At 73.2% G+C, this 57344-nt stretch carries 50 protein-coding genes (1 of these 50 running past the window's edge); 24 read left to right on the plus strand and 26 right to left on the minus strand.

What is annotated here, in order from left to right; genetic code table 11:
• Positions 1-156: 156 nt before the first annotated feature.
• From AC4H2H_RS15335 to AC4H2H_RS15350, 4 genes are all read right to left on the minus strand, one after another.
• Positions 157-1629, minus strand: a complete 1473-nt coding sequence (locus AC4H2H_RS15335; RefSeq protein WP_494371682.1) for a dihydrolipoamide acetyltransferase family protein — start codon at positions 1627-1629, stop codon at positions 157-159.
• A gap of 50 nt (positions 1630-1679) precedes the next feature.
• Positions 1680-2675: an alpha-ketoacid dehydrogenase subunit beta gene (locus AC4H2H_RS15340; protein ID WP_494371683.1), complete on the minus strand. Its 996-nt coding sequence runs from the start codon at positions 2673-2675 to the stop codon at positions 1680-1682.
• Entirely contained in the window at positions 2672-3802 is a 1131-nt protein-coding gene (pdhA, locus tag AC4H2H_RS15345) for a pyruvate dehydrogenase (acetyl-transferring) E1 component subunit alpha (protein WP_494371734.1), read from the minus strand. The genes AC4H2H_RS15340 and pdhA overlap by 4 nt, the downstream gene beginning before the upstream one ends.
• A gap of 273 nt (positions 3803-4075) precedes the next feature.
• Positions 4076-4342 carry a DUF805 domain-containing protein gene (locus tag AC4H2H_RS15350; protein ID WP_494371684.1) on the minus strand — a complete coding sequence of 89 codons (267 nt, stop codon included), beginning with the start codon at positions 4340-4342 and terminating at the stop codon, positions 4076-4078.
• A 91-nt stretch (positions 4343-4433) separates the two neighbouring features.
• Between AC4H2H_RS15350 and AC4H2H_RS15355 the strand changes: the two genes are divergently transcribed.
• Both AC4H2H_RS15355 and AC4H2H_RS15360 read left to right on the plus strand, forming a co-directional pair.
• Complete coding sequence (locus AC4H2H_RS15355) at positions 4434-4712, plus strand: type II toxin-antitoxin system Phd/YefM family antitoxin (RefSeq protein ID WP_494371685.1); 279 nt, start codon at positions 4434-4436, stop codon at positions 4710-4712.
• Complete coding sequence (locus tag AC4H2H_RS15360; RefSeq protein WP_494371686.1) at positions 4709-5110, plus strand: PIN domain-containing protein; 402 nt, start codon at positions 4709-4711, stop codon at positions 5108-5110. The genes AC4H2H_RS15355 and AC4H2H_RS15360 overlap by 4 nt, the downstream gene beginning before the upstream one ends.
• Before the next feature lies 1 nt (position 5111).
• Here the strand turns inward: AC4H2H_RS15360 and hisC are convergent, their stop codons facing one another.
• A complete protein-coding gene (gene hisC / locus AC4H2H_RS15365; protein WP_494371735.1) occupies positions 5112-6194 on the minus strand; it encodes a histidinol-phosphate transaminase in 1083 nt (360 codons plus the stop codon).
• A gap of 86 nt (positions 6195-6280) precedes the next feature.
• On the opposite strand from hisC, the gene AC4H2H_RS15370 reads away from it, so the two are divergent.
• Positions 6281-6670 (plus strand): phage holin family protein, encoded by a 390-nt coding sequence (locus AC4H2H_RS15370; RefSeq protein WP_494371687.1) that lies wholly within the window; start codon positions 6281-6283, stop codon positions 6668-6670.
• 51 nt (positions 6671-6721) lie between these two features.
• On the opposite strand, the gene AC4H2H_RS15375 is transcribed toward AC4H2H_RS15370, so the two are convergent.
• Positions 6722-8347, minus strand: coding sequence for a PGAP1-like alpha/beta domain-containing protein (locus AC4H2H_RS15375; protein ID WP_494371688.1), 1626 nt, complete (start codon positions 8345-8347; stop codon positions 6722-6724).
• Positions 8344-8649 (minus strand): hypothetical protein, encoded by a 306-nt coding sequence (locus tag AC4H2H_RS15380; protein WP_494371689.1) that lies wholly within the window; start codon positions 8647-8649, stop codon positions 8344-8346. Before AC4H2H_RS15380 ends, AC4H2H_RS15375 begins: the two co-directional genes overlap by 4 nt.
• A gap of 170 nt (positions 8650-8819) precedes the next feature.
• On the opposite strand from AC4H2H_RS15380, the gene purB reads away from it, so the two are divergent.
• Positions 8820-10298, plus strand: coding sequence for an adenylosuccinate lyase (gene purB / locus AC4H2H_RS15385; protein ID WP_494371690.1), 1479 nt, complete (start codon positions 8820-8822; stop codon positions 10296-10298).
• 102 nt (positions 10299-10400) lie between these two features.
• Here purB and AC4H2H_RS15390 read toward each other — a convergent pair whose 3' ends face one another.
• Positions 10401-11540, minus strand: coding sequence for a hypothetical protein (locus AC4H2H_RS15390; RefSeq protein WP_494371691.1), 1140 nt, complete (start codon positions 11538-11540; stop codon positions 10401-10403).
• Complete coding sequence (locus AC4H2H_RS15395) at positions 11537-11947, minus strand: PadR family transcriptional regulator (RefSeq protein ID WP_494371692.1); 411 nt, start codon at positions 11945-11947, stop codon at positions 11537-11539. Before AC4H2H_RS15395 ends, AC4H2H_RS15390 begins: the two co-directional genes overlap by 4 nt.
• 209 nt (positions 11948-12156) lie before the next feature.
• On the opposite strand from AC4H2H_RS15395, the gene AC4H2H_RS15400 reads away from it, so the two are divergent.
• From AC4H2H_RS15400 to AC4H2H_RS15435, 8 genes are all read left to right on the plus strand, one after another.
• Positions 12157-13791, plus strand: coding sequence for a glycoside hydrolase family 10-like protein (locus AC4H2H_RS15400; protein WP_494371693.1), 1635 nt, complete (start codon positions 12157-12159; stop codon positions 13789-13791).
• A gap of 221 nt (positions 13792-14012) precedes the next feature.
• Entirely contained in the window at positions 14013-15824 is a 1812-nt protein-coding gene (locus AC4H2H_RS15405) for a hypothetical protein (protein WP_494371694.1), read from the plus strand.
• 71 nt (positions 15825-15895) lie between these two features.
• Positions 15896-17791 (plus strand): hypothetical protein, encoded by a 1896-nt coding sequence (locus AC4H2H_RS15410; RefSeq protein ID WP_494371695.1) that lies wholly within the window; start codon positions 15896-15898, stop codon positions 17789-17791.
• A gap of 40 nt (positions 17792-17831) precedes the next feature.
• Positions 17832-18296 (plus strand): helix-turn-helix transcriptional regulator, encoded by a 465-nt coding sequence (locus tag AC4H2H_RS15415; protein ID WP_494371696.1) that lies wholly within the window; start codon positions 17832-17834, stop codon positions 18294-18296.
• Positions 18297-18366: 70 nt separating this feature from the next.
• Positions 18367-18804 carry a VOC family protein gene (locus AC4H2H_RS15420; protein WP_494371697.1) on the plus strand — a complete coding sequence of 146 codons (438 nt, stop codon included), beginning with the start codon at positions 18367-18369 and terminating at the stop codon, positions 18802-18804.
• Positions 18805-18835: 31 nt separating this feature from the next.
• On the plus strand, positions 18836-19135 hold the full coding sequence (locus AC4H2H_RS15425; protein ID WP_494371698.1) for a FitA-like ribbon-helix-helix domain-containing protein: 300 nt from the start codon (positions 18836-18838) through the stop codon (positions 19133-19135).
• On the plus strand, positions 19132-19524 hold the full coding sequence (locus AC4H2H_RS15430; protein WP_494371699.1) for a type II toxin-antitoxin system VapC family toxin: 393 nt from the start codon (positions 19132-19134) through the stop codon (positions 19522-19524). The genes AC4H2H_RS15425 and AC4H2H_RS15430 overlap by 4 nt, the downstream gene beginning before the upstream one ends.
• 55 nt (positions 19525-19579) lie before the next feature.
• Positions 19580-21823: a winged helix-turn-helix domain-containing protein gene (locus AC4H2H_RS15435; RefSeq protein ID WP_494371700.1), complete on the plus strand. Its 2244-nt coding sequence runs from the start codon at positions 19580-19582 to the stop codon at positions 21821-21823.
• A 15-nt stretch (positions 21824-21838) separates the two neighbouring features.
• On the opposite strand, the gene AC4H2H_RS15440 is transcribed toward AC4H2H_RS15435, so the two are convergent.
• Positions 21839-22153, minus strand: coding sequence for a carboxymuconolactone decarboxylase family protein (locus AC4H2H_RS15440; protein ID WP_494371701.1), 315 nt, complete (start codon positions 22151-22153; stop codon positions 21839-21841).
• Positions 22154-22449: 296 nt separating this feature from the next.
• Between AC4H2H_RS15440 and AC4H2H_RS15445 the strand changes: the two genes are divergently transcribed.
• On the plus strand, positions 22450-23355 hold the full coding sequence (locus tag AC4H2H_RS15445) for a formylglycine-generating enzyme family protein (protein ID WP_494371736.1): 906 nt from the start codon (positions 22450-22452) through the stop codon (positions 23353-23355).
• 26 nt (positions 23356-23381) lie between these two features.
• Here AC4H2H_RS15445 and AC4H2H_RS15450 read toward each other — a convergent pair whose 3' ends face one another.
• From AC4H2H_RS15450 to AC4H2H_RS15465, 4 genes are all read right to left on the minus strand, one after another.
• Positions 23382-24746: a hypothetical protein gene (locus AC4H2H_RS15450; RefSeq protein WP_494371702.1), complete on the minus strand. Its 1365-nt coding sequence runs from the start codon at positions 24744-24746 to the stop codon at positions 23382-23384.
• Positions 24747-24755: 9 nt separating this feature from the next.
• The gene (locus tag AC4H2H_RS15455) at positions 24756-27122 is read right to left on the minus strand and encodes an arylsulfatase (protein ID WP_494371703.1); all 2367 of its coding nucleotides are present in this window, start codon (positions 27120-27122) and stop codon (positions 24756-24758) included.
• A 94-nt stretch (positions 27123-27216) separates the two neighbouring features.
• Positions 27217-28905 carry a copper resistance CopC/CopD family protein gene (locus tag AC4H2H_RS15460; protein ID WP_494371704.1) on the minus strand — a complete coding sequence of 563 codons (1689 nt, stop codon included), beginning with the start codon at positions 28903-28905 and terminating at the stop codon, positions 27217-27219.
• 7 nt (positions 28906-28912) lie between these two features.
• Positions 28913-29566 (minus strand): YcnI family copper-binding membrane protein, encoded by a 654-nt coding sequence (locus AC4H2H_RS15465; RefSeq protein ID WP_494371705.1) that lies wholly within the window; start codon positions 29564-29566, stop codon positions 28913-28915.
• A gap of 182 nt (positions 29567-29748) precedes the next feature.
• On the opposite strand from AC4H2H_RS15465, the gene AC4H2H_RS15470 reads away from it, so the two are divergent.
• Positions 29749-29973, plus strand: a complete 225-nt coding sequence (locus AC4H2H_RS15470; RefSeq protein ID WP_494371706.1) for a tautomerase family protein — start codon at positions 29749-29751, stop codon at positions 29971-29973.
• Between the two features lie 69 nt (positions 29974-30042).
• Here AC4H2H_RS15470 and AC4H2H_RS15475 read toward each other — a convergent pair whose 3' ends face one another.
• From AC4H2H_RS15475 to kduI, 8 genes are all read right to left on the minus strand, one after another.
• A complete protein-coding gene (locus AC4H2H_RS15475; RefSeq protein ID WP_494371707.1) occupies positions 30043-35235 on the minus strand; it encodes a LamG-like jellyroll fold domain-containing protein in 5193 nt (1730 codons plus the stop codon).
• 175 nt (positions 35236-35410) lie between these two features.
• Positions 35411-36901 carry an aldehyde dehydrogenase family protein gene (locus tag AC4H2H_RS15480; protein WP_494371708.1) on the minus strand — a complete coding sequence of 497 codons (1491 nt, stop codon included), beginning with the start codon at positions 36899-36901 and terminating at the stop codon, positions 35411-35413.
• Positions 36902-36973: 72 nt separating this feature from the next.
• On the minus strand, positions 36974-37966 hold the full coding sequence (locus tag AC4H2H_RS15485; RefSeq protein ID WP_494371709.1) for an ABC transporter permease: 993 nt from the start codon (positions 37964-37966) through the stop codon (positions 36974-36976).
• A gap of 2 nt (positions 37967-37968) precedes the next feature.
• Positions 37969-39525 carry a sugar ABC transporter ATP-binding protein gene (locus AC4H2H_RS15490; RefSeq protein WP_494371710.1) on the minus strand — a complete coding sequence of 519 codons (1557 nt, stop codon included), beginning with the start codon at positions 39523-39525 and terminating at the stop codon, positions 37969-37971.
• Positions 39526-39527: 2 nt separating this feature from the next.
• Positions 39528-40508, minus strand: coding sequence for an ABC transporter permease (locus tag AC4H2H_RS15495; protein ID WP_494371711.1), 981 nt, complete (start codon positions 40506-40508; stop codon positions 39528-39530).
• A gap of 29 nt (positions 40509-40537) precedes the next feature.
• Positions 40538-41629, minus strand: coding sequence for a sugar ABC transporter substrate-binding protein (locus AC4H2H_RS15500; RefSeq protein WP_494371712.1), 1092 nt, complete (start codon positions 41627-41629; stop codon positions 40538-40540).
• 64 nt (positions 41630-41693) lie between these two features.
• Positions 41694-42497, minus strand: a complete 804-nt coding sequence (kduD, locus tag AC4H2H_RS15505) for a 2-dehydro-3-deoxy-D-gluconate 5-dehydrogenase KduD (protein ID WP_494371713.1) — start codon at positions 42495-42497, stop codon at positions 41694-41696.
• Positions 42494-43312 carry a 5-dehydro-4-deoxy-D-glucuronate isomerase gene (gene kduI, locus AC4H2H_RS15510; RefSeq protein WP_494371714.1) on the minus strand — a complete coding sequence of 273 codons (819 nt, stop codon included), beginning with the start codon at positions 43310-43312 and terminating at the stop codon, positions 42494-42496. Before kduI ends, kduD begins: the two co-directional genes overlap by 4 nt.
• A gap of 173 nt (positions 43313-43485) precedes the next feature.
• On the opposite strand from kduI, the gene AC4H2H_RS15515 reads away from it, so the two are divergent.
• Positions 43486-44289: an IclR family transcriptional regulator gene (locus AC4H2H_RS15515; RefSeq protein WP_494371715.1), complete on the plus strand. Its 804-nt coding sequence runs from the start codon at positions 43486-43488 to the stop codon at positions 44287-44289.
• An 8-nt stretch (positions 44290-44297) separates the two neighbouring features.
• Here the strand turns inward: AC4H2H_RS15515 and AC4H2H_RS15520 are convergent, their stop codons facing one another.
• Positions 44298-45653: a glutamyl-tRNA reductase gene (locus AC4H2H_RS15520; protein WP_494371716.1), complete on the minus strand. Its 1356-nt coding sequence runs from the start codon at positions 45651-45653 to the stop codon at positions 44298-44300.
• Between the two features lie 50 nt (positions 45654-45703).
• Here AC4H2H_RS15520 and hemE point away from each other — a divergent pair, with 50 nt between their 5' ends.
• The 6 genes from hemE (at position 45704) to hemL (ending at position 53258) form a co-directional block, all read left to right on the plus strand.
• Entirely contained in the window at positions 45704-46843 is a 1140-nt protein-coding gene (gene hemE, locus AC4H2H_RS15525) for a uroporphyrinogen decarboxylase (RefSeq protein WP_494371717.1), read from the plus strand.
• Positions 46840-48312 carry a protoporphyrinogen/coproporphyrinogen oxidase gene (locus AC4H2H_RS15530; RefSeq protein WP_494371718.1) on the plus strand — a complete coding sequence of 491 codons (1473 nt, stop codon included), beginning with the start codon at positions 46840-46842 and terminating at the stop codon, positions 48310-48312. Before hemE ends, AC4H2H_RS15530 begins: the two co-directional genes overlap by 4 nt.
• Before the next feature lie 155 nt (positions 48313-48467).
• The gene (gene hemC / locus AC4H2H_RS15535; protein WP_494371719.1) at positions 48468-49607 is read left to right on the plus strand and encodes a hydroxymethylbilane synthase; all 1140 of its coding nucleotides are present in this window, start codon (positions 48468-48470) and stop codon (positions 49605-49607) included.
• Complete coding sequence (locus tag AC4H2H_RS15540) at positions 49604-50815, plus strand: uroporphyrinogen-III synthase (RefSeq protein WP_494371720.1); 1212 nt, start codon at positions 49604-49606, stop codon at positions 50813-50815. The genes hemC and AC4H2H_RS15540 overlap by 4 nt, the downstream gene beginning before the upstream one ends.
• Complete coding sequence (gene hemB, locus AC4H2H_RS15545; protein ID WP_494371721.1) at positions 50812-51846, plus strand: porphobilinogen synthase; 1035 nt, start codon at positions 50812-50814, stop codon at positions 51844-51846. The genes AC4H2H_RS15540 and hemB overlap by 4 nt, the downstream gene beginning before the upstream one ends.
• Positions 51843-53258: a glutamate-1-semialdehyde 2,1-aminomutase gene (gene hemL, locus AC4H2H_RS15550; protein ID WP_494371722.1), complete on the plus strand. Its 1416-nt coding sequence runs from the start codon at positions 51843-51845 to the stop codon at positions 53256-53258. Before hemB ends, hemL begins: the two co-directional genes overlap by 4 nt.
• A gap of 142 nt (positions 53259-53400) precedes the next feature.
• On the opposite strand, the gene AC4H2H_RS15555 is transcribed toward hemL, so the two are convergent.
• From AC4H2H_RS15555 to AC4H2H_RS15565, 3 genes are all read right to left on the minus strand, one after another.
• Positions 53401-54006: an HdeD family acid-resistance protein gene (locus AC4H2H_RS15555; protein ID WP_494371723.1), complete on the minus strand. Its 606-nt coding sequence runs from the start codon at positions 54004-54006 to the stop codon at positions 53401-53403.
• 128 nt (positions 54007-54134) lie between these two features.
• Positions 54135-55238 carry a DUF2330 domain-containing protein gene (locus AC4H2H_RS15560; RefSeq protein WP_494371724.1) on the minus strand — a complete coding sequence of 368 codons (1104 nt, stop codon included), beginning with the start codon at positions 55236-55238 and terminating at the stop codon, positions 54135-54137.
• Positions 55239-55339: 101 nt separating this feature from the next.
• Complete coding sequence (locus AC4H2H_RS15565) at positions 55340-55834, minus strand: hypothetical protein (protein ID WP_494371725.1); 495 nt, start codon at positions 55832-55834, stop codon at positions 55340-55342.
• Positions 55835-56023: 189 nt separating this feature from the next.
• Here AC4H2H_RS15565 and AC4H2H_RS15570 point away from each other — a divergent pair, with 189 nt between their 5' ends.
• The 3 genes from AC4H2H_RS15570 to AC4H2H_RS15580 all read left to right on the plus strand — a co-directional run.
• On the plus strand, positions 56024-56362 hold the full coding sequence (locus AC4H2H_RS15570; protein ID WP_494371726.1) for a metal-sensitive transcriptional regulator: 339 nt from the start codon (positions 56024-56026) through the stop codon (positions 56360-56362).
• A 25-nt stretch (positions 56363-56387) separates the two neighbouring features.
• Positions 56388-56759 carry a heavy-metal-associated domain-containing protein gene (locus AC4H2H_RS15575; RefSeq protein WP_494371727.1) on the plus strand — a complete coding sequence of 124 codons (372 nt, stop codon included), beginning with the start codon at positions 56388-56390 and terminating at the stop codon, positions 56757-56759.
• A gap of 339 nt (positions 56760-57098) precedes the next feature.
• Positions 57099-57344, plus strand: partial view of a heavy metal translocating P-type ATPase gene (locus AC4H2H_RS15580; RefSeq protein ID WP_494371728.1) — the 5' end (the start) only. 2535 nt of this gene lie beyond the right edge of the window; the window shows 246 of its 2781 coding nt (coding positions 1-246); its start codon is at positions 57099-57101; its stop codon lies off the right edge, out of view.

Consider the following 57344-nt stretch of genomic DNA (forward strand, 5'->3'; position numbering starts at 1 on the left):
TGGTAGACGCGGCGCCCCCACCCACCCCGCCCACCCAACGCGACCACGCGCCGTCCGACACAAGAACCAGGGTTCTACTTCGGCAGACCAGGGTTCTACTTCGGCTGACCATGGTTCTACCTCGGCGGACCAGGGCAGATCGGGGTTCTGCCTCCGTCAGCCCCAGACCAGGCCGCGGGCCGGGTCCTCGAGGACCTTCGCGACGTCGGCGAGGAACCGCGCGCCGAGCTCGCCGTCGACGAGGCGGTGGTCGATGCTCAGGGCGAGCTGGGTGATCCAGCGCTTCTTGATCTTGCCCTTGTGGACCCACGGCTGCTCGCGGATCGCGCCGAAGGCGAGGATCGCGGCCTCGCCGGGGTTGAGGATCGGGGTCCCGGTGTCCGTGCCGAAGACGCCGACGTTGGTGATGGTGATGGTCCCGTCGTTCATGGCCTTCGGGGTCGTGCGCCCGGCGCGCGCGGTCGCGGTGAGGTCGGCGATCTCGCCCGCGAGGCCGTGCAGGTCGAGGCGGTGGGCGTCCTTGATGTTCGGCACGACGAGCCCGCGCGGCGTCGCCGCCGCGATGCCGAGGTTCACGTAGTGCTTGTAGACGATCTCCTGTGCCGCCTCGTCCCAGCTCGCGTTGATCTCCGGGTGGCGGCGCACCGCGAGGAGCAGCGCCTTGGCGGTGACGAGCAGGGGCGTGACGCGCACGTCGGCGAACTCGCGGTCCTCGCGCAGGGTCCGCACGAGCTTCATGGTGCGCGTGACGTCGACGGTCTGGAACACGGTGACGTGCGGGGCGGTGAACGCGCTCGCGACCATCGCCTCGGCGGTGCGCTTGCGCACGGACTTCACGGGCACGCGGGTCTGGCGGCCGTCCGCCGTCACGCCGCCGGGTGCGAGCCAGGGCTGGTCGTCGTCGGCGTACGTCGCGAGCGGCTTGGCCTGCGCCTGCTCGTGGTGCGCGACGACGTCCTCGCGCGTGACGATCCCGCCCGGGCCGGTCCCTGCGACGCTCGCGAGGTCGACGCCCAGGTCCTTGGCAAGCTTGCGCACGGGTGGCTTCGCGAGCACTGGCAGGTGCACGTGGCCGACGGCAGGGCTCGCGACCAAGCTGTCAGCGACAGGCTGGTCTCCAAAGCCTTGGGGCGCTGACAACGTCGGGCGCCCGGAGTTGTCAGCACTCGACGGGTCTCCGGACCCCGGAGGTGCTGACAGGTCGGCCGGGGTGCCACGGCGACGGCGGCGGGTGGTGCCCGGCTCGACGGTGCCGTACCCGACCAGCACCGAGCCGGAGCCGCCCGACTCCGTCGGCGCTGCAGGTGCGGCGGCAGCGTCGGCCGCGGCTGCGTCGTCGTGCACAACGCGGGCCGGTGCGCTCGGTGCCGGAGCCGCGCCGCTCGGGTCGGTGTCCACGACGATGATCGGCACGCCGACCTCGACCGTGGTGCCCTCGGGCGTGAGGATCTCGGTGACCACGCCGGTGTACGGCGAGGGGAGCTCGACGAGCGACTTGGCCGTCTCGATCTCGACGATCGTCTGGTTGACCGTCACGGCGTCGCCGACGGCGACGTGCCAGTGCACGATCTCGGCCTCGGTGAGGCCCTCGCCCGCGTCGGGGAGGTTGAACTTCTCGAAGGTGGGCACTGCGTCGTCCTCCAGGTGGTCGCTGTCGAGGTCGCGTGGGGCGCGGCGCGTCAGTACGCGAACGCGCGGTCGACGGCGTCGAGCACGCGGTCGAGGCTCGGCAGGTAGTCGTGCTCGATCTTGGCGACGGGGTACGGCGTGTGGAACCCGCCGACGCGCAGCACGGGCGCCTCGAGCGAGTAGAAGCACTCCTCGGTCACGCGTGCCGCAACCTCGGCGCCGGAGCCGAGGTAGGTCGGCGCCTCGTGCACGACGACGCAGCGTCCGGTCCGGCGCACCGACTCCACCACGGTCGCGGTGTCGAGCGGGGAGATGCTGCGCAGGTCGACGACCTCGACGCTGCGGCCCTCCTGCTCGGCGGCCGCGGCGACGCGCAGCGCGGTCGCGACGGTCGGCCCGTAGGCGACGAGCGTGAGGTCGGTCCCGGGGCGCACGACGCGCGCGCGGTCGAGCACGGTGGCGCCCTCGCCCCGACCGGCGACCTCGACGGGGCCCTTCTCCCAGTAGCGACCCTTCGGCTCGAAGAACAGCACCGGGTCGGGCGAGGCGATCGCCTCCTGGATCATCGTGTACGCGTCCTGCGGCGTGGACGGGGACACGACGCGCAGCCCGGCCGTGTGCGCGAACAGCGCCTCGGGGCTCTCGCTGTGGTGCTCGACGGCGCCGATCCCGCCGCCGTACGGCACGCGGATCACGACGGGCACCTGCAGCTTCCCGCCGGAGCGGTAGCCCATCTTCGCGAGCTGCGTCGTGATCTGGTCGTAGGCGGGGAAGATGAACCCGTCGAACTGGATCTCGCACACCGGCCGGTAGCCGCGCAGCGCGAGGCCGATCGCGGTGCCGAGGATGCCGGACTCCGCGAGCGGCGTGTCGACGACGCGGTCCTCGCCGAAGTCCTTCTGCAGCCCCTCGGTCACGCGGAAGACACCGCCGAGCGCACCGATGTCCTCGCCCATGAGCAGGACCTTCTGGTCCGTCTCGAGCGACCGGCGCAGGCCCTCGTTGATCGCGCGGGCGAGGGTCAGGGTCTTGGTGGTCTCGCTCATCGGGCGCCCTCCTCGGCGAACGACTGCTCGTACTCGGCGAACCACGCCTTCTCGCGCTCGACGACCGCGTTCGGCGTCGCGTAGACGTGGTCGAACATGCTCGACGGCGCGGGCGCGGCCAGCGCGCGGGTCTCGGTGCGCAGACGCTCGCCGAGCGCGTCCGCCTCGGCCGCGAGGTCGGCGGCGAACGCGTCGTCCCACGAGCCCTCGGCGCGCAGCAGGTTCTCGAGCCGGTCGATCGGGTCGCGCCGGCGCCAGTACTCCTCCTGGGCGCGCGAGCGGTACTTCGTCGGGTCGTCCGACGTCGTGTGCGCGCCCATGCGATAGGTGAACGCCTCGACGAACGTGGGACCGCCGCCGCTGCGTGCGCGCTCGAGCGCCTCGGCCGTGACGGCGTAGCACGCGAGGACATCGTTGCCGTCGACGCGCACGCTCGGGATGCCGAAGCCCCCACCGCGACGGTAGAGCGGGACGCGCGTCTGCTTCGACGTGGGCTCGGAGATCGCCCACTGGTTGTTCTGGCAGAAGAAGACGACCGGCGCGTTGTTGACCGCGGCGAAGACGAGCGCCTCGCTCACGTCGCCCTGCGACGTCGCGCCGTCGCCGAAGTACGCGACGACGGCCGTGTCGCGCCCCGGGTCGCCGGACCCGACGAGGCCGTCGCGCTGGACGCCCATCGCGTAGCCGGTCGCGTGCAGCGCGTGCGACCCGATGACGAGCGTGTACAGGTGCACGTTGTGCTCGGTCGGGTCCCAGCCGCCGTGGTCGACGCCGCGAAAGAGCCGCAGCCGCGCCGTCGGGTCGATACCGCGCACGTGGGAGATCCCGTGCTCGCGGTAGGAGGGGAAGACGTAGTCCTGGCTCGCGAGCGCGCGGCCGGAGCCGATCTGGGCGCCCTCCTGGCCCTTCGACTGCGCGTAGAGGCCGAGCTCGCCCTGGCGCTGCAGCGACGTCGCCTCGTCGTCGAAGCGGCGGGTGAGCACCATGTCGCGGTACAGGCCGCGCAGCGCATCGGCGTCCAGGTGGGCGACGCGCTCGCGGTAACCGTCGGTCTCGGCAGTGGTGACCCGCGCGCCCGCCGGCGTCACCAGCTGGAGCAGGGGCGCGTCGTCGGGCCCGCCCGCCATGTCGGGCAGGTCGGGGGGCGTGCTGGCGTTCCTCGCGTCGTGATCCGTCACGCGATTCTCCTTCGGTGCGACCCGGCCGCGTGGTCGGTCCGCTCGGGGGCAGGAGGCGCCCTGGGGGCGGGCGCCGTCGGAACCTACGTCTCCGTAGCCTACGCAAGCGTAGGCTACGACACCGTAGGTTGGGCCGCCGACGTGTCGCCCAACATCTGCCGCAGCGGCCTGTAGGGAACCTCCAAACCCTACGGACTCGCCCGCGCGCACAAGGGGGTGACCCTAGCGCGGGTAGCCGCCGCCCGACCGCAGCGCGTCGCGCTCGCGGAGCACCGGCCAGCGCGAGAACGCGAAGACGAGGAACATCACCACGTTGAGGATCGGTACGAGGCCGACGAGGACCCACCAGCCCGAGTAGCCGGCCTTCTGGATGATCCTGATGTACGCGATGAAGAAGATCACCGCCACCGCGATGTAGACGACGACCGCCGCGCCACCGAACAGCCAGCCGTAGTCCTCGACGAGCTGGTCGGAATCGATGTTGTCCATTCTCGCGAGTGTTCTCGCGCTCGTGACCCGCGGCAACCCGAGACGACTCGTGGTGTAGACCTACGTCTACACCTCGACGTAGCCTGAGTCCGTGGAGACCGTCGGCACGCGCGAGCTCAAGCAGAACCCGAACGCCGTGATCCGTCGCGTCCTCGAGACCGGCCAGGAGATCGAGGTCACCGCCTACGGGAACCCCACCGGTGTCCGACTCGTCCCGGACAACGGCCACCGGAGCGCACGGTGGGTTCGCGGCGCCGATCTCACCGACATGCCCACGATGAGCCGAGAGAACGCCGACGCGGTGGTGGCCCAGATCGAGCGAGAGCGCGACGGCGATCTCGTGCGCGACCCGTGGGAGGGCATGGCGTGATCGTCCTGCTCGACACGAACGTCCTGGTCGACCTCGGGCGCTACGACTTCGACCCGCAGGCGTCGTACGGCGCGAGCATCTTCTCTCGCGCCGAGCTCGAGCTCGGGATCCGTGCCGCACGCTCCTCCGCCCAGGCCGCCGAACGCCGTCGGCACCTCAACGACCTCGACGACCGGTTCGACTGGATCGCCTTCGATCTCGACTGCACCCGCTCCTACGGCCTGCTCGCAGCGCACGCCAAGGGACGTGTCACCGGCTCACGGGTCCGCAGCAAGGACGCGCTCATCGCCGCGCAGGCGCACCGGCATGGCGCCGCGGTGATGACCGCGGACCGCGACGACTTCCGTCCGTTCGAGGAGCTCGTCCAGATCGTCTCGCCGGCCCCCCAGGAGGCCTGACCTACCGCCAGGTCGTGCTCACGCGCAGGAACAGGTCCGTCGCCTCCGGTTCGCCGACGCTCACGCGCAGTCCCTCGCCCGCGAACGGGCGCACGATCGCCCCGGCGGCACGCGCCTCCTCGGCGCGCTGCATCGTGCGCTCGCCGAGGTCGAACCACACGAAGTTCGCCTGCGACTCCGGCAGCGCCCAGCCCTGGTCGCGCAGGCCCTCGACGAGGCGTGCGCGGTCGGCGACGAGGTGCTCGACGCGCTGCAGCAGCTCGTCGCGCGCGGCGAGCGACGCGAGCGCCGCGCGCTGGGCGACGTGCGACACGCCGAACGGCGTCGACACCGCCCGGATCCCCGCCGCGAGACGCGGGCGCGCGACGGCGTACCCGACCCTCAGCCCCGCGAGCCCGTACGCCTTGGAGAACGTGCGGAGCAGCACGACGTTCGGGTGCTGCGCGTAGACGGCCAGGCCGTCGGGCGCCTGCGGGTCGCGCACGAACTCGAGGTACGCCTCGTCGAGCACCACGAGGACGTCGGACGGGACGGCCGCGAGGAACGCGTCGAGCTCGTCGCGGTGCACCGCCGGGCCCGTCGGGTTGTTGGGCGAGCACACCAGCACGACGCGCGTGCGCTCCGTGACCGCGGCCGCCATCGCCGCCAGGTCGAGCCGGCCGAGGCTCTCGCCGGTCTGCACCGGGACCTGGACCGACGTGCCGCCCGCGACGGCGACCGCGATGGGGTACGCCTCGAACGACCGCCACGGGTACACGACCTCGTCGCCCGGCTGCACGACGGTCTGGAGCACGTGGGCGAGCACCGCGACCGAGCCGTTGCCCACGACGACCTCGGCCGCCCCCACCCCGAGGTCCGCCGCGAGCGCCTCCGTGAGCTCGGCCGCGTACATGTCCGGGTAACGGTTCACGTCCGCCACGGCGTCGACGATCGCCGCGACGACGGACGGCAGCGGCGGGTACGGGTTCTCGTTCGACGAGAGCTTGAACGCCGCCGCACCGGGAGCGACGCGCGCCCCCGGGACGTAGGCGGGCAGCGCGGCGACGGCGGGACGCAGGGGGACGCGGGGTTGGTGAGCCACGATCCTCGATCATGCCACCTGCACGCCTGGGCGGCGGCGCGCCGCGGTGCGCCGTGCCTGATCGAGCTTCCGGTGGCAGGATGCCCGCTATGAGTTTCGTCGTCCGCGTCCTCGCCACCGGTCTCGCGATCTGGCTCACGAGCCTGTTCATCGACGACCACTTCCAGATCGTCGGCTCCGACACCGCCGGCGGCAAACTCGTCATCATCCTCGTGGTGGCGCTGCTGTACTCGCTGGTCAACGCGATCATCAAGCCGATCGTGCAGATCATCTCGATCCCGCTCTACATCCTCACGCTCGGGCTGTTCTCGCTCGTGGTCAACGCGCTCATGCTCATGCTCACTGCGTGGATCACCGAGCAGACGGACTGGGGCATCCGGATCATCGGCGGCTTCTGGTGGGCGCTGCTGGCGGCGCTGATCATCGCGCTGATCAACTTCGCGATCTCCGCCGTCGTCCCGAAGGGGAAGGAGCGCTGACGCGCCCGCGTCCGGAGCACGACGCGGGCGCTCGTCGGCGTAGCGCGCAGATCACCGCGAACCGCCGCCACCGCCGTCGGGCACCCCGGGCACCGGGGCCACACTCCCGGGGTTCGGCAGGCTGGGCAGGGGAACGCCGGGCACCGGGAACCCAGGCACCGGGAGACCGGGCCAGCTCGGCTCCGGCAGCGTGACGTCGCCGACGCAGAACGTGGTGTCCGGGTTCGGGACGAGCCGCGCCTCGTAGACCTGAGGCTCCTCGGCCTCGCCGTCGAGGAGCTGCTCGACCTCGGACAGGTGCTCCTCCAGCCCGCGGTCGCCGACCGCCACGGCGGCGTCGAGGACCTCCTGGTGGTACCCGACGCCGTGGGGGACCTCGAGCGGCGGCCCGCCGCCCGGCGCCGAGAGCACCCCCGTCACGGTGACCCTGTCGGGCGTCGCGGGGTTCTCCGCGCCGTCGAGGTCGGAGACTCCCTCCCCCGAAGTCTCGAGGTGCGTGCCCTTGACCCCCGGTGGGAGGTCGTGGCCCGCGACCGGCGACCCGGCCGTCACGACGTGGCGCACGCTGTAGGTCCCGGCGGTCGCCGCAGCGACGGTCGCGGCGATCATGCCACCCTGGCTGTGCCCCACGAGCACGACGTCGTCGTCCGGCTCGATCCCTGCCTGCCTCATCGCGTCGAGCACGGCGCGCGAGCTGTCGGCCTGCGCCCGCACCGCCGGGTCGTCGTCCATGAGCTGGTAGTTGGACGTCATGTTGAAGACGGAACCGGGGTTGAGGAGCTGCGTGCCGGGGATCGCGACGACCCAGGTCAGGGTGCCGTCGGCCTTGACAACCTTCTGCACGCTGAGCGTCGAGTCCTTCTCGAGCGCCTCCACGGCGCCGAGCGTGGAGCGCAGGTCAGTGGGCGTCGGCAGGTCGGGCGGCGCGTCGACGCGTCGCACCTCGGGGTCGCGCAGGAACCGGTCCCGCAGCGGCTGCACGACCCCGCGGAGCACCGACGCCCCGTTGCCGACCGTCGGCATCCGGTACCACGCACGATCCGCGTCGAACAGGCCGATCGCGCGGCTCAGCGCGCGGATCGTGGCCGGGTGCAGCGACTCGCCGGTGGTGACGAACCGGGAGGGAGACGGGCGACCTTGGAGAAGCGAGTGCACGAACCCCACGGTCCCCGCGGTCAGGACGCCGTTGATCGCGACGGCCGCGGCCCCGACCGGCCCGAGGCCACCCGCCGCGAAGAGCCCCAGATCCTGCCACGCCGCCGCCGCGACGGCGTCCGCGTCGTCGTACACCCGCACCGCCTGGCGCAGACGGCCCGCGAGCCCCCACAGCCCTCGCTCCTCCGTCCGGGCGAGACCGATCGCGGCGTCGAAGGCGTCGAGCGCGGCCCGCCGCGCCGCGCGCACCTCCGCCGGCCAGAACGGCGTGGCGTGCGCGCTCCACCCCGACGACGCCTGGAGCGGGGTCCGCGCCGCGCGCCGACCCCCGAACGCCGTCGGCGACGCGGTCGTGACGTCGACGGCGTGCCGGGCGTCGGTCAGCGCGGCCACGGTCGCCTCGAGCGCGTCGGCCTGGGCGCCGACGACGGCAGCCTGCGCGACGACCGCCGCCGTCTCGATCGTCGTGGGCTCGGTGCCGCCGCGCACGACGACCACGGGCGGCGGCACCGGGGCGCTCATGGCGCTGCTCCCGCGGCGAGCGCGGCGTCGATCCGGGCGAGCTCGTCCTCCGCGAGGACGGTGACCGCGTCCAGCCGCGCGAGGCAGGTGTCCAGGGCGTCCTCGAGACGGACCAGGCCGTCGCGCCGTTCCTCGGCCGCGTCGTCGTAGGACGCGCGGGCACGACCCGCCCACGGGAGGTCGGGTGTGACGAGCGCGGGTCGCAGGCGTCCGACGTCGGCGGCGGCCTGGACGACTCTCGCCCGTGCGGAGGCGATCCCGAAGGGGGCGGCGACGCACTGCGGTGGTGAAGGGGAGCTCATGGCGGCGACCGTAGGGAGCGCGCCGACCTCGCCGCACGGCGTGGACCGCGGATGTGAACGGGACTCTCGGAATGTGGGCCTGGGGACGGCCAGGAGCCGCGGGACGGCTCAGGTTCCCGGACTGCGGGAGGCGCGGGCCGCCGTCGTGCACGCGTGGGAGAATCAGGGGCGTGCCCGAGAACCCTGCCGCAGACGCCCCTGCCCGCGTGACGCTCGCCGAGGTCACCCCGCCCGTCGCGCTCGGCCCGCTCGACGGTCGCTACCGCGCGGCGGTCGCGCCGCTCGTCGACCACCTCAGCGAGGCCGCGCTCAACCGCGAGCGCGTCCACGTCGAGGTGGAGTGGCTGATCACGCTGTGCAACGGCGTCCCCGGTGTCACCGACGGCGCGGTCGTCCCGGGCGCGCCTGCGCTGTCCGACGCCGAGGTCGCGTACCTGCGTACGATCCCCGCGACGTTCGGCGGCGAGGAGATCGCCGAGCTCGCCGCGATCGAGCGCGAGACCGTGCACGACGTCAAGGCCGTCGAGTACTTCGTCAAGCGCCGCCTCGCCGCCGCTCCCGAGGCCCTCGGCGCGGACACCGTGCTGCCCGGCGTCGGCGAGCTCGTGCACTTCGCGTGCACGAGCGAGGACGTCAACAACCTGTCGTACGCGCTCATGGTGCGCGGCGCCGTCGCCGACGTGTGGCTGCCCGCCGCGACGGCGCTCGCCGACCAGCTCGCCGACATGGCGCGCGAGCTCGCCGACGTGCCGATGCTCTCGCGCACGCACGGCCAGCCCGCGACGCCGACGACGCTCGGCAAGGAGCTCGCCGTCCTCGCGCACCGCCTGCGCCGCCAGCTGCGCCGCATCGGCGCGGCGGAGTACCTCGGCAAGCTCAACGGTGCGACGGGCACCTACGGCGCGCACACCGTCGCCGTCCCGGGCGTGGACTGGCCGGCGGTCTCGAAGCACGTCGTCGAGAGCCTCGGGCTCACGTGGAACCCGCTGACGACGCAGATCGAGTCGCACGACTGGCAGGCCGAGCTCTACGCCGACGTCGCGCGCTTCAACCGCATCCTCCACAACCTCGCGACCGACGTGTGGACGTACATCTCGCTCGGGTTCTTCACGCAGATCCCCGTGCCGGGCGCGACGGGCTCGTCGACCATGCCGCACAAGGTCAACCCGATCCGGTTCGAGAACGCCGAGGCCAACCTCGAGATCTCGTCGGCCCTGCTCGACACGCTCGGTGCCACGCTCGTCACCTCGCGCCTCCAGCGCGACCTCACGGACTCGACGACGCAGCGCAACGTCGGCCCGGCGTTCGGCCACTCGCTCCTCGCGATCGACAACGTGCGCCGCGGTCTCAAGGCCCTCGCCGCGAACGCCGACCTCATGGCGCGCGACCTCGACGAGAACTGGGAGGTGCTCGGCGAGCCCATCCAGTCGGCCATGCGCGCGGCGTCCGTCGCGGGCGTGCCCGGCATGGAGAACCCGTACGAGCGCCTCAAGGACCTCACGCGCGGCCAGCGCGTCGACGCGGCGCGCCTGCGCGAGTTCGTCGCCGGCCTCGGTCTGCCCGACGACGTCGCGCAGCGCCTCGCCGACCTCACCCCGGCGTCGTACACCGGCCTCGCCTCCCGCCTCGTGGCGGACCACCTCGACTGACCCCGCCACCCGCCGACCACGGGGTTGCTGTCGTTGTCGCCGCGACAACGACAGCAACCCCGTTCTCGTTCGCACGCAAGGTCGTGGTCGACGGCGCGGGTGTCAGACGGCGGTCGGCTCGCCCGGGGGCTGCGAATCGGGGCGTGCCGGATCCGCCCGCCGCGCCGCACGAGCGTCGGTGAGCTCGTCCGCACGGTTGACGACCCAGCGCGAGGCCGCCATGACGACGACGACCGCGAGCACCTGCGAGACGAGGACGTCCGGGCCGGGACCGTTGAGCGGGCTCGCCTCCAGCAGCCCGAACCGTCCGGCCCAGAGCCCGGCGAGGACGCCGAGAGCGACCGGCAGGCACTGCCGCGCGTCGCGGCGTGCGAGGATCCCGCCGCCGACCACGACTCCCATGAGCAGCAGCGGCCCGATCATCGCGAGTGCCCACATCGACACAGACATGACCGGGTTGACCAGCGCCGGCATCGACTGCGCGGCGCCCACGACGACGCGCAGCAGCACGAGCCCCCCGCCGACGGTCGCCACGAGCGCACGACGCGGCACCACCGGGTCGGCCGCCTCACGCTCACGCAGCACGACGAGCAGCGCGGCCATCGGCGCGAGCCAGCCGAGCTCGCGCGAGACGTCGTGCCAGTCGCCTGCGATCGCGAGGATCGTGAGGGACACCACGAGCAGGGCCGTGCCCGCCGTCCCGACGAGTCGACCGGCCCGGGTCCGCCCGGCGAGCACGAGCACGAGCGCCACGGACCACAGCACCCACGCCGGTGCGGCAGGAGCCCACTCAAGGGCGTACTGCTGAAGGACAGGTGCCGTGAGGGTCGTGGCGAGCGAGCCCAGCGTCCTCCCGATCGGGAGCGCAAGGAGCAGCGGGAGCAGTGCCACGAGCACCGCCGTCGAGGCCTGACGCTGCCTCGCCGTCGAGCCCAGCGGGGCGAGCAGCCACTCCCGAGCTGCGGCTCGCAGCAGGTCCCACCGTTCGGCTCGGGTCGGTCGCGACTGTCCCGGCTGCGCGCCGTCGAGCAGGTGCCCGAGCATCTCGGCCTCGCGCGCACGCCGGTAGGTGTACGGGAACAGCCGCAGGAGGCGCCGGTGGTCCCGGACGAGGACCGGGGCGACGAGCACCGTCCCGCGGGGCTCCGCGGCCGGGCCGTTCGCCATCGCACCACGCGCGACCTCGTCGCGAACCGCCCCGCTGTCGGTCGCCCCCTGAGAGTCCGCGCCGTGCCCGCTCATGCCGGCACCGCCCCGCCGTCGGCGAGCCCACCGGCTCGACCGGCCCGGGGCGCACGGGCGACCTGACCCGCGCGGGCAGCCGTGCGCCGTCGGGCGCCGAGACGCTCGAGCGCGCGGCGCGCCTGGGACTCGGCGCGCTCGGCCTCGGCGGCGAGGCGGGTGCCGCCGTCGGACGTGAGGCGGTAGTAGCGACGCAGGCGCGAGTCGACGACCTCCTCGTGGTCGACCTCGACGAGCCCCGCCGCGACGAGGCGGTCGATCGCGCCGTACAGCGTGCCGGCGCGCAGCGTGACGCGCCCGTCGGAGCTGGACTCGACGTCCTGCGCGATGCCGTACCCGTGCAGCGGGCCCGCGGCGAGCGCGGACAGGATGAGGAACGCGGGTTCCTGGAGCGGTCTGGATGCCATGCCGTCGACCATACCTTCGCCGCAAACCTATCGGCGACACCACGCCGCGAACGGCATGAGGGTCGCTGCCCGCCGCATGACGACCCCCATGTCGCGTTCGGGTGCATTGGGTCGCGGGGCCGACGGGCGGCGTCTGGCGGAAACCTTCACAGCGCCAGCATTCTGTGAAACTATCTGCCATATACCTCGACGACCACGGAGGATCAGCAATGACGCTCGACGGCTCCCCCACGCCTCCCGCCCCGGCCGGCGTCGGACGACGACAGTTCCTCACGCTCGCCACGGCTGGGGTCGCGGCGAGCACGCTCACGGTGACGGTCGGCTCGCTCACGCCGGCGGCCGCGCTCACCGCACCTGGCGACGCGACCCGCGCCGCGGCGTCGGGCACCCCCGCGCCCCGCAAGCGCGAGCTGCGCGCGATGTGGATCTCGAGCGTCGTGAACATCGACTGGCCGTCCGCGTCCGGCCTCTCCGCCGACCAGCAGAAGGCCGAGCTCCTCCACTGGCTCGACGTCGCCCGCGACTTCCGCCTCAACGCCGTGTTCGTCCAGGTGCGCCCGACGGCCGACGCGTTCTGGCCCAGCCCCTACGAGCCGTGGTCGCAGTACCTCACGGGCACCCAGGGCCAGGACCCGGGGTACGACCCGCTCGGGTTCGTCGTCGAGGAGTGCCACCGGCGCAACCTCGAGATCCACGCCTGGTACAACCCGTACCGCGTGTCGATGCAGGCCGACCCGACGAAGCTCGTCCCCGAGCACCCCGCGCGGCAGCACCCCGAGTGGGTGTGGGCGTACGGCGGCAAGCTCTACTTCGACCCCGGGCTGCCCGAGGCGCAGGAGCACATCAAGACCGCGATCCTGCACAGCGTCGAGCACTACGACCTCGACGGCGTGCACTTCGACGACTACTTCTACCCGTACGCCGTCGCGGGCCAGACGATCCCGGACCAGCACACGTTCGCGACCCACGGCGCCGGCTTCGACCGCATCGAGGACTGGCGGCGCCACAACGTGGACACGTTCGTGCAGTCCATCTCGCTGCGCATCAAGCAGACCAAGCCGTGGGTCAAGTTCGGCATCAGCCCGTTCGGCATCTGGCGCAACGCGTCGACCGACCCTCGCGGCTCCCAGACCGGGGGCTCGCAGTCCTACGACATGCAGTTCGCCGACACGCGCAAGTGGGTGCTCGAGGGCTGGCTCGACTACATCAACCCGCAGATCTACTGGCAGCTCGGCCTCGCCGTCGCGGACTACGCGCAGCTCGTCCCGTGGTGGGCCGACGTCGCGGCGCAGTCGGGGACGCACCTGTACATCGGGGAGGCGCTGTACAAGGTGACGTCGGGCGTCTTCACCGACCCGGCGGAACTCTCGAACCACCTGACGTTCTGCCACGAGCAGGCCCACCCGGTGCACGGCAACGTGTACTTCTCGGCCAAGCACGTCCCGGCGGACCCGCAGGGCTCGATGACGCGCGTGCGCGACGACCACTACCGCTACCCGGCGATCGTCCCCGCGATGCCGCACCTGCCGGCGACGAAGGTTCGCACCCCGGTCCTCGCGTGGGCGGGGTGGCGCGACGACGGCGTCCGTGTCCACTGGACCGATGCCGGGGGCCGTCGGTTCGCGGCGACGTCGTTCGCGATCTACCGCGCGGACGGGCGGGTGCAGCACGTAGACATCGAGAACCCGGCGAACCTCGTCGCGACGCAGCGCGCGGAGAGTCGGGTGCTCCAGGACTTCCTCGACCCGACGGCAGTGCGCGGGCAGCGCTACACGTACGTGGTGACCGCGCTCGACCGGGTCTGGAACGAGTCCGCACCGAGCCGGGTTCGCTGGTCGGTGTGACGATCGTCGTGCCGGGTCCGTGACCCGGCACGATCGCCCTTCGCCGGAACTGGGGCCGCGCGAGGGGCAGGCCCGACGGCGCGTGGCTCGCTGGGTGCGCCACGCGCCGTCGGACTGCCGGTGCCCGGCATGGGGACCTCGCCCCATGGGCATCTCGAGACGCAGAGGTGCGCTCCCGCGTACGCTCCGGAGGCACGATCCGCAGCGACAGAGGGACGACCATGGGGTTCTACGGTGCCGACGTCGGCGAGCTGCGCGCGCTCGCGCAACGCCTCACGACGGGCGCGGAGTCTCTCGAGAGCGCGCGCGCGACGCTCGACACGGCGGTGACCGGCGTCCGCTGGGTCGGTCCCGACGGCGAGGAGCTCCGTGGCCGCTGGTCGGCAGAGCTCGGACCGGCGCTCGTCGCCGCGGCAGCCTCGCTTCGCGACGCCGCGGACAAGGTCCGCACGAACGCCGACCAGCAGGAGTCCACGAGCTCCGACGGCACGGGCGGCGCCCCGGGCGGTCCGGGAGGCGGCTCCGGGGGCGGGCCGGGTGGCGCGGGCAACGGTGGCGCGGGCAACGGTGGCTCGGGTGACGGGTCGGGAACCGGATCCGGTTCCGACGACGCTCCCGGCGGTCCGACCGTCACCGTCAAGGGTGCCGACAAGAGCTCCACCGACAACGGCCTGCCCGGGAGCCCGGCGACGGAGGGCACCGACTCGGAGGTCGGCTTCGGTCTCTCGCACGACCCCGAGAGCGGCGAGACGACGTTCTCGGGCACAGGCTCGCTCTCGGACTGGATGAAGACCACGGACGGCTCGAAGATCTCGTTCGGCGTCAATGGCAGCGCCGAGTACACGGTCGGGGAGAAGTCCGAGGACGGCTTCACGACGTACACGAACACGTCCGACGTGTCGATCGGCGTCGAGAGCGGCGTCGAGAAGGGCGGCACGGGAGTCAGCGGCGGGTACACGACCGGCGTCACGTCCGAGTACACGGTCAAGGTGCCCGACGACGCCGGGGTCACCGACCCCGGTTCCATCAACCCGTTCGACCCGCGCAGCATGCCCGTAGGTTCGTCGGTCACGATGGACGGCGGCAGCTACGGGGAGACGGAGCTGAACGCCGCGTTCCGGCACATCGCCCTCGAGTCGTCCGTCAAGGAGTCGGACGGCGTGAGCAGCGTCGTCGAGCGCACCGGCGAGGACACCGTGCGGGTGACCGCCGGCCCGACCGAGGCGATCGCCAACCACGTCGGCCTCGGGGTGGACTTCGACGCCGTCAAGGTCATGCTCGGCAACACGACGTCGCTCGACGGCGCGTCGCTGCGCAGCGCCGAGTTCGACCTGTCGACGGCGGAGGGCCAGGCCGCGTACGACCGCTACCTCGTCACCGGCGAGATCCCGGCCGACCCGTCGACCGGCATCTCGGGCACCACGACGATCGAGCGCGTCGAGTACGACTCGACGTCGACCGTCGGGTTCGACACGCCCGTCGGGGGCGCCGAGTGGGAGATCGGCCAGAACACCGGGTCGTTGGTCTCGACGACCTACCCCGACGGCAGCACCGAGCAGCTCCTCACGGCCACGTACGGCGAGCGTGGCGACTTCCGCATGTCGCAGAGCTACGACGCCTCCGGCACCGAGGACGCCTCCGCGCGCACCTACTCGTTCGACGTCACGGCGGACGACATGTCGTCCCAGTACTTCAACACGCGGGAATTCTCGGGGTTCTCCGTGCCGGGCGAGGTGTCGCCCGGCCAGCAGGTGACGATGACGCTCACGGAGTCGCAGATGGGCCGGCTCGCCGACAGCGTGCACACGGCCGTCGAGAACGACAATCTCCCCATGAACCTGCGTGCGGTCGTCACGGACTACGACGGGAACGCGGTCACGGACCCGTACCAGCTCGCGACGAGCCTTGCGCGCTCGGCGGACTCCGACCTCGAGCTCGTCATGATGATCTCCGACATCAACGCCGCGGGCGACGGCTCGATCAGCGACCGCTCGGCCGCACGCTTCCCCGGTACGGTCACACCGACCGGCTGAGGGCACAGGACGACGACGAGCGTGCCGCCCCACCGGGCGGACCACACGAAGAGTGAGCAGCAGGGGGAAACATGGGGATGTACGGGGCGGACGTCGACGGGCTGCGGACGCTCGCCGGTCGGGTGGACGAGTCGGCACGGCTGCTCGAGCGCACCCGCTCGGCGGTGCGCACGATGCTGGCGGAGACGCGCTGGCACGGCGGCGACGCGGACGAGCTCCGGGGGCGCTGGTCGTCCGAGCTCGAGCCCGCGCTGACCGCCGCCGCGCGCACGCTCGACGACGCCTGCGCGCGCCTGCGCGAGAACGCCGACCAGCAGGAGGTCACGAGCGGCGGCGGGACCGCCAGCTCCGGTGGTCCCGGCCCCGGCACCGGCTCGGCTCGGACCGGCGACGGGTCGCGGACCGGCGAGCGCTCGGAGAGCACTCCGGCGGACGGCTCTCCCGCCGACGACGCCACGCCCGCGACGACGGCGAGCGCGGCCTTCCCGCCCGGGCTGCCGGGCTTCCCCACGGTGAATGGGTCGGAGTCGGTCACGCTCGGCGAGGGCACCTTCGGCGGGGAGTCGTACGGCCCCTTCGGCGAGAAGCCCCCAGGGGCGTGGGAGGACAAGGCCGGCGTGTCGACGTCCTACGACCCCGAGACCAACACCTCGACCCTTTCCTTCGAGCGCACGGCGTCGGGCTCGTGGTCGCGGGTGGAGGGCCTCGGGATCTCCGGCGAGGCAAAGGTGGAGGGCTCGCTGAGCGAGGGCATGATCACCAAGGACGGGTTCACCACCTGGACGGCGTCGGGCGAGGTGTCCGTCGGCGCGTCCGGCGAGGTCGAGCTCAAGGCCTTCGGGGTCCAGGGTGGCGCGTCGGCGGGCGCGTCCGGCTCCTACGAGGTGAAGGTCCCCGAGGGTGCCGACGTGGCCGACCCGCGCACGGTGCACCCCTTCGACCCGTCGTCCATGCCACCCGGCAGCACGATCACCATGGACGGGAGCACCTGGACGAAGACCGAGCTCGAGGCGTCGTACCGGCAGCTCGCGGTGTCATCGTCCATCCAGGAGGCGGACGGCGTCTCCACCGTGCTCGAGAAGCTCGACGACTCGACGGTCCGGGTGACGTCCGGTCCTACCGACGCCCTGACGACCGAGAACGGGTTCGGGATCGAGGTGGCCGACGGCTGGTCCGCCAAGCTCGTCAACCAGCTCTCGTTCGAGAACGCGACCCTCAACACCGCGGAGTTCGACCTGTCGACGGCCGAGGGCCGCGCCGGCTACGACGACTTCCTCCTCCGCGGCCGCCTCCCCGAGGAGCCGGGTGCCGGGGTGTCGGGCACCACGCGGATCGAGAAGTACGACTACGACTACGCGCAGCGCCTCGACCTCGAGGCGGGGCCGTTCTCGCACTCCCTCGACGGCGCGTCGTCGGGGATGTCGGGCACGAGCGTCACGTTCCCGGACGGGTCGCGCGACATCGTCAACGTCGCCGACAACGGCGACGCCCCGAAGGTCACCTCGGAGTTCCACCAGCGCGCGGACGGCTCGTTCGACCCGACGCGCGAGACCCTCACGTACTCGTTCACCGCCGACGAGGGTGCGGCCACGTTCCTCAACGGCAGCGACGGCTGGAAGCCGGTGGACGTCGGCGCGCCCGTGAGCGCCGGGCAGACCGTGACCATGACCTTGGACCGCACCGCGATGGGCCGGCTCAGCCTGTACTCGGAGCAGAACCTGCACGCCGTGTACTCGCCGGAACAGCTCGGGGAGTATGCAGTGCACGAGGTGAGCCCGGACTCGTGGGAGTACGACCTCGCCCGCGGCGAGGACGGCGTCCGCAAGCCTGCCGGCGACGTCGCGGCGTCGCTCGCGGCGCAGTCCTCCCACACCAGCGACTTCCTGAACCACCTGGGCACGGTCCTCGTCACCTCGGGGGGTGACGACGGTCCGCGCCCGGTGCCCGGCGACGTCACGGTCGAGTAGCGCCCTGGTGCCCGGGGTGTGCCCGTCGTAGCGTCGACCCGTGAACGCTCTGAGCGGGCAGCCCGTGGCGGCCGACGTCGCGGTGCCGCTGCGCCGGGCGCGCGACCACATGGACACGCACTTCATGGAGCCGTTGACGCTCGCGACCGTCGCGGCCGTCGCCGGCTACTCGCCGTTCCACTTCGCGCGCGAGTTCTCGCGGGCGTTCGGCACGAGCCCGATGGCCTACCTCGCGACGCGACGCGTCGAGCGCGCCAAGGACCTGCTGCGCTCCGCGAACCTCACCGTCACGGAGATCTGCCACGCCGTGGGGTTCACGAGCCTCGGTACGTTCTCGGCGCGGTTCCGGGCGATCGTCGGGGTCACTCCGACCGCGTACCGCGACGAGCACGTGCGCCGCGGCGGGCCACCGCCCGTCCCCGGCTGCTTCGCCCTCGCCTGGGGACAGCCGCAGCCCGGCGGCTCCGCACGATCGGAGAAGCCACCGGGCGTCGGCGGGTCGTAGCGTCGAGGAGTGAGGCGGCCGGACGGCCGCGACGGACGACTCGGCCGCGGCCGGACGAAGGAGAGACCCGATGCTCACGCTGTCCCACACCACGGTGTTCGTGCTCGATCAGGACTCCGCGAAGGAGTTCTACACGAACGTGCTCGGCTTCGAGCTGCGCGACGACGTCTCCATGGGCGCCGAGTTCGAAGGCGCCGGAGCGGGGTTCCGCTGGCTCACCGTCGGCCCGAAGGATGACCCGAGCCGCACGATCGTCCTGTCCGACTGCGCGATGGGACGCGACCCCGAGTCGGCCGCGCAGCTGCGCTCGCTCGTGGCCAAGGGCTCGCTGGGTGCGGGCGTCATGGAGACCGACGACTGCGAGGCGACGTACCGCGAGCTCAGCGCCAGGGGCGTGACGTTCCGCCAGACGCCGACGCACCGCCCCTACGGCGTCGAGGCCGTCTTCGTCGACGACTCGGGGAACTGGTTCAGCCTCACCGAGCGGCCCGCCACTCCGACCCGATGACGAGCACCCTGCCGCATGCTAGCGTCATGCCATGGGCATGCTGCAGGTGAAGAACCTTCCCGACGAGCTGCACACCGCGCTCGCCGCCCGTGCGCGCACCGAGGGCACGACGATGTCCGAGTACGTCACCCGCCTGATCCGTCGTGACCTCGCCCGCCCGACGCTCGCGGAGTGGGTCGCCGAACAGCGCGCGGACCGCCCCGCCGTCGACGTGGACGTCGCCCTCGTCCTCGACGACGTCCGGCTCGAGTACGACCCGTCGCCGGCGCACGGCACGACGCCGGCCGAGGCCGCCACCCGCGGCGGAGCGGCGACGCGGGCTCGCGGGTGAGGCTCGTCCTCGACGCGAGCGCCGCCGTCGACGCACTCCTGCCCACCTCGCGGCACGACGCGACGCTCGACAGGCTCGTCACGGCCGACCTCGTCGCCCCCACGCTCGTCGACACCGAGGTGCTCTCTGCCCTCGCGCGGCTCGAACGCGCGGGGACGATCACCACCATGGCCGCCGACGCCGCCGTCGCTCAGTGGTCGCGACTGCCGTGCGAGCGGGTCGACGCGACCGTCCTGCTGCCCGACGTCTGGGCCCTGCGTCACGCCTTGCGCGTGAGCGACGCGCACTACGTCGCGCTGTCGCTGCGCCTCGGGTCCCCGCTCCTCACCGCGGACGCCCGGCTCGCGCGGGCACACGTCCCCGGGCTCTCGGTGCTGCTGGTGACCTGAGACCGCTGCGGACGTCCGCCGGGCCGACCGGCGGGTCCGCACCTACAGTGAGACCGTGAGCCACGAGCCCGGCGCACGACCGGCGCCCGCGGATCTCGACGACCTGCTCCTCGACGCCAAGCTCTCCGTGCCCCGGTTCCGAGCGACGGCGGTCAGCCGGGCCACGGTCGTGGACGCGGCACGGCGGAGCGGGCGGAAGGTCGTGGGGATCACCGCCCCTGCGGGCTACGGCAAGACCACGCTGCTCGCGGAATGGGCAGAGCTCGACGGGCGGGCCGTGATCTGGGTGTCGCTCGACGTGCTCGACGACGACCCCTCGCGCTTCCTCGTAGTCCTCGCGACGGCCTGCGCGCGCCTCCCCGGCGTCCGGGACGACCTCGCCGCGGACATGGTCGGTCCTGACGCCGCCCTGCTCGGGCGCGCCGCCCCGCGCCTCGCGGCGGCGATCCGCGCGAGCCCGCAACCCTTCCTCCTCGTGCTCGACGACCTCCACGTCCTGCGATCCCCCGCGTGCCACGACGTGCTCGGCGTCGTCCTCGCCGGCGTGCCGGACGGCTCCCAGATCGTCGTCGCGAGCCGTGCCGAGCAACCGCACCTCGCCCGGCTGCGCGCGCGCGACGAGACCGTGGAGATCACCGCCCGCGACCTCGCGCTCGACGCCGACGGCACCGAGCAGGTGTTCGCCGCGGCGCACGTCGCCCTGTCTACCGAGGAGGCGAGCACGGTCGCGCGGCGGACCGAGGGGTGGCCGGTCGGGGTCTACCTCGCGGCGCTCGTCGCACGCTCGGAGGGCCGCGGGCCGAGCGCGGTCACGGGCAGCGACCCGTTCGTGGCGGGCTATCTGCAGCGTGAGTCGTTCGACCGCCTGGATCCGGCGACGAAACGGTTCCTGCGCCGCACCGCGGTGCTGGGCACGCTGAGCGCGCCGCTGTGCGACGCGGTGCTCGCATCGCGCTCCTCGCGGGCGGTGCTGCGCGAGCTCGAGGCCTCCAGCCTGTTCCTCGTCCCGCTCGACCGACGCCGCGAGTGGTTCCGGTACCACGAGCTCTTCCGGGAGTTCCTGCTCGGTGAGCTCGCGACCGACGAGCCGGAGCTCGTCGACGTGCTGCGGGTGCGCGCGGCGGACTGGTACGAGGCGAACGGGTCGCCGGTGCGCGCGGTCGAGCAGCTTCTCGAGACCACCGAGCGCGAGCGGTGCACCCGCCTGGCCACCGGCGCCGTCATGTCGCTGTTCCAGGCCGGCCAGATCGGGACCGTCGACCGTTGGCTCGCCGCGCTCGGCGACGCCGCCGTCGTCGCGTACCCGCCCCTCGCCCTCATGGCGGGGTACGTCGCGGTGTACGAGGGGCGTGCTGCCGAGGCCGAGCGGTGGGGCGCGGTCGCCGACGGCGCCACGTTCGACGAGGAGCCCGTCGACGGGACCGCGTCGTTCGAGTCGGCGCGCGCCATGTACCGGGCGCTGCGGTGCCCCGACGGGCCGCAGCGCATGGCCGACGACACCGGCCTCGCGCTCGGGCAGGAGCCCGTGTGGAGCGTCTGGCGCGACTCGGCGCTCGTCCTCAGCGGCGACGCGCTGCTTCTCCAGGGGGACCCCGAGACCGCCGCGGAGCACCTGGGGCTCGCGGTGGCGCAGGCCGTCGAGGTGGGCAACGCGGACACCCTCGCCTACGGGGAGGCGCTGCTCGCCCACCTCGACATGGACCACGGCCGCTGGGATGGGGCGGCGGGCCGCGTGCGGCACGCCCTCGCGACGATCGCTGACCGTCGCATGGACGACTACGCGACGAGCGCACTCGTGTTCACCGCGGCGGCGCGCGCCTCCCTGCGCGACGGCGACCGGCCCGCGGCGCAGCGGTTCGCCACGCGCGCGCTCCGCGCTCGCACCTTCTGCACGTACGCGTTCCCGACGCTCGCCGTGCGGGTCCGGCTCCGGCTCGCGCGGACGAGCTGGGCGCTCGGCGACCTCGCGGCCGTACGGCACCTGCTGCGCGAGGCCGACGACGTGCTCCTGCGTCGCCCCTTGCTCGGCACGCTCGTCGACGACGTCCGAGCACTGCATGACGCGTTCGACGTCGGCGAGCCCGTGGGGCGCGGTGCCACGTCGCCCCTCTCGCCCGCCGAGCTCCGGCTCCTGCCCTACCTGCAGACGCACCTCACCATCCGGGAGATCGGCGAACGACTGTTCGTCTCGCGCAACACCGCGAGCACCGAGATCGGCTCGATCTACCGCAAGCTCGGTGTCACGTCACGCGGAGCGGCCGTCGACCGGGGCGTGGAGATGGGACTGCTGGGCGGCTGACCCTCTGTCGGCGCGTCAGGGTTCAGCGTCGAGGGGGTCGAAGCCGAGCGCCAGTGCGAGCTTCGGCGCGGCTGCCACGACGCTCGGGAGCCCGACGATCGGGATCACGGCCGTGAGGACGTCGACGATCTGATCGGTGGACGCGCCGGCCGTGACGGCCTCGTCGACCTCGCTCGCATAGGTCGGCTCTGCACCACCGACGGCCACGAGCGCCGCAAGGCGGACCAGTGCCAACGTCCTGGACTCCAGCGCGTTCGGCTCGTGCTCGAGATCCTCCTCGAGTCGCGCGTCGTTGACGGCGAACCGACGCAGCCGATCGGTGTAGTCCACGGGCTCGCCTCTCCGTCGGGTCCAGGTGCCTTCATCCCCTCACGCTTGCGCGACGCACGCATCACCTCGTTCGCGTGAACCTCACCGCGCTCCCGCTCGTCGGGCGGCCCGATCACTCTTCACGCGATGTGTGTGAGGCCGTGCGCCCGCTGCGGGGTCACGATGAGGGGGCCACGCCACGAGCACCGAGCAGCCGACGCGGAAGCGCGTCGGTGACCGCAGACCGCGAGGAGGGGACCGTGACGGCCGTGCCCGCTGACGCAACTGTGAGACGAGGGGAACCCTTCGACGCCGAGATGGTACCGATCGTCGGGCGGGACCTCCTGATGGGATGCGCCGCGTTCTACCCCGAGGAGCGGCCCGTGCAGCGGCAGCAGGTGGCCGGCTTCTGGATCGACCGGCACCAGGTGACCAACGCCCAGTTCGCGGCGTTCGTCGCCGCGACCGGCTACGTCACGGTCGCCGAGCGGGCCCTCAACCCTGTCGACTTCCCCAGCGCTCCAGCCGAGCTGCTCCAGCCCGGGGGCCTGGTCTTCCAGCAGGCCGACCGGCCGATCCCGCTGCACGACTACACGGCGTGGTGGCGGTACCAGCCGGGCGCGAGCTGGCGCAGCCCGCGCGGCCCTGGTTCGGGGATCGACGGGCTGCACGACCATCCGGTCGTCCAGGTCGCCTACGAGGACGCCACGAGCTACGCCGCCTGGCGAGACGCCCGGCTGCCGACGGAGGCCGAGTGGGAGCTCGCTGCCCGGGGAGGACTGGAGGGCGCCCTCTACACCTGGGGCGACGAACCCGACTCGGACGGCCCGTACCTCGCGAACACGTGGCGTGGACGTTTCCCCTGGCAGAACCTTGCCCTCGACGGCTACGAGACCACATCGCCCGTGGGCGCCTTCCCAGCCAACGGCTACGGCCTGCACGACATGGCGGGCAACGTCTGGGAGTGGACGAGCGACTGGTGGCAGGACGACCACCGTCCCCGCGGCGGCTCCTGCTGCGGCCCGGACGACGGCAGGAGCACCGCCGCGCCGGGCGAGGTCGTCCCGCGACGCGTGATCAAGGGCGGTTCACACCTGTGCTCGCCGGACTACTGCCTCCGGTACCGGCCTGCGGCACGCCAGCCCGAGGCCGTCGACACCGCCACCTGCCACCTCGGGTTCCGGTGCGTCCGAGACGCTTCCGCGGAGTCGCCGACAGGCTGAGGACGCGAGTGCCTTCGCCTCACCCGCTAGCCCTCGACACGGTCTGGCGCGGGCGTCGCCAGGAGCTCGACCAGCGTGACGAGCACGCCCGCGACGACGGCGGTCCACACGACGAGGGCCGGGGTCGGGTCGGCCGCGAGGAGGAGGACGAGCGCGGCGAGGGCGATCACCACGGTGCGTGCGAAGCCCTTGTGCCGCCCGAGCCACACACCCACCGGACCCGCGGTCGCGCCGCGGTCCCGCGCCCACGACCGCACGCCGCCGAGACCGCGGGACATGCTCGCGCGCAGGCTCGTCGCGGACGCGCTCCCGCCGGCGAGGTAGGCGACCAGCGCGACGACGAGACCGAGGACCCCCACGGTGCGCAGCGTGAAGCGCAGGAACGACACCACCTGGTCGAACACGACCTCGGCGGCGTCGAGGCGCACGACGGCGCCGCTGAGCGCGTCGAGGTACAGCCCGCGCGCCACGGCGAGCGCGATGCCGAGCACGACCATCGCGACCGCGAGCGCCAGCCCGGCGACGACGAGCGCACGCAACCGGTGCGTCGCCGCGAGGACGCCCGCGGCGAGCAGCCCCAGCGCGACCCACGGCAGCCAGGTGGCGAGCGCGACGAGCTGGGCGTACCGGTTCTGGACCTCGACGAGCTGCGTGGTCTGCGCGATCGTGAACGTGGCGTCGACCTCGGGGATGTTCCCCGCCACGTCGAGGCCACGGTCCACGAGCCGTTCCTTGAGCAGCTCGATCATCCCCGAGAGCTGGATCGTCAGCTGCCCGTCCTGCCCGACCTGGAGGACGCTTCCGTCCTCCCCGCGCATCACCTGGACGAGCTGCTCGTGCGCGACCCGGTTCGCCTGCACCCACGCCGTCTCGAACTGCTCGCTCTGCACGACGCGGTCGGCGGCCCGACGGACGAACGACTCGACCCCGCTCGTGAGCGGCGCCTCGAGCGCGTCGATCGCCCGGGTGGCGCGCTGCGCGGCACCCTGCGCCTCGACCGCCGTCGTGACCTCGTCCAGGAGCACCCCCACGTCGATCCGTTCCATGACGGCCTGCGTGAGCCGGCCCGCCACGGCGGACTGGACCACGGGGTCGGCGGCGAGGGGTCCGACCGTCTCGACGTAGCGGTCGGTGTCCGTGAGCTCTCGCTGCGCCCAGGCGGCGACGGCGCCCGCGGGGGCCAGGAGCGCCCCGAGCAGGATGAGGACGACGGACGCGGCGCTGCGCATCCGGTGGCGCGGCGCCCGGGTGCCCGGGGCAGACGCCCCGGCCCCGGTCGTCGCCCCGGTCGTGGCGTGGGTGGCCTCGAGCCGCCGTCGCAGGTCCGCGTTCTCGCGCTCCAGCGCGTCGAGGCGCGCGGCGAGGTCGCGTCCGTCCCGCTGCTCGTCCACGGGAGACCCCTACTGCCGGGCCATCGCGATACGCATCCGCTCGTCGGGGTCGACGACGTGGTCGTGCGTGTCCGTGCCGACGTCGAGCAGCACGCGGTGCAGGCGCCCGGTGAAGCGGCTCGTGCGCGTCGTGTAGTCCGGGGAGACGCACGTCCCGGACTCGTACCCGATGTCCGTCGTCTCGTCGGCGGAGAACACCATGGGCTGGGTCGCCTCGACCCGCCCGGTGCCCACCGGCGCGTCGTCGTGGTGGAGGGTGACGGTCCCGCCCTTGGCGAGGCCGCCGCCGTCGTACGCGAACTCCATGCGCAGCGCGTGGGCGCCGGACGGGACGGGCTCGTCCGCCGACACGGTGAACAGGTGGATGCCGAGCACGTTGTACGCGAACGTGAGCCGACCGTCGTGGACGTACAGGCTCCACCCGCCGAACCGCCCGCCCTGGGCGATGAGGACGCCCCCGACGCCGGCCTCCGGCACCTCGACCTCCGCGGTGACGGAGAACGACCGGTTCTTCATGCTCACGACGCTGTTCTCCGACAGGCGGCCCATCCCGGGGTAGAAGACCTGGGACGTCCCTCGGATGAGGGTGGGGCGGCCGGCCATCGACGGCTCCAGGCGCTCGGACGTCCGGTCGTCCATCGGCAGGACGTTGTACTTCGTCGCCTCGATGAGCCACAGCCGCTGGAGCCTCGCGAGCATCTCCGGGTGCTCGGCGGCGAGGTCGCGCGCCTGGCTGTAGTCGCGCGAGCCGTCGTAGAGCTCCCACACGTCGTCGTCGAACGCGGGAAGCTCGCCGCCGACCATGACCCACGGCGTGCGGTGCTTGGTGACGGCGCTCCAGCCGCGGTGGTAGATGCCGCGGTTGGCGAACATCTCGAAGTACTGCAGGTCGTGGCGCTCCGGCGCCTCGGCGTCGTCGAGCGCGTAGAGCATGCTCGTGCCCTCCATGGGCGACTGCTGCACGCCGTTGACCACCGTCGGCTCGGGCAGCCCCGCCGCCTCGAGGATCGTCGGCGCGATGTCGACGACGTGGGTGAACTGCGAGCGCAGGCCGCCCTTCTCGGCGATGCGGCTCGGCCAGTGCACGATCGTCCCGTTCCGGGTGCCGCCCCAGTGCGACGCGACCTGCTTGGTCCACTGGAAGGGCGTGTCCATCGCCCACGCCCAGCCCACCGCGTAGTGGTTGTACGAGCTGGGCGAGCCGAACTCCTCCATCTTCGAGCGCATGAACTCCGGGGTCTCGAGCGCGGCCATGCCGTTGAAGTTGGCCATCTCGTTGAACGCGCCGTTCACGGTGCCCTCGGCCGACGCGCCGTTGTCGCCGACGATGTAGTAGACGAGGGTGTCGTCGAGGACGCCCAGCTCCTCGAGCGTGTCGATCAGCCGGCCCACGTGGTGGTCGGTGTGCTCCAGGAACCCCGCGTAGACCTCCATCTGGCGCGCGAGCACGGGCTTGAGGTCGTCGGGCATGTCGTCCCACGCGGGGATCTCGTCGTGCCGCGCGGTGAGCTCGGCGTCCGGCGGGACGACGCCGAGCTCCTTCTGCCGCGCGAAGGTGCGCTCGCGCTGGACGTCCCAGCCGTCGTCGAACGCGCCGCGGTACTTCTCGATCCACTCCGCCGGCACGTGGTGCGGCGCGTGCGTCGCGCCCGGGGCGAGGTAGACGAAGAACGGCTTGTCGGGCATGAGCGCCTTCTGCTGGCGCACCCACGCCGCGGCGTGGTCCACGAGGTCCTCCGTGAGGTGGTAGCCCTCCTCCTCCGTCGCGGGCGGCTCCACCGGGGTCGTGCCCTCGTAGAGCGCGGGGTCGTACTGGTTGTTCTCGCCGCCGATGAAGCCGTAGAAGGTCTCGAACCCTCCCGCGCCCGTCGGCCACGCGTCGAACGGACCCATCGGGGAGGTCTGCCAGACCGGGACCTCGTGGCACTTGCCGAACTGCGCCGTCGAGTAGCCGTTGAGGCGCAGGGTCAGGGCGAGCGGCGCCTTGGTGTTGGGCCGCAGCGAGCTGTTGCCGGGCGCCGACGTCGCGGTCTCGGTGATGCTGCCCATGCCGACGGAGTGGTGGTTGCGCCCCGTGAGCAGCGCCTGCCGCGTGGGCGCGCACAGCGCCGTGGTGTGGAATCGGTTGAGCCGCAGCCCGCCCCCGGCGAGGCGCTCCGCCGTCGGGGTGGCGCACGGGCCGCCGAACGCGCTCGACGCGCCGAACCCGACGTCGTCGAGCAGGACCACGAGCACGTTGGGCGCGCCCTCGGGCGGGAGCAGCGGCTCGATCGGCGGGTACGACGTGTCCGGGTCCTTCGCGTCGTACGTCGTCAGCCCGCCGGCCGGCCGGTCGGGGATCGGGAGCATCGCGCGGGCGTGACGGTCGGGGCGCATGGGTCCTCCACGGGTCCGGTGCGGACGGAACCCTTCCGACGCTAGGGACGTCGGATGCACCCCACATCACCCAGACCGCGTGAGAGCGAGCCGGTCAGGGGACGCGGAAGGTCACGGTGCGCACCGGGTTGTCGAACTCCGTCGTGCGCATCGATACCTGGACCGTCCATTCGCCCCCGGTGGGGAGCACGACGTCGCCGGCGTAGACACCCGGACCGAGCGAGACGACCGCCACCTCCCCGAGGTCCACCTCGTCGGACGTCAGGCTGAGCCGTGGCGCCTCGTAGCCCTCGGCGGGCTCGCCGGCGGCGTCGGTCATCGTGATGGTGAGGGTGGCCGGCCCGACGGCCGGCGGGTCCAGGGCCACCTGCGCGGAGATGTGGCCCAGCTGCACCGGCTCCTGGGCGCTCGACTCGGACCCGTCGACGGCGGTGACGGCCCCGACGGTCGTGGGGCTCCGGTCCACCAGGAAGCCCGTGACGACCAGGACCGCCACGAGCAGGCCCGCCTCGGCGACCGCGACACGGACCACCGGCGTCGCGGGCGACCCACGGTCGCGGCCGCGAGGGGCGGCGCGCAGGCGCCGCAGCAGGACGAACCGGTTCCACGCGGCGAGGGCGATCGCCACCAGCGCGACGAGGACCTTGACGAGGAGGAGAGCCCCGTAGCCGGAGTCGGAGCCGACGAGCACCTCCCAGCTTCCGGCGACCCGCCAGGCCAGGAAGGTCCCCGCGACCACGAGCACCGCCAGGATGCCCGCGGCCCAGGTCGAGAAGCGGCCGAGCACGACGGCGGCGGCGTCGCTCCGCGCGAGGTCGCCGAGCACCAGGGCGATCGCCACCAGACCTCCCAGCCACAGGGCGCCCGCGGCCAGGTGCAGCACGTCCACGGCGACCACGAGCACCTCGGGCGTCGCCGCCCTCGTGTGGCCGGTGAACGCCGGTGCCGTGACGGCCAGGACGCAGCCCACCAGCACGAGGACGACCCGCCTGCGGTCCGGCGCGCCGTCCCGCGGGAGCGACGCCACGGCCAGCACCAGACCGAGGACCACGGCGGCGGGCACGACGTACTCGGCCGGCGCGAGCGATGACAGCGACGACAGCGCCGAGCCGTCGGTGAGCGCCGAGGGAGGCAGGCCGAGCTGGTAGAGCGCGACCAGCGGCACGGCGAGCCACCAACCGAGCGCCGCGACGGCGGCCGCCCAGCGCGCGACCGGCCGGAGCCGACTGCGCGAGCGGTCCGCGACGCGGTCGCGCGGGAGGAACAGGACGGTGAAGGCCGCCACTCCCGCGGCCACGAGGAGGCCGACGTAGCCCAGCGCGCGGACCAGGCCCAGGAGGGGCGGCGCCTCGGTGGTGGCGTCGGCGCCCGTCGCGGGCGCGTCCACCACGGCGCTCGGGGCGCCCACGGAGAAGCTCAGCGAGCCGCCGATCGGATGCCCGTCCTCCGACACGAGGCGCCACACGACCACGAGCGTGCCGTCCGCGACCTCCTCGTCCAGGTCGACGAAGAGCTGCGACGCGCTCACCGTGGCCGACGAGGCGACCTCCTCCCCCGTGGCGTCGAAGACCTTGATCCCCGCGGGGACGCCGATCACGGACTCGTCGAAGCTGAAGGTGATCCGCTCGGGGGCGGTCTCGAGGACGTCGCCCTGCGCCGGGTCCGTGCGCACGAGCGTGGCGTGGGCGGCGGCACCGCCCGCGGGGCCGAGGAGGAGGGCGCACACGACGGCGAGCAGGAGCAGCACGCTCCCGGCGCGCCTCCCTGCGTCTGTGCGCGTCACGGGCGCTTCACCGCCGTACCCGACGCCGCAGCAGGACCGCCACGCCCGCCAGGGCGCCGGCGACCACGACGGCGATCGCTCCGTAGGCGACCGCGACGCGCGGCCCCCCGGCGGCGGCCGCGCCCACCGCCTCGCCGGAGGTCACGACGATGACGGGCGCCGGTCTGTCGAGCGCGTCGCCGCTCTCCTCGTGCGAGTCGTGGCCCTCCTGGTGCGCGGCGTCGGTGGCGTGACCCTCCTCGGCGACCTCGGTCCAGGCCGCCTCCCCCTCCTCGCACTGCTGGACGACCGGCAGGACGAGCATCGCGCCGACCTCGTCGGGCAGGCGCACGGAGAGCTCGAGCTCTGCGAGCTCGCCGTCCGGGAGCGGCTCGTCGGTCGTCCAGGTCACGCGGTCCGCGGCCTGGTCCAGCGCCCAGCGGTCCGTGCCGGAGGCGGTCACGTCCGCGACGCCGTCGGGTATCCGCACGGTGATCCCGGTCGTCGCGGACCCGCTGCACCCGTGCGGGATCGCGACCCGCAGGACGGCCGTCGCACCCGCCGCCGTCGTGGAGGGGGTGATGGTCACGTGGGCCGACGCCGCGGTCGAGCCGAGGACGACGAGGACTGCGGCGACGAGCCCGGACAGGGTCACGCGGCGGACGACGGTCGTGCGAGGCATGGCGACTCCGAGAAGTGGGGTGGATCACACCGAACCAGGAGGGCGGCCTGATGTCAAGGATGTGAACTGGGGTCGAGATGATGGACAGGGCTGGATGCTGCGCGTACCGTCGTTCACGTCAACGAACCCAGGTCGCTGTCTTGAACCCGCCCCGTGCGAAGCGGCCGCCATCGGAGGAAAAGATGCCCAACATCACCGTCGAGCTGCTGCGTGGCCGCACTCTCGAGCAGCGACGCGACTTCGCCCAGGCCGTCGCCGACAGCGCCGTCGAGATCCTGGGCGCCCGGCGCCAGGACGTCCGCATGGTCTTCAGCGAGATCACCCCCGACGTCGTCGCCAACGGCGGCGTGCTCGCCAGCGAGGACGAGAGCCGCGCCGGCGTGGTGGCCTCGCTGTCCGACGACTGACAGAGGTCGCCGGGACGACGGGCGTGGGCCCGGAGGAAGCTTCCTCCGAGCCCACGCCCTTCCTGTGCGTCAGGCGCAGCTGGCGGCGGAGTACGGGGCCTGGAGCGCCTGCCCCCCGACCTCGATGCTCGCCGTTCCCGCCGCGACCGCCGCGGACCGCGTCGCGAACGACTGGTACGCCGACGCACCCGGCGCGACGCCGGCGACGGTCCGTGCGCCGAACGGGGTGGAGAGCGTCACGTCGAGCGGCACGTCCCCGGTGTTGAGCGCGCGCACCGCGACGTACGCCTTCCCCGCCAGGCAGCGGCCGACCGCCTGCACCTCCAGGTCGGGCACCGCCGCATCCACCGTGACGGTCACCGTCGTCGCCGCCGACGACGCGGTGCCGTCGGACGCCTGGTAGGTGAACGTGTCGGTGCCGGCGAACCCGCTGTCGGGCGTGTAGGTGAACGATCCGTCCGCCTCCAGGACGACCTCGCCGTTCGTGGGCTGCGTGAGCCCCGTCGCGGTCAGGGCATCGCCGTCGGCGTCGGTGTCGTTGGCCAGGAGCCCTGGCGCCTGGACCGTCAGCGGCTCGTCCGGCGCCGCGGCGTAGGCGTCCGCGGTACCCACGGGTGCCGCGTTGGCAGGCGTCCCGGCGTGGAGGTCGCCCACCTGCTCGGCGGTCAGCTCGTAGCCGAACATCCGGAAGTCGTCGATGAACCCGTCCCACCGGCCGTCGCCCCAGCTGGTCCCGCCGAGGAGGTTCATCGTCGTCTGACCGCCCACCCCGACGTCACCGATGTCGACGGTGAAGTCGTCGCGCGTGGCCTGGAGCTCGCCGTCGAAGTAGATCTTCCCGACCGAGCCGCTCTGCGTGAACACCACGTGCGTCCACTCGTTCAGCGGCAGGTCGTTGCCCTGTCCCAGGACCAGACGTTCCTGGGCGCTGCCCGGGGTGCCGGGTGCCTTGAACGTCGCAGCGAAGCCGGTCGGGCCGCTGGTCTGGGTGTTGGACTGCAGCAGGAAGAACGTGTCGGTGCTGCTGCCGATCTGCACGAGCGGGACCCAGGTGGGCAGCGCGTCCGGGCGGGCCCAGACGGAGACGCTGAACTGGTCCTCCATCCCCGCCTCGATGTTGTCCGGCAGCCGGACATGGTTGCCCGTCCCGGCGGCACCGCCGGGCAGGTTGAGCGCCGGGCCGAACCGGCCCTCCGTCGTCCAGCCCGAGGCACCGGTGAGGGTCGCCGCCCCGACCGAGCTGTCCAGACCGGTGTTGGCCGCGGTCGATCCCTGACCCTCGTCGAAGGCGTAGTGGATCGGGGTCCCCTCGCCCGGTGGCGGCCGCTCGACCGTGTGCTCCACGGTCTGCGCGGAGTCGCGCCACCCGTCGTCGGCGAGGAAGCGGACCTCCACCTCGTGGTCTCCCGGGGAGAGCGCCACGTCGGTGAACGTCGCCGCGCCGTCCGTCACGTCGACCTGCCCGCCCCTGCGGGTCCCGTCGACCCACAGCTCGGCGACGCCCGCGGGGGCGGCACCGGCCTCGTCCTCGACGGCGGCCGAGACCGTGACGGGCTCGCCGAACGGCGACGGCGAGGCGGGCTCGACGGCGACCGTGGTCGTCGTCGCGAGCGCGCTGCCGTCGGCGTACAGGGCCGCGACGTCGGCGTCACCGAGCGTCGACGTGTAGACGCGGACGTCGTCCATGAGGCCGTCGTAGGCCGGGTCCGGGTAGCCGTTGCGCCCGAGCCAGTTGTTCGTCGTCGGCCCGACGTCGGTCATGTCGATCGTCAGGTCGTCGCGGGACGCGATCGGCTCGCCGTTGAGGTACAGCGTTCCGGTCGCCCCCTGCCGGGTGAAGGCGACGTGGTTCCACTCGTCGACCTCCACGTCACGCGTCGGCACGGCGTAGACCCGTTCCTGCAGGTCGTCGCCCTTGGCCTTGAACGTCGCCGCGAGGCCGGTGGCCCCGGCGGCGTTCGTCTGCATCTGGATCTGGAAGAAGCTGCCGGCTCCTTCGAGCCCGTCGCCGAGGTGGAACAGGCCGATCCAGTCCGACCTCACGTCGGGCCGCACCCAGAACGAGGTGGTGAAGCTCTCCGCGCCCTGGAGCAGGTCGTCGGGCAGGTCCACCGCGTTGGCGTTGCTGCCACCGCTGAGGTCGAGCGCGCCGCCGAGGACCCCGCTCTCGCTCCACCCGGTCGCACCCGTCAGCGTGGCCGCGCCCACCGACGCGTCGGTTCCGGTGTTGGCCGCGGTCGTTCCGGAGCCCTCCTCGAACTCGTAGTGCACGGGGACGTCGGAGGCGCCGGGGTCGGCGCCCACGACCACGAGGTCGTCGATCATGACGCCCGCACCGGAGTCTCCTGCGGCGATGGTCAGGTCGTGCGACCGTGCCCCGGCCACGAACGACCCGACGTACGTGCCGAACCCGTTCTGCGACGACACGTCCGTCGCCGCGGTCAGGGTCGTCGACAGGTCACCGACCGTGAGGTCGGCGGTGCCGGGTGCGGTGCCGGCGGACCGGCTGTCGCGGGCGTAGCGCAGCGAGAGTCGGTACTCGCGCCCCGGGTCGAGGCCGTCGAGCGTCCGGGTCAGGCTGCCCTCGGCGCCCACGCCGAGGTGGTACCCGGTGAGGCCCAGACCGCCCTGGCTGGGCTCGGCCGCACGGACCAGCTGGACCGTGCTGTCGACCTCCCACGGGGACATCCGGCCGTTGCCCGGCTCGACGTCGACGACGGCGGGCGGGTTGGCGGAGCGCCACTCCGCGGGCACCCGCGGGTACTCGAGCTGGTCGACCAGGTGCGGGGCGACCGTGTCCATCTCGACCTCGGGGTCGATCTGGACGATGTCGGCCACCGACGGCGTGCCGTCCTCGTCGAACACGAACAGCATGTACGCACCGGGCGGGGCGTACGTGCCGTCGACCGGGGTCTCGATCGTCAGGGTGTCGCCGTCCTGGGCGAACGCCAGGTCCTGGAAGTTCTGGTCGTTGTTGAAGCCGTGCGTCACCGAGCCGTTGCGGACCAGGGTGACCCGGGAGACCGCGCCGTCGGCCTGCACGTCGAACGTGCCGGCGTAGCCGACCTCCTTCGGCACGCCCGTGACCTCCGGGCGCACCGCCGGCTCGTCACCGTCGAAGAGGTACGCCGGGGAGTAGAACTCGACGTCGGTGTAGTTGCGCGGGCCCGGCGTACCGCCGCCACCCACCATGAGGCGGCCGTCGGGCAGGAGCAGCGCGACCGAGTGGTACAGGCGGGCGTGCTCGTAGGGCACGTCCACCGTCGTCCACTCACCGGTGTCGGGGTTCCAGATCTCGGCCTCGGTGACGTAGCCGCCGTTGCCGTTGTTGTCGCGCGAACCGCCGGTGACGATCACGTTCCCGTCGGGCAGCACGGTGGACGTGGCCCAGTGCCGGGCGTGCTCCATCGGCTCGGTCGCCTCGACCACGGGTGCGTCGGTGCCGCCGGTGATGTCGACGGTGAAGCCGGCGCGGGCGCCGGCGGGACCGCCGCCGTTGGCCCACCAGCCGCCACCGACCTGCAGGATCTTGCCGGGGCGGTACATCGTCGCGGTGGACGTGGCACCGACCGGGTTGCCGAGCCCGCCCTGGTTCGCGACCCCGGCGGGCAGGGTGCCCCGGAGGATCACCTCGCCGTCGCCCGAGGGGTCGAGCTCGTACATCTGCGTGCCCGTGATGTTGAAGACGTTGCCGTTGCCCGGCGCGACGAACGCGCGCGGGTACCACCAGCGGTTCTCGTCGGGCCCGTTGCCGTTGCCACCGTCGCCGTAGGCCGCGGCGCTCGTGGCGCCCTCGAGGAGCCGCCAGGAGCTGCCCTCGTCGGGCGTGTAGATCTCCGGGGTCAGGACTCCGGGGCCACCCGGGCCACCCTCGAGGCTGCCGCCCTGCACGACGACCGAGCCGTCGGGAAGGGTGGTGCCCGTGGGGTACCAGCGCGGGAAGTTCATCGGTGCCTCGTTGCGCAGGCCCTGGTTCGTCGTGTAGCTCGTGACGCCGATCGCCGCGTCGTTGGGCGCATTGCCGCCCAGGCCGTCGTCACCGCCCACGGTCATCGTGGCGCGCCGGTGCGGCATCTGGACCTGCATGGAGCAGAACAGGTCGGTGTACGTCGTGTTCGCGACGAGCCCCGATCCGACGTTGGCCGCCGTCCGTTCCTCGTCGGGGTCCCAGACGTCGATCTCCATCTGGCCGCCCTGGTGGACGCACGAGTTGCCGCCGAAGTCGTAGGGCGTGCCGTCGGTGCAGCCCGCCGAGACGCTGCCGAAGGACTGCACGCGGCCGTCGGACGTCAGCGCCGCGTTGATCGGGACCAGCGGCCAGGGCGTGACCCCGCTCCAGGAGCCCTGCTCGGCCTTGACCGGCGGTGAGCAGTCGGCCGGGAGGAGGCCGGCGGAGTAGGCGAGACCGTTCTTCATCTGCGTGCGGATCGGGGCCTCGGCGTACGCCGTGCCCTCGTGCCCCATGCCCGAGTACCAGGACCGACCGCCGTCGATCTCCTGGCACCAGGTGATCGGGTGGCTCGTGCCGTTGCGCCCCATGCCGTACGACGACTCGTCGGCCTCGAGGAGGGTGCGCACGTTCGGCGCCGGGTTGACCACCCAGTCGTACCACTCGTCGCTGCGGGTGAGCTCGGCCGGCAGACCCTGGGTCAGCGGGTGCGTCGTGTCCTTGACGACGACCCGGCCCGGGCGCACCGCGGGGTTCTCCGGGTGGCCCTCGGACACCGCACCGACGAGCCGGGCGTAGAACGGGTTCACGTCGTGCTCGCTCTGCCCGACCGACCAGCCGGCGTAGTGCAGGCCCATGTAGCCGCCGCCGCCGCGGATGTAGGACTCGAGCGCGGCCCGCTGGTCCACGTCGAACAGGACCCCGCCGGTCTGGGCGAAGACCACCGCGTCCTTGTCCGCGAGGTTCTCCATGCTGAACGCGGCCGGGTCCTCCGTCTCCTGGATCTCGACCGGTTGCGAGTACTCGGTGCCCAGCTGGGTCGCGAGGTCGCGCACGGCCTGGCGGGCCTGGACGTGCGAGGCGTGGAAGTTGGGCTTGTAGAACAGCAGGACGCGCAGCACGCCGTCGGCGACGGTGCCGGTCCCGGCCGGCAGGGCCTGCTGGGTCGACGTCACCGCCGGGGCGGCGTGCGCGGCGCCGGTCGCGAGGGGTAGAGCGACCGCCAGGGCGGCCAGCATGGCCGCCAGGCGCACGCGCGCTCGGCGGGGGCGGCGCGTGTCACGCCGCCGGTCGGGTCTGCGGAACAGGTTCATCGTTGAATCCCTTTCGCACGGGTCTCACGGACATGAGGGCAGCCCGAGCAGCCGGACCCCCGGACGGGGGCCGGCCACCCAGACCTGACTCTGGTTCTTGCTGTTCTTGCTGTTCCTGCTGCTTCTTCCTGTTTCCGGTGTTCCGGTGTTCCGGTTCAGCGCCTGCGGAACCCGCTCAGCGGAGCTCGGCGATGACCGTCTTGAGCTCCGTGTAGTCGTCCAGGCCGAACGACCCCAGCTCGCGGCCCCACCCGGACTGCTTGAAGCCACCCCGCGGGAGGGTGACGTCGTCGGCGTGCCAGGTGTTGAGCCAGACCGTGCCGGCCCGCAGCCTGCTCCCGACCCGGTGTGCCGTGCCGAGGTCGCGCGACCACACGCCCGCGGCCAGGCCGTACACGGTGTTGTTGGCCGCCGCGACGACCTCGTCCTCGGTGTCGAACGGGATCGCGGTGACGACGGGACCGAAGATCTCGTCGGTCTGGACGGCCATCTGCTCCGTGACGTCGGTGATGAGCGTCGGGGAGAAGAAGAAGCCGCGGTCCGCGGCCGGGTCGGGGCTGCCCGCCGCGAGCGTGGCGCCGTCGGCGACCGCGCCCCGGACGTAGCCCATGACCTTCTCGTGCTGCTCCTGCGAGACCAGCGGCCCCATCGTCGTCGCCGGATCGAACGCGTCGCCGACCCTGATCGCCCGCGCCGCCGCGGCGACGCCCTCGATCACCTGGTCGAACACCTCGCGCTGGACGTACAGGCGAGAGCCGTTGACACAGCACTGGCCCTCGTTGAAGAAGCCCGCCAGGGCCGCGCCGGCGATCGCGGCGTCGAGGTCGGCGTCGGCGAAGACGATGTTGGGCGCCTTGCCGCCGAGCTCCAGCGAGACCTTCTTGAGGTTCTTCGAGGCGCCCGCGGCGATCTTCTTGCCGACCTCGGTGCTGCCGGTGAAGGCGACCTTGTCGACGCCGGCGTGGTCGACCAGGGCGGCGCCCGCGTCCCCGAAGCCGGGCAGGACGTTGACGACCCCGGCCGGGACACCGGCCTCGAGCAGCAGCTCGCCGAGGCGGAGCGCGGTGAGCGGGGTCTGCTCGGCGGGCTTGAGCACGACGGTGTTGCCCGCCGTGATCGACGGGATCACCTTGAAGCAGGCCATCGTCAGCGGGAAGTTCCACGGCACGATCCCTGCGACGACGCCGATGGCCTCGCGGCGGGTGTAGGCGTGGAACTCGCGGCCGGGCACCGACATGGGGATCGTCGTGCCCTCCATCTTGGTGGCCCAGCCGGCGAAGTAGCGGAACAGCTCGGCGGCCACGCCGACGTCGCCGCGGGCGGACGCGAGGCTCTTGCCGTTGTCGAGCGACTCGAGCTGCGCGAACTCCTCGGTGCGCTCCTCGATCATGTCGCCGATGCGCCACAGCAGGTGCGAGCGGTCGCGCGGGGTCATCCTCGACCAGGGGGAGCCGGACTCGAACGCGGTGCGGGCGGCCTGGACCGCCCGGTCGGCGTCGACCGCGGACGCCTGGGCGACCTGGACGAGGACCTCTTCGGTCGCGGGGTTGACCGTCGCGAAGGTCTGGCCGTCCTTCGCGTCCACCCACTCGCCGTCGATCAGCAGCTGCTTGGGCGAGGAGAGGAACGAGGAGACGGCGGGCAGGAGGTGGGAGCTCTCGGACATGGGAGCCTTCCAGGTGTCGGGGACGGGATCGGGCGGACGGGTACGGTCCGGACGGGTGCGGCCGGGCCGCGGCTACTTGATGATCAGCACCTTCGATCGGTCGAGGGTGAGCGCGACGGCGGCGACGATGATCGCGCCGTAGAGGATCTGCTCCCAGGCCGACGGGACGCCGACGATCGGCAGCCCGACGCGCAGCAGCGTCACCACGAGCGCTCCCGCGAGGCTGCGCCACAGGGAGCCGTGACCACCGGTGATGGCGGTGCCGCCCACCACGATGGCCGCCACCGCGGGCAGCAGCAGGTTGTCGGCCATGGTCGGGCTGCCGCTGAAGTTCCGGGAGACGAGCATGACCGCGGCGAGACCGGCGCACGCGCCGGAGAGCGTGAAGGCGGCGACCTTGACCAGGTCCACCGGCGCACCCGCGAGCCGGGCCGCCGACTCGGAGTAGCCGGTGGCGCGGACCCAGCTCAGGAGCGGGGTGAGCCGCAGGACCAGGGAGACGACCGCGACGACGAGCAGCGCGACGAGGAAGGCCATCGGCACCACGCCGCCGACGTAGAGCGTGAGCCAGTTCGTGACGTCCCGGTCGACGACCCGGATCGGGCCGGCGTCGGAGATCACCAGGGCGATCGCGGAGAAGATGCTCATCCCGCCGAGGGTGACGATGAACGACGGGATGCGGAGCAGCACGTGGAGCGTGCCCTGCAGAGCTCCGATCGCGCCGGCGGCCGCGACGACCGCGAGGGTGGTGAGCCCGCCGAGGTCGGGCAGCCACAGCGCGAAGAGGACCGTCGCCAGCGAGCAGAGCGCGGCGATCGACAGGTCGATGCCGCCGCACAGGACCACCACGGTGGCACCGGCGGCGAGGACGACGAGCGGAGCCGAGGTCCGGATCACCGCGGTGAGGCTGCTCTGGGTCATGAAGTCCGGGTCGGCGATGGTCAGCGCCGCCAGCAGCACGACGAGCGCGATGACCGGCATGAACGATGTGAGCCGCTGGCCCATGGTGGGGCGGCCGGTGACGACCGGGTCGAGGACCGGCTTGGTGAGGACGGGAGCGGACATGCTCAGACCATCTCCTTGACGAGGTCGAGCGGGGACGGCTTGCCCCCGGCGGGAGCGGCGACCTCCGTGGTCGCACGGCCGTCGCTCATCACGACGATCCGGTCGGACATGCCGATCGCCTCCTCGAGGCTGTCGGCCAGCAGCACCGTGGCCACGCCGCTGTTGGCGAGCTCACGGATCAGGCGGTACACCTCCGAGCGCGCCCCGATGTCGAGGCCGCGCGTGGGGTGGTCGAGCAGCAGCAGCCGGACGTCGCCGGAGACCAGCCACCGGGCCAGGACGACCTTCTGCTGGTTCCCGCCCGACAGCCGCTGGATCGCGGTGCTCCGGTGCGGGGTGCGGATCGAGAGCCGCTCGATCCACCGGTCCACCAGCGTCGCCTGCTTGCGCGGGCTCACCAGGGGGCCGGTGCAGCGCGCGCTCTGCTTGGCGAGCGTCATGTTCTCGGCGACCGACATCGGGCCGACCATGCCCTCGGTCTTGCGCTCCGCCGGGACGTAGCCGACGCCGGCGGCGCACGCCGCGCGGGTGCCGGACAGGTCGAGCTTCTCGCCGTCGAGGACGACCTCGCCGGCCGTGGTGGGCTCGGCACCGAAGAGTGCCCGGCACACGTCCTCGCGGCCGGAGCCGTGGACGCCGACGATGCCGACGATCTCGCCGGCGTGCACGTCCAGGTCGACGTCGCGGAACGCGGTGCCGGTCAGGCCGCGCACGACGAGGCGGGGTCTGCGGGGCTCGTCGGACCGTTCGGCGGCCCCCTCGTGGTAGTGGTCGTCGGCCCCGGTCGAGCCGATCATCATCCGGTGCAGGTCGCCCGGGACCGCGCCCTCGGCGGGCACCTCGCCCACGGACCTGCCGCCGCGCAGCACCGCGACCCGGTCGCAGACGTCGAGCACCTCGTCGAGCCGGTGCGAGACGAAGACGACGGACGCGAACTCGCGCAGCCGGCGCACCTGGGTGAAGAGGGTCTCGATCTCCTGGGACTCGAGCACCGACGTCGGCTCGTCGAGGATGATCACCGGCGGGTGGGACGTGCGCTCCTCGATGCGGAGCACCTTGGCGATCTCGACCATCTGCCGGTCGGCGAAGGTCAGGGTGTCGGTGCGGGCGAGCGGGTCGATGTGCGACCCGATCTTGTCCAGCTGCTCCTGCGCGAGCCGGCGCATCGTGTCCCAGCGGTAGATGCCGCGGCGCACGCCCGGCCCCTCGCTCCCGAGCACGATGTTCTCGGCCGCGGTGAGGTTCGGGACGAGCGACTGCTCCTGGAAGACCATGCCGATGCCGTGGTCGGCGGCGTCGACGACGCTCCTGAGCCGGACGCGCTCCCCGCGCACCCAGATCTCTCCGTCGTCGGGCTTCACGAGCCCGACCAGGGCCTTGAGCAGCGTGGACTTGCCGGCGCCGTTCTCGCCGGCGAGCCCGAGCACCTCGTTCCGGCGCACGACCAGGTCGACGCCGTCGAGCGCCTTGACGCCCGGGTAGTGCTTGACCAGGCCGCGCACCTCCAGCGCGGGCACGGGTGCGGGCACCAGCGACTCGGGTTCGATCTGGAGGTTCATGGTCACTTCGTCACCTGGTTCCTACGACGCTGGGGGATGACCGCGGCCGCGACGGCCGCGACGACGATGAGGCCCTGCACACCGCCCTGCCAGTAGGGGCTCACGCCGATCTGGACGAGGCCGTTGGTGAGGACCGTCACGAGCAGGACCCCGACCGCGGAGTGGAGGACGCCGCCGCGGCCGCCGGTGAGCAGGGTGCCGCCGACCACGGCCGCCGTGATGGCCGCGAAGTCGTAGCCCCTGCCCGCCTGGACGAGGCCGGCGCTGAGCTGGCTGGTGACCATCACGCCCGCGAGCCCGTAGAACGCACCGGCCATCGTGAAGACCGCCACCTTGTAGGGCGCGATCCGCACCCCGGAGAGCGCCAGCACCTCCTCGGCCCCGCCGATCGCGAAGGCGTACCGACCCAGGCGCGAGTAGCGCTGCACCAACCAGCCCACGAGCACGCACGCGAAGGCGATCCAGGTCAGCCGGGACAGGCCGAGGAACCGCTCGACCGCCCAGCCCTCGAGCATCGCGTCGGAGACGTTGGGCTGCACGCCCGCGAACAGGAGGGTGGCGACGCCCAGGCCTACGGCGGAGACGCCGAGGGTGGTCATGAACGACGGCACCTTGAGCACGACCAGGGCGAGCCCGCTCAGGCAGCCGAGCCCGGCCGCGAGGAGGACCGCGACCACGACCCCGAGGATCCCGAGGTCGTTGTCGTTGCGGTTGTTGGCGACCAGGAGGGCGACCGTGATGGCGGACGCCCCCATGATCCCGGGCACGGAGAGGTCGATCGACCCCATCATGAGCACGAAGGTGATGCCGCAGGCCACGACCATGAGCACCGCCGCGGCGTCCAGGACGTTCTGCACGTTGGCGAGGGTCCGGAAACCGGGGCTGAGGGCGGCGAAGACGGCGAAGACGACGACGAGCGCGACCGGCGGACCGGCGTCCCGGAGCGACACCCCCCGCCGAGGCTGGGGGCGCTGAGCGTTCACGACCTCAGGGTCGACGGGGGATGTCGTGGTCACGAGATCGGGCCCTGCGACCGGCTGAAGAGGTTGTCGCAGGCGAAGTCGGCCTCGTCGACCGCCGGGGAGGTGAACTCGGCGACGTTGTCCTGCTGGATGAGGAACTGCTCGGCGTACCAGGCGCGGTCCTCGTCGGCGATGTCCTCGAGCGCGAGCTCTCCGGTGGCCACGCAGTAGCCGATGGCCAGGCCGATGCCGCCCTGCCACGGACCGTCGCTCGAGACGGTGGCCGTCATGGTGCCGTCCTCGATCGCCGTGAGGGCGTCGGGCACGGCATCGATGCCGACCACGGCCACGTCCGTACGACCCGCCTGCTGCAGGGCCTCGAGCGCGCCGAGCGCCATGTCGTCGTTGGCGGCCCAGATGCCCTTGACCTCCGCGCCGTGCTTGGTGAGCAGCGTCTTGGTCACCTCCAGGGCCTCCGCGCGGGAGAAGTTGGCGGTCTGCTCGTCGAGCAGCGTGACGTCCGTGTTGGCCGCCAGCGACTCCTCGAGACCGGCGAACCGGTCCTTGGCCGCGCCGGTGTCCAGGATGCCCTGCAGGGCGATGATGCCGCCGGAGCCGCCGATCGCCTCGGCCAGCGCGTCGCCGATCTGCTTGCCGGACTCGACGCCGTCGTAGGTGATGTGGGACAGCCAGGAGTCGTAGTCGGTGACGTTCAGGTCGGCCGGCTTGTTCCACTGGGTGACGAGGTAGGCGCCCGCCTCCTCGGCGCCCTCGACGATGGGCGGGGTGTCGGAGTCGCCGTTGGGCAGGATGTTCATGACCAGGCAGTCGGTGTCGCCGGCGAGCAGCTGGCTGATCTGCTCCTGCTGACGCGTCGAGTCGCCGTCATAGGTGAGCCGCTCCTGGGTGAGACCGACCTGCTCGGCGAAGGCGTCGCCGCCGTCGAGCCATGCGGCCTCGTAGGGGTTGGACTCGTTGCGGACCTGGCCGACCAGGGTGACGTCCGCGGGGTCGCAGGCGCCGGCCTCGGTCTCGCCGCCACCACCGCCGCCACCGGATGCTTCGGCCGTGCAGCCCGTGAGCGCGGCGGCCGCGAGGGTGACCCCGATGACGGCGGCCGTGGGTCGAGAGGTGAACTTCATTGTCTGTCCTCGATTTTCGTGTCGTGCCGGTGTCCCGGCGGTGGGACTGATGTGACGAGCGGCGTCAGCGGGCCATCCAGCCGCCGTCGACGACCAGGACGTGGCCGTTGACGTAGTCGGCGGCGGAGGAGCTGAGGAACACGGCTGCCCCCGCGATGTCCTCGGCGGTGCCCCAGCGACCGGCCGGGATGCGGTCCAGGATGGAGCGTGAGCGGTCCGCGTCCTCGCGGAGCGCAGCGGTGTTGTCGGTGACCATGTAGCCCGGCGCGACGGCGTTGACCTGGACCCCGTGGGGCCCCCACTCGTTGGCCAGCGCCTTGGTCACCCCGGCGACGCCGTGCTTGCTGGCGGCGTACGACGCGACCCGCAGTCCGCCCTGGAAGGACAGCAGGCTCGCGACGTTGACGATCTTGCCGTGGCCCCGTTCGACCATCGGCAGACCGAGCTGCTGGGTGAGGAAGAAGAGCCCGTCGAGGTTGACGTCGAGCACGCGCCGCCAGGAGTCGCGGCTGACGTCGACGGAGTCCTCGCGCTCGATGATCCCGGCGTTGTTGACCACGACGTCGATCCGACGCGAGGCGTTCAGCTCGGCCCCGACCCGCTCGACCGCGTCGAGGTCGCTCACGTCGAGGTCGACGACGTCGACGTCGACGCCCAGGTCGGCGACCTGCTCGCGGGTGGCGTCCTGGCTCCCCGGACGGCCGAGGAGGACGACGTCCGCGCCCGCTCGCGCGAGACCGAGCGCGATCGCCTGCCCGAGTCCACGGCCCGCGCCGGTCACCGCCGCGCACCTGCCGTGCAGGTCGAACGGCGAGCGCGTCCCGGCGCTCGGAGCGGTCGCCGGTCCCGCGGTCGGGCCGGTCGTCACAGGTCCTCCAGCGCCACGGGGCTCAGGTCCGTGTAGGCGTTGTTCTCGCCCGCCATCGCCCAGATGAACGCGTACGACCCGGTTCCGGCTCCGGCGTGGATCGACCACGGCGGGGAGATGACGGCCTCGCGGTTGCGGAGCACGAGGTGGCGGGTGGCACCGGGCTGGCCCATGAAGTGGAAGACGCGGTCGTCCTCGTCGAGGTCGACGTAGCAGTAGATCTCCGTGCGGCGGTCGTGCAGGTGCGGCGGGACGGTGTTCCAGACCGACCCGCTGGCGACGACGGTCACGCCGAACTGGAGGACGGAGGTCTGCAGCTCCTGGCCCCAGGCATAGCGGAAGAGGTTGCGCTCGTTGGCCGCCTCTGCCGACCCGAGCGCGACCGGCTCCACGTCGCTGTGGCTGAGCGCCTGCGTCGGGTACGTCGCGTGGGCCGGGGCGGACACGAAGTAGAACGCCGCCTCGGCACCGGCGAAGGAGACCTCGCTCCCTCTGCCGACGAAGAGGCCGTCGAGGTGGTCGAGCTCGAGCTTCTCGCCGTCGACGACGACGCTCCCGGCGGCGCCGACGTTGATGACGCCCAGCTCGCGACGCTCGAGGTGGGACTCCGTGCCCAGCACGCTGCTCCAGGCCGGGAGGTCGAGCTGGCCCGTCCCGGGAACGGCCCCGCCGACCACCATCCGGTCGTCGTGGGTGTACGTTCCCCGGACCTCGCCGTTCACGAACAGGTCCGCGACGAGGTAGCTCTCCCGCAGGTCCGCTGTCGTAGCCGTCTCCGCACTGGACGGGGATGTCGAATACCGAACCTGGATCATGCAAACCGCCTTTGGTCTGTGAACTGCGTTCGCCTATGTGAACTTGTCCGACCATAGACGTGATCCGCCTCAGTGGTCAAGGGGCTGAAACCTGTCCATGTATGCGAACCGCGCGGTAGGGTCGGTCGTGTACGGGTCGCAGGGCCCCGGAGGCATCACGAGGGAGAGTGTTCATGACGGTTCAGCAGGACACCCGGACGGAGCCGACCGGCACCAACGGCGCCGGGCCGGTCAAGTCCGCAGCCCGCGCCCTGGACCTGCTGGACGAGATCGCGTCCCGCGGCCCGGGGACGCAGCTCCAGCTCTCGGCGCGCCTCGGCATCCCCAAGAGCAGCCTGCACGCCCTGCTGCGGACCATGACGGACAAGGGCTGGCTCCAGACCGACCCCACGGGCAGCGTCTTCCAGCTCGGCATCCACTCGCTCGTCGTGAGCTCGGCCTACCTCGACGGCGACCCGGTGCTCGCCCGCGCCACGTCCGTGCTCGACGAGGTGGCCGCCGCGACGGGGGAGACGGTCCACCTCGGGCGCCTCGACGGCACCGACGTCATCTACACCGCGAAGCGCGAGTCGGTGCACCCGCTGCGGATGCACTCCGCCGTCGGGCGCCGGCTCCCCGCGTACGCCACCTCGCTGGGTCGCGCCCTGATTGCCGAGATGCCGCCCGAGTCGCGCGCGGACCTGGTGCCGGAGTCGATCGCCACGATCACCACGCACACGACCACCGACAAGCAGGCCGTGCTCGAGATCATCGACCGCGCGGCCCGTCAGGGCTACGCCACCGAGAGCGAGGAGTCGTGCCTGGGCGTGCGCTGCTTCGGCGTCGCCCTCCCGTTCAGCCGCCACGCCGTGGACGCCATGAGCGTCGCCGTGCCGATCAGCCGGCTCGGCGACGGGCGCGAGGACCTCATCATCGAGACCCTGCTCAGCGTGAGGTCCCGCCTGGCGGCGGTGCAGGACCACAGCCTCGTGCGCTGAGCCGGTCCCTAGAGCACCGGGACGTCGTCGCCGGCGACGAGCGCCTCGGCGTCCGCGACGACGGCGCGCTCCTGCGCCTGCGCGGCGGCGACGGCCTCGGCGCGGGCGGCGACGATCGCGCGGTGCAGGTCGGCGTGGACGCGCCGGCGCACACGGCGCGCGATCTCCTCGGCCTCGTCGGGCTCGACCGGGTCGCCGTCCTCCTCGCGCAGCGCGACGACGTCGGCCACCTCGAGCTCGATGCGCCGCTCCGCGTCGGCGAGCAGCGCGACGACCGCCGTGTCGGCGGCCCGCCCGAGGCGCGTCTCCTCGAACGCGCGGGTCGCGTCGTCGACGATCGCGCGGGCCTGCGCGACGAGCTCCGACGCGATCGCCGGCGAGTGCGCCGCGAGCGTCGCGAGGTCGTAGAGCAGCACGCCCTCCAGGTCGGCGACACGCGGGTCGACGTCACGGTGCAGCGCGAGGTCCAGCACGACGGTCGGGCGTGCCTCGGGCTCCTCGCCGGCCCGGACCGCGGCCCGCTCGCGCGCCCGCACGACCGCTGCGGCGTCGAGCACGTGCTCGATGACCTGCTCGTGCCGGGCCTCGGCCACGGCCCGGCCCCGCGCACCGCTGCACGACACGACGAGGTCGGCGTCCTCCAGCGCGGCGACGAGGTCGGCCACGGCCTCGACGCCCCGCGCGGCGGCGAACTCCTCGGCGCGACCCGACTGCGAGTACACGCGGACGTCGTCGCACCCGAGCGCGCGCAGCGCGGCGAGGCTCGCGCCCGCGTACGAGCCGGTGCCGATGAGGACAGCGCGGACCTGGTGCCACGGCGGGAGCTCGGCGGCGGCGAGCTCGAGCCCGAGGGCGACGACCGACCGGCCGGCCCCGCCGAGCGTCGTGGACGTGCTGACCTTCTTCGAGGTGCGCGACGCCGTCTGGAACAGCAGCTCGAGCGCCGAGGAGGTCACGCCGTCGGCGTGCGCGGCCTCGAGCGCGCGCTTCACCTGGCCGGCGATCTCGCGCTCCCCCACGACCATCGAGTCGAGCCCCGACGCGACCGAGAACAGGTGCTCCGCGACCTCGGTGCCCGCCCGGGTCCGGAACGCGGCGCTCGCCTCGGCGACGTCGACCCCCGAGGCGTCGGCGACCATGCGCGCGACGTGCTCCGTCGCGTGCCGCACGCTCGGCCCGTCGAGGGGCGCGTCGACGTCGAGGTACAGCTCGAACCGGTTGCACGTCGCGAGGACGACGGCACCGGTGATCACGTCGCAGGCCGCGACCGCGGAGCCGCCGATCGAGTGCGCCCCGGTGGAGAGTCGTTCCAGGGCGTCGAGGTCGAGCTCGTGGTGGCTGGCCGTGAGGGAGAGAAGAGCCACAGTGCCTCCGATTTAATCATTCCCCCGGGAGAGAGGCAGAATCGGTAGCTGTGATTCCTGTCGCCCTTTCCGCGGGCCATCCCCTGACCGACGGTCGTACGGACCGTTCCCCGCTCGTGCAGGCCCTGCGTGCGGGCACCACGGGAACCCGACCGGAAATCACACCGGTGTGGTTCATGCGCCAGGCGGGCCGGTCGCTGCCCGAGTACCGCGCCGCGCGCGAGGGCGTGAGCATGCTCGACTCGTGCCTGCGGCCCGACCTCGCGTCGGAGATCACCCTCCAGCCCGTCCGCCGCCACGGCGTCGACGCGGGCATCTTCTTCTCGGACATCGTCGTGCCGCTGCGGCTCGCGGGCGTCGAGGTCGACATCGCGCCGGGCGTCGGCCCGGTCATGGGCCAGGCCTACCGCACGCCCGACGACGTCGCGCGCCTCGTCGAGAGCGAGCTCACCCCCGAGGCCCTCGCCCCGATCGCCGAGGCCGTCGCCCTCACGGTGGACGCGCTGGGCAAGACCCCGCTCATCGGGTTCGCTGGCGCACCGTTCACGCTCGCCGCGTACCTCGTCGAGGGCCGTCCGTCGCGCGACCACCTCGCGGCACGCGCGATGCTGCGCGGCGACCCCGAGACGTGGCAGCGCCTCGTCGACTGGGCCGCCGACCTCACGGGGACGTTCCTCCGCGCCCAGGTCGCGGCCGGCGCGAGCGCCGCGCAGCTCTTCGACTCGTGGGCGGGCTCGCTCTCGCTCGCGGACTACGCGGCGGGCGCCGCGCCGGCGAGCACGCGCGCGCTCACGCACGTCGCCGACCTCGGGGTCCCCGTGGTCCACTTCGGCACCGGGACGGGCCACCTCCTGCCCGCCATGCGCGACGCCGTCACCGCGGCCGAGGTGCACGACGTCGCCGTCGGGGTGGACTACCGCACCCCGCTCGACGACGCCGCGCGGCTGCTCGCGGACGGGCACGCGCCCGTCCCGGTGCAGGGCAACATCGACCCCGCGCTGCTCGCCGCGCCGTGGGACGTGCTCGAGGCGCACGTGCGCGACGTGGTGCGGCGCGGCCGCGTCGCGCCGGGACACGTGGTGAACCTCGGTCACGGCGTCCCGCCGGACACCGACCCGGCCGTCCTGACGCGCGTCGTCGAGCTGGTCCACGCGCTGTCGTCCGAACAGGGCGAGGCGTCACGACCATGATCCCCGAGAGCACGGACGCGGTCGTCGTCGGCGCAGGCGTCGCGGGGCTCACCGCGGCCCGGACGCTGCGCGCGCAGGGGCTGCGCGTCGTCGTGCTGGAGGCCACGAACATTCCCGGCGGACCCGTCCGGGGCGGCGACCTGCCCGGCCTCGCCGGCGTCCGCGTCGACCTCGGCGCGGAGTCGTTCGCGGTCCGCGGCACGGCCGTCGGCGAGCTCGTGCGCGAGCTGGGGCTCGACGTCGTCGAGCCCTCGGGTGCGGGCGCCTGGGGCTACGCCGCCGGACGCGCCTACCCGTTGCCGCGCGCGGGCGTGCTCGGGATCCCCGCCGAGCCGTGGTCGCGGGACGTGCGCCGCGCCGTCGGGCTGGGCGGGGCGTTCCGGGCGAGCCTCGATCGCGTGCTCCCGCGGCGGCTCGCCGACCTGCGCACGCTCGAGACGTTCGCGCGGTCGCGCATGGGGACGCGCGTCACGGAGCGGCTCGTCGCGCCCGTCGCCGCGGGCGTCCACTCCGCCCCGCTCGACCGGCTCGACGTCGCCGCGGTGGCGCCGGGGCTGCTCGAGGCCTTCGAGCGCGAGGGTTCGCTCGCCCGCGCCGTCGCGTCGCTGCGTGCGCTCGCGCCCGCAGGGTCGGCCGTGCGGGGGATCGACGGCGGCCTGCACCGGCTCGTGGAGGAGCTCGCCGCGGGCTCGGACGTGAGGCTGCGCCACGAGGTCACGGACCTCTCCCGGCAGGACGTCACGGGTCGAGACGTGGATTCCGGCCCCGGATCCGGCGGAGATCGGGGCGGAAGTCCAGTTCTCGGTGCGTGGGTCGTGCGCGCGCAGACCCCCGACGGGCCGGTCGCGCTCGCCGCGCCGCGCCTCGTCGTCACCACGCCCGCGCTCGTCGACCAGCTCGGACCGCTCGTCGGCGGCCCGGCCGACCTCCTGCCCGACCCCGAGCCGGGCGCCGACGTCCGCCTCGTCACGCTCCTGCTCCGCGCGCCCGAGCTCGACGACGCGCCGCGCGGCACGGGCATGCTCGTCGCCCCGCCGCACCGGGACGCCGGACGCTCTGCGCCGCCGTCGGACGTCGAGGCCAAGGCCCTCACCCACTCGACGGCCAAGTGGCCGTGGCTGCGCGCGCGGGTGCGCGACGCCGTCGGGCCCGGGCACCACGTGGTGCGGCTGAGCTACGGCCGGATCGGCGCGACGTCGGAGCCCGACCTGGACCGCGTCGTCGCCGACGCGTCGCGCCTGTTCGGCGTCGACCTGCACGGCCGCGTGCTGGGCCACGTCGTGACCCGCTGGAACGGCGCGCTGCCCCCGCCGACCCCCGCCTACCGGCGCGAGGTCGCGGCGTTCGTGCAGCGGGTCGACGCCGTCCCCGGGCTCGGCGTCACCGGCGGGTGGATCGCCGGGACGGGGCTCGCGGCGATCGTCGGGCACGCGCAGGAATGCGCGCGCGGCCTCGCGCCGCACGAGTAAGGCAAACCTGAGTCGGAATCGCCCGAGAATGTGTACGAGAATTGCCGCGGAATTGTCCTGACACCTCGTCCGGAACGTCCTGACCGCCCGTCAGGACCACGTCACTCCTTCACGGAATTGCCGCGCGCCGACCTGCGCATTTTCGTCGATCACGGATGAGGGGAGAGACTGGGTCCGTGAGTTCTGCAGGTACGACGTCCCTCCGCGTGGGCACGCGCGGCAGCGCCCTCGCGACGACCCAGACCGGCCACGTCGCCCGACGCCTCGAGGAGCTGACCGGCCGCCACGTCGAGACGGTGCGCATCCGCACCGACGGCGACGTGCTCACGGGTTCGCTCGCCCAGATGGGCGGGACGGGTGTCTTCGTCACCGCGCTGCGCGAGGCGCTGCTCGACGATCGCTGCGACGTCGCCGTGCACTCCCTCAAGGACCTCCCGACCGAGCCCGCGCCCGGCCTGACCGTCGTGACGCCGGAGCGCGAGAACCCGCGCGACGTGCTGTGCGCGCGCGACGGGCGCACCCTCACGACCCTGCCGCGCGGCGCGCGGGTCGGCACCGGTTCCCCCCGCCGCGCGGCGCAGCTCCGCGCGGTCCGCCCCGACCTCGACGTCGTCGACATCCGCGGGAACGTCGACACGCGCCTGAACCGCGCGCTCGGCCCGGACGCGGACCTCGACGCCGTCGTCCTCGCCTACGCGGGCCTCGCACGCCTCGGCCGGCTCGACACGGTGTCCGAGGTGGTCGACACGGCGATCATGGCGCCCGCCGCCGGACAGGGCGCGCTCGCGGTCGAGGTGCGGACGTCGTCGCTCGACGACCCCGTGCTCGCCCGCGCCCTGCACGACCTGGACCACGAGCCGACGCGCCTCGCCGTCCTCGCCGAGCGCTCGCTGCTCGCCCGGCTCGAGGCCGGCTGCGCGGCGCCCGTCGGCGCGCACGCCGTCGTCGAGGAGGACGAGATCGCCCTGCTGGCCGTCGTCGTGCGCGTCGACGGGACCGAGCAGCTCAGCCACACCGCGCGCGCCACGCTCCCCGTCGGAGCGAGGGCCACGCAGGAGGAGCGGGACGACGCCGCACGCGCCCTCGGCACGCGCGTCGCCGACGCGCTCCTCGCCGACGGCGCCGACCGTCTCGCCCCCCTGCGCGCCACCGGCGCCGCGGGACCGGCCGCCACCGGGATCGGCTCGCCCGTGTCCGAGACGGCGACGACGAGCGGTCCTGCCGACCCGGACCGTGCCATCGAGACGGCGCGCGAGCAGCTCCGCGACGGCGGCTACCGCGGCGAGGCGGAATGACGCCGGGACCGCTGCGCGACCCGTCGCGCGGCCCCGCACCCGTGGTGCCGCCGCCACCGCCGCGCCCCGCGCCCGTGGTCCCACCGCCCCGCCCGGAGCGCCCGCTCGCCGGCCGGACCGTCCTGGTCCCGCGCAGCCCGGAGCGGGCCGCAGGCCTCGCCGCGACGCTCCGCGGCGCAGGCGCGCACGTCCTCGTCAGCCCCGCGATCGAACGCGCCCCGGTCGAGGACACCGCGCCCGTGGACGACGCCGTCGTCTGCCTCGCTGAGGGCGGCTTCGCCTGGGTCGTGGTGACGAGCGTCAACGCCATCGACGAGCTCACGGCGAGCGCCGCCCGCCTCCGCCTCGACCTGCCCACGGCCGCCCGCCGGGCCCGCTGGGCCGCCGTCGGCCCCGCGACGAGACGCGCCCTCGAGTCCGCGGGCATCCCCGTCACCCTCGAACCGACCGAGAACTCCGCCCGAGGCCTCGTCGCCACCTTCGCGACCCTCCCCCGCGACGACCACGGTTCTCCTTCGGCAGACCACGGTTCTACTTCGGCTGACCACGGTTCTACTTCGCGAGATAGAACGCTGGTCGTGCACGACGGCGAGACGACGGCAGAGGCGGTGGGGGCGGCGTCGGATGCGAAGGGCGTCAAGGCCGCGCTCGCGAACGCACGGCCGACGGACCAGGGCGACGGCGCGGCCAGCCCGAGCACCGACGCCGCCCCCACCGCCGGACCCGACCACGCCGCCCAACCCAGCCCGAGCACCGACGCCGCCCCCACCGCCGGACCCGACCAGAACGTGCTGCTCCCCCAGGGCGACCTCGCGGCAGAGACGATGCAGGACGGGTTGCGTGACCTCGGGTACACCCCGCACGTCGTCACCGTCTACCGCACCGTCACGCACGCCCTCGCCCCGGAGGTCGTCACGGCCTGGCAGGCAGGCGAGATCGACGCCGTCGTGCTCACGTCGGGCAGCGTCGCGCGCGAGGTCGCGCGGCAGCTCGGCCCGCGCGACGACGTGGCGGGCGTCGCGATCGGCGAGCCGACCGCCCGGGCGGCGCGCGCCGTCGGGCTGCGGCTCGACGCCGTGGCCGAACGACCCACCGACGCCGCGCTCGCCATCGCCGTGAACGTGGCCCTGACCACCGTCCTGTCAGCCGCTCAGGTCGCTCCCGTGGCCTCACGTGCTGACACGAGCGACGAAGGAGACCCCTCGTGACCCACCAGCTTCCCGTCGGGCACCACCGGCCCCGGCGCCTGCGGACGAGCCCGCGTGTGCGGCGGCTGGTCGCCGAGACGCGCGTGCACGCGTCGGACCTCGTGCTGCCGCTGTTCGTCAAGGAAGGGCTCACGGAGCCGCGGCCGATCTCGTCGATGCCGGGCGTCGTGCAGCACACGGAGGCGACGCTCGCCGACGCGGTGCGCGACGCCGCGCGCGCGGGGGTCGGCGGCGTCATGCTGTTCGGCATCCCGGCCGAGCGCGACGCGACCGGGTCGCAGGGGGACGCCGAGGACGGGATCCTGCAGCGCGGGATCCGGATCGCGGTCGAGGCCGCCCGGGAGCACCCCGGGGGAGGTCCTGTCGTCATGGCCGACACGTGCCTCGACGAGTTCACGGACCACGGGCACTGCGGCGTCCTGACCACCGGCCGCGACGGGGGCGTCGTCGTCGACAACGACGCGACGCTCGACCGCTACGCGTCGATGGCCATCGCGCAGGCGCGGGCGGGCGCGGACGTCGTGGCGCCGTCGGGCATGATGGACGGCCAGGTCGGCGTGATCCGCGAGGCGCTCGACGCCGCGGGGTTCTCCGACGTCGGCATCCTCGCCTACTCGGCGAAGTACGCGAGCGCGTTCTACGGGCCGTTCCGCGAGGCCGTGGACTCGGCGCTGCAGGGTGACCGGCGGACGTACCAGATGGACGCGGGCAACGCGCGCGAGGGGCTGCGCGAGGCGGACCTCGACCTCGCCGAGGGCGCGGACATGGTCATGGTGAAGCCCGCGGGGTCGTACCTCGACGTGCTGGCCGCGGTCGCGGAGATGTCGCCGGTGCCGGTCGCGGCGTACCAGGTGTCGGGCGAGTACGCGATGGTTGAGGCCGCCGCGGCGAACGGTTGGATCGACCGGCGCGCGGCGGTCACCGAGTCGGTGCTGGGCATCAAGCGTGCGGGCGCGGACGTGATCCTCACGTACTGGGCGACGGAGCTCGCGGGCTGGTTGGACGAGAACGACGGAAGGACGCGGGCATGACGGACACCGGCGGTTTCGGGACGGCGGCGGCCGCCCAGGCGGAGAACGCGGCACTGTTCACGGCACCGGGCGCGGGCGCGACCGACAACCACGCCGCGTTCGTGCGCGCGCAGGGCGTGCTGCCGGGCGGCGTCAGCTCCCCGGTGCGGGCGTACGGGTCCGTAGGCGGCGACCCGCGGTTCCTCGCGTCGGCGCGCGGCCCGTACGTGACGGACGTCGCGGGGCGCGAGTACGTCGACCTCGTGTGCTCGTGGGGGCCGGCGCTGCTCGGGCACGCGCACCCGGACGTCGTCGCCGCGGTCCAGGAGGCGGCGGCGCGCGGGTTGTCGTTCGGCGCGCCGACGCTCGGCGAGGTCGAGCTCGGGGAGGAGATCCGCCGTCGGGTCCCGGCCGCGGAGCGCGTACGACTCGTGTCGACGGGCACCGAGGCGACGATGACGGCGATCCGCCTGGCGCGGGGCGTCACCGGCCGCGACGTCATCGTGAAGTTCGCCGGCTGCTACCACGGGCACGTGGACGCGCTGCTCGCGGAGGCCGGCTCGGGCGTCGCGACGCTCGCCCTGCCCGGGTCCGCGGGCGTGACCGAGGCGAGCGCGGCCGAGACGCTCGTGCTGCCGTACAACGACCTCGCGGCGGTCGAGGCGGCCTTCGCGGAGCGCGGGTCGGAGATCGCCGCGGTCATCACCGAGGCGAGCCCCGCCAACATGGGCGTCGTGCCGCCCGCGGAGGGCTTCAACGAGGGCCTGCGCCGCATCACGGCCGCGCACGGCGCACTGCTGGTCCTCGACGAGGTGCTCACGGGCTTCCGCGTCGGGCCGAGCGGCTGGTGGGGCCTCGAGAACGCGGTGCTCCGCGGCCAGGGCGCCGACGGGTACACGCCCGACCTGTTCACGTTCGGCAAGGTCGTGGGCGGCGGGATGCCTGTGGCCGCGGTCGGCGGCCCGGCGACGGTCATGGACCAGCTCGCGCCGCTCGGTCCCGTGTACCAGGCGGGGACCCTGTCGGGGAACCCGGTGGCCGTCGCGGCGGGCCTCGCGACGCTGCGCCTCGCCGACGACGCGGTGTACGCGCACGTGGACGGCGTCGCCTCGGTGCTCTCGAACGCCGTCGGCGACGCGCTCGACGCGGCGGGGGTCGCGCACCGCGTGCAGCGCGCCGGGTCGCTGTTCTCCGTGTTCTTCGGCGACCTCGCCGCGAGCGCCGGGGTGCGCGACTACGCGCAGGCCCAGGCGCAGGAGACGTTCCGGTACCGCGCGTTCTTCCACGCGATGCTCGACGCGGGGGTCAACCTGCCGCCGTCGGTGTTCGAGGCGTGGTTCGTGTCCGCGGCGCACGACGACGCGGCGGTGTCCCGCATCCTCGACGCCTTCCCCGCCGCGGCCCGCGCCGCCGCCGAGGCCTCCCCGACCTGACCCCGCACTGGCGCCGAGCACGATGTTGGTGCCGTTATCCGGCGGATAACGGCACCAACGTCGTGTTCGACCGCGTGGAACCACGTTCTCGACGGCGCGGGTCGTGCCGCGCGTGCGGTCGTGCTCGACTGCGACGGGCGGGTCAGTACGTCGTGCCGGACGTGGCGGCCTGGCCCGCCTGCCTGCCGAGCGAGCGGATCTGGAACCCGAACGCGATGAGCATGACGCCCCACAGGATCGCGAAGACCGCGATGATCCAGACGATCGAGACGAGCCCGGCGTTCACGTTGAACAGCACGAGGAGACCGAAGACGAGCGCGAGCAGGCCGGCGAAGACGCCCCAGCCCCACCCGCTGCCGGGTGCCTTGCGGAGCTCGAGGCTCGCGATCGTCTGGAACAGGCCGTAGACGACGGCCCAGAACCCGACGATCCACGTGAGGACGATCGCGGTCTTGCCCGGCCAGACGAGCAGGACGATACCGACGGCGAGGCCCAGCACGCCCATGGTCACGAGGACGGCCGTGCCGTTGCCCGTGCCGCGGCGGCGGAGGCCCTCGACGATCTCGACGATCCCGTCGACGATCGCGAAGATCCCGATCACCCAGATGATCGCCGCGGCCGTGATGTCGGGCCACGCGATGGCGACGATGCCGAGGACGATGGCGAGCACGCCGCGCAGGACGGGCCAGTACCAGACCTGCTTGGCGGTGCTCGAGAAGGCGGCGAGCATCGGGTCCTGGGTCACCATCGGTCTCTCCCTCGTCTGACGGCCACGACGCGACGGCCGGATCCCCGGCGGTGTCGCATCCCGCTTCGTTCCTCATGAAACACCCAGGAATTGCGCGTGTCGCGGCGAAGCGCGCGTTTCGCCCGCTCTCAGGCGCGGACGGGACGGGGTGCGACGGCGGGCGCAGGCGCGTGCCGCCGTCGGGCACCCCAGACCACGAGCCCCGCGAGCGCGATCATCCCGGCGAACGCGAGGACCGGTCCGGCGAAGAACGGGCCGATGCGCTTCTCGGCGACGACGGAGTACGTGGCCGCGTACGCGCCGTCCGAGGCCGCGGGCGCGAACGCGAAGTCGGAGACGATCTGGGTCGCCGGCTCGTCGAAGTCCTGCTCGTGCGCCGTCACGAACCCACCCCCGGCGAGGAGCGCGGCGAGCTCGTCGGAGTCGACCGTGCCGGGGTCGACCCGTCCGGCGAACCGGAGCGTCGGCTCGTCGAGCTCGGCCGTCGGGTCGACCCGGTCGACCCGGTGGTCCGCGAGCACGTAGGTCCGCGTGCTCTGCGCGTCCTCCGCGACGACCGACATCCGCATCGGGTAGACGAGCGAGCCGCTCGGGAACGTCACCCGGAGGGGCTGGAGGGTCCCGTTGAACGCGGCCGCCTCCTCGGGCGCCATCCGCGCCGCGACGAACGACCACCCCTCGGCGACGTAGGGCGAGAGCGCCGTCGCGGTCGACGACGGGAGCTGGAAACCGCGCTCGACGAGCCACGCGTCCAGGGCCGCGGTGTCGGTCGCGGCGAGCGTCGTGACGTCGAGGGGCCCGAGGCGCACCTCGCCGAGCACCTCGACCCCGGGAGCCGCGCCCGCGCCGTCGCCCCCACCCGCCCCGAACCTGAGGTCGGGCCACCACCGGTGCTCGGAGACGACGGCGCGCGGCCGGGTGATCTCGTCGAGCTCGCGGAAGACCTCGGGGTCGGCGAGCGCGACCTCCGCCGGCGCGGGGGTCGGCAGGATCAGCCCGACCTCCGGGGCGTTCGACAGCGCGGCGAGCTCGAGGAGCATCGTCTCGGTGGTGCCGTCCCACTGGAGCACCGCGGTCTCCTGGGAGACCGACGTGTCGTAGGCGGGGGCGTCGACGAGGCCCCCGCACGCGCACGCACCGGCCGGCGGCGCTGCGACGACGACCCCGCCCGCGACCGCGAGCGCGGCTGCGGCCACACGCACCGCCCGTCGCGCCCCGGCCGCCCTGCCCATGTCTGGGAGCGTAGGACGGCCTCCGGCGCCGTGCGCGCCGAGCGCTCGCCGGGCGACGAATCGTGATGCCCTCGTGACAGGAAGCGCCCGAGCGGGGTCGGTCAGGCGACCGCCGCCTGCACCGCGAGGTACGCCAGCACCCCGAGCACGAGCGCCCACAGCCCGACGGCGATCACTCCCCAGACGAACACGCGGACCTTCGGCGCCCCGAAGCTGACCATGGCCGCGGCGGTCACGTGGCTGGGCAGGAGCAGCGGCCCGAGGAGGCTGACGCCCGGCACGCCGTAGCGGTCGAACACGCGCCGCATCCGCTGGCGCTTCGGGTCCACCTCCTCGACCTTCCCGGCGCCACGCCTGCGGGTGACGCCGGAGCGCGCCGCCCCGATCAGCCAGACCACGGCCGCGAGCGCGAGCGCATTGCCGACGATCGCGACGGGGATCGCGACGAACGGGTTGATGCCCGCGAAGATGCCGAGCACCGCCGCGCCCTCTGCCTCGACGTAGGGGATCGCGCCGGCGAGCAGCACGCCGACCCATCGCAGCAGCGGCGGGAGGTCGAGCGTGAAGTCCTGCAGTGCGGTGACGACGTCGTTCATGACGAGCCTCTCGTTGGTGGTACGACCACCGTCCCCCGCGATCCGCCGGCCGGACAGTGCGCGCCGTCACCGGCGGAGGTGCGTCCGTCACGCCGCAGGCATGACACGTGTCACGACGGCGGTCGCCCGAGGCGTGCGCCGTCGTCCGCCACTTGACCTCTTGATACCCTCAGGGGGTATGGTGGAGGCATGACCGACACGACCGAGACCCTGGCCGCGGGCGACCAGCACGCCGTCCACAGCGGCCCGCACGGCTACGCGTCCGACAAGGACGCGTACCTCAAGCGCATGCGCCGCATCGAAGGCCAGGTCCGCGGCATCGCCCGCATGATCGACGAGGACGTCTACTGCATCGACATCCTCACGCAGGTGTCCGCCGTGACCAAGGCGCTCCAGGCCGTGAGCATCGGCCTCGTCGAGGACCACCTGGGGCACTGCGTCGTCGACGCGGCCCGCCAGTCCGAGGAGGAGGGCGCGGCCAAGGTCAAGGAGGCCGCCGACGCCATCGCCCGCCTCGTCCGCAGCTGACCCACCCCCACACCCGAGGAGCACCATGAGCACCGTCACCACCCTGGGCGTCACCGGCATGACCTGCGGCAACTGCGTCGCGCACGTCACCAAGGACCTCGAGGCCGTCACCGGCGTCGAGAACGTCAGCGTCGAGCTGCGCGTCGGCGAGGCGTCCGAGGTCACGGTCTTCTCCGACGACCCGCTCGACGAGGCCGCGCTGCGCGACGCCGTGGACGAGGCCGGCTACGCCGTTGCGACGCTCGAGGTCCAGCAGGACGCGCTCGCCGCCCAGTACGCCGAGCAGGCGGGCGAGAAGCAGAAGGCGCACGACTGCGCGTGCGGCTGCGGCACCGCGAGCGCCGACGACGTGCCCGCCGCGAAGACCTACGACCTCCAGGTCCCGCCCCGCGCCTGACCCGGTCGCGACGTGTCAGCAACCCACGGGTCCCCGCACCCGTGACGCGCTGACAACACCCGACCGGTGTGACCTGTCAGCGACCCACCGGTACCCGCACCCGTGACACGCTGACAACGTTCGCCCCGGTGCCCGACGACGGACCGCGCCTCGACCGCACGAGGTCGCCTCCGCCGTCGGGAACGACCCGCGGACCGCCCGCCGACCGTCGCCACCGCGACCCGGGCCCTCCGCGCCGCGCCGCGCCCTCCAGAACGGGCCGCGCCCCCGCCGCGACGTCCGCCACCCCGGACCGCCGCCGGTGACCTCCAGCCGAGCACCCGTCGAGGAGTCACCCTGATGACCGCCCAGCCCACGCCCACCCCGGCCCCGACCGCCTCGCCCGGCGGCCTCGTCGACGGTCGACCGTTCGCCGAGGTCGACCTCGCGATCGAGGGCATGACGTGCGCCTCGTGCGTCGCGCGCGTCGAGAAGCGGCTCAACCGCGTCGAGGGCGTCACCGCCACCGTCAACCTCCCCCTCGAGAGCGCGCACGTGACGCTCGCGTCGGACGTCACGGACGCCGACCTCGTCGCCGCCGTCGAG

The sequence above is a fragment of the Cellulosimicrobium sp. BMG9.22 genome (assembly GCF_059159975.1).

Bases quoted from the DNA above. Each gene is read 5' to 3' on its own strand.
- AC4H2H_RS15455 (WP_494371703.1), bottom strand. From the start codon at position 27,122: ATGCGCCCCGACCGTCACGCCCGCGCGATGCTCCCGATCCCCGACCGG.
- AC4H2H_RS15350 (WP_494371684.1), bottom strand. From the start codon at position 4,342: ATGGACAACATCGATTCCGACCAGCTCGTCGAGGACTACGGCTGGCTG.
- AC4H2H_RS15530 (WP_494371718.1), top strand. From the start codon at position 46,840: ATGATCCCCGAGAGCACGGACGCGGTCGTCGTCGGCGCAGGCGTCGCG.
- AC4H2H_RS15485 (WP_494371709.1), bottom strand. From the start codon at position 37,966: ATGTCCGCTCCCGTCCTCACCAAGCCGGTCCTCGACCCGGTCGTCACC.
- AC4H2H_RS15375 (WP_494371688.1), bottom strand. From the start codon at position 8,347: ATGAGCGCCCCGGTGCCGCCGCCCGTGGTCGTCGTGCGCGGCGGCACC.
- AC4H2H_RS15560 (WP_494371724.1), bottom strand. From the start codon at position 55,238: ATGGGCAGGGCGGCCGGGGCGCGACGGGCGGTGCGTGTGGCCGCAGCC.
- AC4H2H_RS15515 (WP_494371715.1), top strand. From the start codon at position 43,486: ATGACGGTTCAGCAGGACACCCGGACGGAGCCGACCGGCACCAACGGC.
- AC4H2H_RS15400 (WP_494371693.1), top strand. From the start codon at position 12,157: ATGACGCTCGACGGCTCCCCCACGCCTCCCGCCCCGGCCGGCGTCGGA.
- AC4H2H_RS15490 (WP_494371710.1), bottom strand. From the start codon at position 39,525: ATGAACCTCCAGATCGAACCCGAGTCGCTGGTGCCCGCACCCGTGCCC.
- AC4H2H_RS15420 (WP_494371697.1), top strand. From the start codon at position 18,367: ATGCTCACGCTGTCCCACACCACGGTGTTCGTGCTCGATCAGGACTCC.
- AC4H2H_RS15500 (WP_494371712.1), bottom strand. From the start codon at position 41,629: ATGAAGTTCACCTCTCGACCCACGGCCGCCGTCATCGGGGTCACCCTC.
- AC4H2H_RS15405 (WP_494371694.1), top strand. From the start codon at position 14,013: ATGGGGTTCTACGGTGCCGACGTCGGCGAGCTGCGCGCGCTCGCGCAA.
- AC4H2H_RS15570 (WP_494371726.1), top strand. From the start codon at position 56,024: ATGACCGACACGACCGAGACCCTGGCCGCGGGCGACCAGCACGCCGTC.
- pdhA (WP_494371734.1), bottom strand. From the start codon at position 3,802: ATGGCGGGCGGGCCCGACGACGCGCCCCTGCTCCAGCTGGTGACGCCG.
- AC4H2H_RS15445 (WP_494371736.1), top strand. From the start codon at position 22,450: ATGGTACCGATCGTCGGGCGGGACCTCCTGATGGGATGCGCCGCGTTC.
- AC4H2H_RS15425 (WP_494371698.1), top strand. From the start codon at position 18,836: ATGGGCATGCTGCAGGTGAAGAACCTTCCCGACGAGCTGCACACCGCG.
- AC4H2H_RS15565 (WP_494371725.1), bottom strand. From the start codon at position 55,834: ATGAACGACGTCGTCACCGCACTGCAGGACTTCACGCTCGACCTCCCG.
- AC4H2H_RS15575 (WP_494371727.1), top strand. From the start codon at position 56,388: ATGAGCACCGTCACCACCCTGGGCGTCACCGGCATGACCTGCGGCAAC.
- AC4H2H_RS15540 (WP_494371720.1), top strand. From the start codon at position 49,604: ATGACGCCGGGACCGCTGCGCGACCCGTCGCGCGGCCCCGCACCCGTG.
- AC4H2H_RS15410 (WP_494371695.1), top strand. From the start codon at position 15,896: ATGGGGATGTACGGGGCGGACGTCGACGGGCTGCGGACGCTCGCCGGT.
- AC4H2H_RS15465 (WP_494371705.1), bottom strand. From the start codon at position 29,566: ATGCCTCGCACGACCGTCGTCCGCCGCGTGACCCTGTCCGGGCTCGTC.
- AC4H2H_RS15340 (WP_494371683.1), bottom strand. From the start codon at position 2,675: ATGAGCGAGACCACCAAGACCCTGACCCTCGCCCGCGCGATCAACGAG.
- AC4H2H_RS15395 (WP_494371692.1), bottom strand. From the start codon at position 11,947: ATGGCATCCAGACCGCTCCAGGAACCCGCGTTCCTCATCCTGTCCGCG.
- AC4H2H_RS15370 (WP_494371687.1), top strand. From the start codon at position 6,281: ATGAGTTTCGTCGTCCGCGTCCTCGCCACCGGTCTCGCGATCTGGCTC.
- kduI (WP_494371714.1), bottom strand. From the start codon at position 43,312: ATGATCCAGGTTCGGTATTCGACATCCCCGTCCAGTGCGGAGACGGCT.
- hemC (WP_494371719.1), top strand. From the start codon at position 48,468: ATGAGGGGAGAGACTGGGTCCGTGAGTTCTGCAGGTACGACGTCCCTC.
- AC4H2H_RS15555 (WP_494371723.1), bottom strand. From the start codon at position 54,006: ATGGTGACCCAGGACCCGATGCTCGCCGCCTTCTCGAGCACCGCCAAG.
- AC4H2H_RS15470 (WP_494371706.1), top strand. From the start codon at position 29,749: ATGCCCAACATCACCGTCGAGCTGCTGCGTGGCCGCACTCTCGAGCAG.
- hemL (WP_494371722.1), top strand. From the start codon at position 51,843: ATGACGGACACCGGCGGTTTCGGGACGGCGGCGGCCGCCCAGGCGGAG.
- AC4H2H_RS15475 (WP_494371707.1), bottom strand. From the start codon at position 35,235: ATGAACCTGTTCCGCAGACCCGACCGGCGGCGTGACACGCGCCGCCCC.
- AC4H2H_RS15380 (WP_494371689.1), bottom strand. From the start codon at position 8,649: ATGAGCTCCCCTTCACCACCGCAGTGCGTCGCCGCCCCCTTCGGGATC.
- AC4H2H_RS15480 (WP_494371708.1), bottom strand. From the start codon at position 36,901: ATGTCCGAGAGCTCCCACCTCCTGCCCGCCGTCTCCTCGTTCCTCTCC.
- AC4H2H_RS15390 (WP_494371691.1), bottom strand. From the start codon at position 11,540: ATGAGCGGGCACGGCGCGGACTCTCAGGGGGCGACCGACAGCGGGGCG.